This is a genomic window from Burkholderia alba (assembly GCF_034721475.1).
Classification (GTDB): domain Bacteria; phylum Pseudomonadota; class Gammaproteobacteria; order Burkholderiales; family Burkholderiaceae; genus Burkholderia; species Burkholderia alba.
In genome coordinates, this window is record NZ_JAWJWL010000003.1 from 214966 (window position 1) to 270939 (window position 55974).

General features: G+C 65.9%; 56 protein-coding genes and 1 pseudogene (1 of these 57 only partly in view). 35 read left to right on the forward strand and 22 right to left on the reverse strand.

Annotation, left to right across the window (positions count from 1 at the left end; all coding sequences use genetic code 11):
- The 14 genes from RZR99_RS04385 to cysM form a co-directional block, all read left to right on the forward strand.
- Positions 1 to 369 (forward strand): prephenate dehydratase (locus RZR99_RS04385; RefSeq protein WP_323118511.1); only part of this gene is annotated, 369 nt, incomplete at its 5' end.
- Between the two features lie 43 nt (positions 370 to 412).
- Positions 413 to 1522: a histidinol-phosphate transaminase gene (gene hisC / locus RZR99_RS04390; RefSeq protein ID WP_323118512.1), complete on the forward strand. Its 1110-nt coding sequence runs from the start codon at positions 413 to 415 to the stop codon at positions 1520 to 1522.
- Positions 1523 to 1589: 67 nt separating this feature from the next.
- Entirely contained in the window at positions 1590 to 2519 is a 930-nt protein-coding gene (locus RZR99_RS04395) for a prephenate dehydrogenase (protein WP_323118513.1), read from the forward strand.
- Positions 2520 to 2532: 13 nt separating this feature from the next.
- Positions 2533 to 3837 (forward strand): 3-phosphoshikimate 1-carboxyvinyltransferase, encoded by a 1305-nt coding sequence (gene aroA, locus RZR99_RS04400; protein WP_323118514.1) that lies wholly within the window; start codon positions 2533 to 2535, stop codon positions 3835 to 3837.
- 16 nt (positions 3838 to 3853) lie between these two features.
- Positions 3854 to 4540, forward strand: coding sequence for a (d)CMP kinase (gene cmk, locus RZR99_RS04405; protein ID WP_323118515.1), 687 nt, complete (start codon positions 3854 to 3856; stop codon positions 4538 to 4540).
- 146 nt (positions 4541 to 4686) lie between these two features.
- Positions 4687 to 6399, forward strand: coding sequence for a 30S ribosomal protein S1 (gene rpsA, locus RZR99_RS04410; protein ID WP_407655398.1), 1713 nt, complete (start codon positions 4687 to 4689; stop codon positions 6397 to 6399).
- A gap of 22 nt (positions 6400 to 6421) precedes the next feature.
- Complete coding sequence (locus RZR99_RS04415) at positions 6422 to 6748, forward strand: integration host factor subunit beta (protein WP_323118517.1); 327 nt, start codon at positions 6422 to 6424, stop codon at positions 6746 to 6748.
- Positions 6749 to 6970: 222 nt separating this feature from the next.
- Positions 6971 to 7264, forward strand: a complete 294-nt coding sequence (locus RZR99_RS04420) for a LapA family protein (protein WP_323118635.1) — start codon at positions 6971 to 6973, stop codon at positions 7262 to 7264.
- 55 nt (positions 7265 to 7319) lie between these two features.
- Positions 7320 to 8492, forward strand: a complete 1173-nt coding sequence (gene lapB / locus RZR99_RS04425; protein ID WP_323118518.1) for a lipopolysaccharide assembly protein LapB — start codon at positions 7320 to 7322, stop codon at positions 8490 to 8492.
- A gap of 88 nt (positions 8493 to 8580) precedes the next feature.
- Complete coding sequence (locus RZR99_RS04430) at positions 8581 to 9975, forward strand: UDP-glucose dehydrogenase family protein (RefSeq protein WP_323118519.1); 1395 nt, start codon at positions 8581 to 8583, stop codon at positions 9973 to 9975.
- Positions 9950 to 10933, forward strand: coding sequence for a D-glycero-beta-D-manno-heptose-7-phosphate kinase (rfaE1, locus tag RZR99_RS04435; protein WP_323118520.1), 984 nt, complete (start codon positions 9950 to 9952; stop codon positions 10931 to 10933). Before RZR99_RS04430 ends, rfaE1 begins: the two co-directional genes overlap by 26 nt.
- Before the next feature lie 52 nt (positions 10934 to 10985).
- Positions 10986 to 11978, forward strand: coding sequence for an ADP-glyceromanno-heptose 6-epimerase (rfaD, locus tag RZR99_RS04440; protein ID WP_323118521.1), 993 nt, complete (start codon positions 10986 to 10988; stop codon positions 11976 to 11978).
- A 72-nt stretch (positions 11979 to 12050) separates the two neighbouring features.
- Entirely contained in the window at positions 12051 to 12362 is a 312-nt protein-coding gene (locus RZR99_RS04445) for a ComEA family DNA-binding protein (protein ID WP_323118522.1), read from the forward strand.
- 206 nt (positions 12363 to 12568) lie between these two features.
- Positions 12569 to 13471 (forward strand): cysteine synthase CysM, encoded by a 903-nt coding sequence (cysM, locus tag RZR99_RS04450; RefSeq protein WP_323118523.1) that lies wholly within the window; start codon positions 12569 to 12571, stop codon positions 13469 to 13471.
- Positions 13472 to 13550: 79 nt separating this feature from the next.
- On the opposite strand, the gene mltB is transcribed toward cysM, so the two are convergent.
- Positions 13551 to 14795, reverse strand: coding sequence for a lytic murein transglycosylase B (mltB, locus tag RZR99_RS04455; protein WP_323118524.1), 1245 nt, complete (start codon positions 14793 to 14795; stop codon positions 13551 to 13553).
- Positions 14796 to 14975: 180 nt separating this feature from the next.
- Here mltB and RZR99_RS04460 point away from each other — a divergent pair, with 180 nt between their 5' ends.
- Positions 14976 to 15899, forward strand: a complete 924-nt coding sequence (locus RZR99_RS04460) for a histone deacetylase family protein (RefSeq protein WP_323118525.1) — start codon at positions 14976 to 14978, stop codon at positions 15897 to 15899.
- 69 nt (positions 15900 to 15968) lie between these two features.
- Here the strand turns inward: RZR99_RS04460 and RZR99_RS04465 are convergent, their stop codons facing one another.
- Positions 15969 to 16808 (reverse strand): alpha/beta hydrolase, encoded by an 840-nt coding sequence (locus RZR99_RS04465; RefSeq protein WP_323118636.1) that lies wholly within the window; start codon positions 16806 to 16808, stop codon positions 15969 to 15971.
- A gap of 306 nt (positions 16809 to 17114) precedes the next feature.
- Here RZR99_RS04465 and RZR99_RS04470 point away from each other — a divergent pair, with 306 nt between their 5' ends.
- The 6 genes from RZR99_RS04470 (at position 17115) to RZR99_RS04495 (ending at position 23461) form a co-directional block, all read left to right on the forward strand.
- Entirely contained in the window at positions 17115 to 18149 is a 1035-nt protein-coding gene (locus RZR99_RS04470) for a methionine ABC transporter ATP-binding protein (RefSeq protein WP_323118526.1), read from the forward strand.
- Positions 18139 to 18792 carry a methionine ABC transporter permease gene (locus RZR99_RS04475; protein ID WP_323118527.1) on the forward strand — a complete coding sequence of 218 codons (654 nt, stop codon included), beginning with the start codon at positions 18139 to 18141 and terminating at the stop codon, positions 18790 to 18792. The genes RZR99_RS04470 and RZR99_RS04475 overlap by 11 nt, the downstream gene beginning before the upstream one ends.
- 55 nt (positions 18793 to 18847) lie before the next feature.
- Entirely contained in the window at positions 18848 to 19642 is a 795-nt protein-coding gene (locus RZR99_RS04480) for a MetQ/NlpA family ABC transporter substrate-binding protein (protein ID WP_323118528.1), read from the forward strand.
- Between the two features lie 222 nt (positions 19643 to 19864).
- On the forward strand, positions 19865 to 20614 hold the full coding sequence (locus RZR99_RS04485) for an electron transfer flavoprotein subunit beta/FixA family protein (protein WP_323118529.1): 750 nt from the start codon (positions 19865 to 19867) through the stop codon (positions 20612 to 20614).
- A 14-nt stretch (positions 20615 to 20628) separates the two neighbouring features.
- The gene (locus RZR99_RS04490) at positions 20629 to 21564 is read left to right on the forward strand and encodes an electron transfer flavoprotein subunit alpha/FixB family protein (protein ID WP_323118530.1); all 936 of its coding nucleotides are present in this window, start codon (positions 20629 to 20631) and stop codon (positions 21562 to 21564) included.
- Between the two features lie 106 nt (positions 21565 to 21670).
- A complete protein-coding gene (locus RZR99_RS04495; protein WP_323118531.1) occupies positions 21671 to 23461 on the forward strand; it encodes an acyl-CoA dehydrogenase in 1791 nt (596 codons plus the stop codon).
- An 87-nt stretch (positions 23462 to 23548) separates the two neighbouring features.
- Here RZR99_RS04495 and RZR99_RS04500 read toward each other — a convergent pair whose 3' ends face one another.
- Positions 23549 to 24835, reverse strand: a complete 1287-nt coding sequence (locus tag RZR99_RS04500; protein ID WP_323118532.1) for a D-amino acid dehydrogenase — start codon at positions 24833 to 24835, stop codon at positions 23549 to 23551.
- 145 nt (positions 24836 to 24980) lie between these two features.
- Between RZR99_RS04500 and RZR99_RS04505 the strand changes: the two genes are divergently transcribed.
- Together RZR99_RS04505 and RZR99_RS04510 are read left to right on the forward strand one after the other, a co-directional pair.
- Complete coding sequence (locus tag RZR99_RS04505; RefSeq protein WP_323118533.1) at positions 24981 to 25469, forward strand: Lrp/AsnC ligand binding domain-containing protein; 489 nt, start codon at positions 24981 to 24983, stop codon at positions 25467 to 25469.
- A gap of 96 nt (positions 25470 to 25565) precedes the next feature.
- Positions 25566 to 26705, forward strand: coding sequence for a PA0069 family radical SAM protein (locus RZR99_RS04510; protein WP_323118534.1), 1140 nt, complete (start codon positions 25566 to 25568; stop codon positions 26703 to 26705).
- A 19-nt stretch (positions 26706 to 26724) separates the two neighbouring features.
- On the opposite strand, the gene RZR99_RS04515 is transcribed toward RZR99_RS04510, so the two are convergent.
- Together RZR99_RS04515 and RZR99_RS04520 are read right to left on the reverse strand one after the other, a co-directional pair.
- Positions 26725 to 27195 carry an NINE protein gene (locus tag RZR99_RS04515; protein WP_323118535.1) on the reverse strand — a complete coding sequence of 157 codons (471 nt, stop codon included), beginning with the start codon at positions 27193 to 27195 and terminating at the stop codon, positions 26725 to 26727.
- 104 nt (positions 27196 to 27299) lie between these two features.
- Positions 27300 to 28445: a PQQ-dependent sugar dehydrogenase gene (locus RZR99_RS04520; RefSeq protein WP_323118536.1), complete on the reverse strand. Its 1146-nt coding sequence runs from the start codon at positions 28443 to 28445 to the stop codon at positions 27300 to 27302.
- A 165-nt stretch (positions 28446 to 28610) separates the two neighbouring features.
- Here RZR99_RS04520 and rpsP point away from each other — a divergent pair, with 165 nt between their 5' ends.
- The 6 genes from rpsP (at position 28611) to RZR99_RS04550 (ending at position 32756) form a co-directional block, all read left to right on the forward strand.
- Entirely contained in the window at positions 28611 to 28865 is a 255-nt protein-coding gene (rpsP, locus tag RZR99_RS04525) for a 30S ribosomal protein S16 (protein WP_004189402.1), read from the forward strand.
- Positions 28866 to 28907: 42 nt separating this feature from the next.
- Entirely contained in the window at positions 28908 to 29606 is a 699-nt protein-coding gene (gene rimM / locus RZR99_RS04530; RefSeq protein ID WP_323118537.1) for a ribosome maturation factor RimM, read from the forward strand.
- Between the two features lies 1 nt (position 29607).
- Positions 29608 to 30402, forward strand: a complete 795-nt coding sequence (gene trmD, locus RZR99_RS04535; RefSeq protein ID WP_323118538.1) for a tRNA (guanosine(37)-N1)-methyltransferase TrmD — start codon at positions 29608 to 29610, stop codon at positions 30400 to 30402.
- 138 nt (positions 30403 to 30540) lie between these two features.
- Complete coding sequence (gene rplS / locus RZR99_RS04540) at positions 30541 to 30930, forward strand: 50S ribosomal protein L19 (protein WP_323118539.1); 390 nt, start codon at positions 30541 to 30543, stop codon at positions 30928 to 30930.
- Positions 30931 to 31018: 88 nt separating this feature from the next.
- On the forward strand, positions 31019 to 31705 hold the full coding sequence (locus RZR99_RS04545; RefSeq protein ID WP_323118540.1) for a CoA pyrophosphatase: 687 nt from the start codon (positions 31019 to 31021) through the stop codon (positions 31703 to 31705).
- A gap of 112 nt (positions 31706 to 31817) precedes the next feature.
- Positions 31818 to 32756: a CobD/CbiB family protein gene (locus RZR99_RS04550; RefSeq protein WP_323118541.1), complete on the forward strand. Its 939-nt coding sequence runs from the start codon at positions 31818 to 31820 to the stop codon at positions 32754 to 32756.
- A gap of 97 nt (positions 32757 to 32853) precedes the next feature.
- On the opposite strand, the gene RZR99_RS04555 is transcribed toward RZR99_RS04550, so the two are convergent.
- The 3 genes from RZR99_RS04555 to RZR99_RS04565 are packed head-to-tail and all read right to left on the reverse strand — an operon-like array spanning position 32854 to position 35394.
- Entirely contained in the window at positions 32854 to 33171 is a 318-nt protein-coding gene (locus tag RZR99_RS04555) for a putative signal transducing protein (protein WP_323118542.1), read from the reverse strand.
- A gap of 28 nt (positions 33172 to 33199) precedes the next feature.
- A complete protein-coding gene (rsgA, locus tag RZR99_RS04560) occupies positions 33200 to 34141 on the reverse strand; it encodes a ribosome small subunit-dependent GTPase A (RefSeq protein ID WP_323118543.1) in 942 nt (313 codons plus the stop codon).
- Complete coding sequence (locus tag RZR99_RS04565; protein ID WP_323118544.1) at positions 34138 to 35394, reverse strand: M48 family metallopeptidase; 1257 nt, start codon at positions 35392 to 35394, stop codon at positions 34138 to 34140. The genes rsgA and RZR99_RS04565 overlap by 4 nt, the downstream gene beginning before the upstream one ends.
- Before the next feature lie 117 nt (positions 35395 to 35511).
- On the opposite strand from RZR99_RS04565, the gene orn reads away from it, so the two are divergent.
- The gene (gene orn, locus RZR99_RS04570) at positions 35512 to 36126 is read left to right on the forward strand and encodes an oligoribonuclease (RefSeq protein WP_323118545.1); all 615 of its coding nucleotides are present in this window, start codon (positions 35512 to 35514) and stop codon (positions 36124 to 36126) included.
- 44 nt (positions 36127 to 36170) lie between these two features.
- Here orn and mog read toward each other — a convergent pair whose 3' ends face one another.
- Both mog and yjgA read right to left on the reverse strand, forming a co-directional pair.
- Positions 36171 to 36788 carry a molybdopterin adenylyltransferase gene (gene mog / locus RZR99_RS04575; RefSeq protein WP_323118546.1) on the reverse strand — a complete coding sequence of 206 codons (618 nt, stop codon included), beginning with the start codon at positions 36786 to 36788 and terminating at the stop codon, positions 36171 to 36173.
- A complete protein-coding gene (gene yjgA, locus RZR99_RS04580) occupies positions 36772 to 37374 on the reverse strand; it encodes a ribosome biogenesis factor YjgA (protein ID WP_323118547.1) in 603 nt (200 codons plus the stop codon). The genes mog and yjgA overlap by 17 nt, the downstream gene beginning before the upstream one ends.
- 130 nt (positions 37375 to 37504) lie before the next feature.
- Between yjgA and pmbA the strand changes: the two genes are divergently transcribed.
- Positions 37505 to 38875 carry a metalloprotease PmbA gene (gene pmbA, locus RZR99_RS04585; RefSeq protein ID WP_323118548.1) on the forward strand — a complete coding sequence of 457 codons (1371 nt, stop codon included), beginning with the start codon at positions 37505 to 37507 and terminating at the stop codon, positions 38873 to 38875.
- Positions 38876 to 38970: 95 nt separating this feature from the next.
- Here pmbA and RZR99_RS04590 read toward each other — a convergent pair whose 3' ends face one another.
- The 9 genes and pseudogenes from RZR99_RS04590 to RZR99_RS04630 all read right to left on the reverse strand — a co-directional run bounded on the left by RZR99_RS04590 (position 38971) and on the right by RZR99_RS04630 (position 47239).
- Positions 38971 to 39474 (reverse strand): dihydrofolate reductase, encoded by a 504-nt coding sequence (locus tag RZR99_RS04590; RefSeq protein WP_323118549.1) that lies wholly within the window; start codon positions 39472 to 39474, stop codon positions 38971 to 38973.
- Between the two features lie 80 nt (positions 39475 to 39554).
- Positions 39555 to 41123: pseudogene (locus RZR99_RS04595) on the reverse strand (sigma 54-interacting transcriptional regulator); the annotation flags it as partial.
- Complete coding sequence (locus RZR99_RS04600) at positions 41062 to 42432, reverse strand: hypothetical protein (protein ID WP_407655399.1); 1371 nt, start codon at positions 42430 to 42432, stop codon at positions 41062 to 41064. The pseudogene RZR99_RS04595 and the gene RZR99_RS04600, both read right to left, overlap by 62 nt.
- Before the next feature lie 118 nt (positions 42433 to 42550).
- Positions 42551 to 43378 carry a peptidase C39 gene (locus RZR99_RS04605; RefSeq protein WP_323118552.1) on the reverse strand — a complete coding sequence of 276 codons (828 nt, stop codon included), beginning with the start codon at positions 43376 to 43378 and terminating at the stop codon, positions 42551 to 42553.
- 6 nt (positions 43379 to 43384) lie between these two features.
- Positions 43385 to 44095, reverse strand: coding sequence for a C39 family peptidase (locus RZR99_RS04610; protein ID WP_323118553.1), 711 nt, complete (start codon positions 44093 to 44095; stop codon positions 43385 to 43387).
- A gap of 66 nt (positions 44096 to 44161) precedes the next feature.
- On the reverse strand, positions 44162 to 45604 hold the full coding sequence (locus RZR99_RS04615) for an autotransporter outer membrane beta-barrel domain-containing protein (RefSeq protein WP_323118554.1): 1443 nt from the start codon (positions 45602 to 45604) through the stop codon (positions 44162 to 44164).
- A 24-nt stretch (positions 45605 to 45628) separates the two neighbouring features.
- Entirely contained in the window at positions 45629 to 46297 is a 669-nt protein-coding gene (locus tag RZR99_RS04620; protein ID WP_323118555.1) for a hypothetical protein, read from the reverse strand.
- Positions 46294 to 46773 carry a hypothetical protein gene (locus RZR99_RS04625; RefSeq protein WP_407655400.1) on the reverse strand — a complete coding sequence of 160 codons (480 nt, stop codon included), beginning with the start codon at positions 46771 to 46773 and terminating at the stop codon, positions 46294 to 46296. Before RZR99_RS04625 ends, RZR99_RS04620 begins: the two co-directional genes overlap by 4 nt.
- A gap of 94 nt (positions 46774 to 46867) precedes the next feature.
- Positions 46868 to 47239, reverse strand: coding sequence for a hypothetical protein (locus RZR99_RS04630; protein ID WP_323118556.1), 372 nt, complete (start codon positions 47237 to 47239; stop codon positions 46868 to 46870).
- Positions 47240 to 47772: 533 nt separating this feature from the next.
- Between RZR99_RS04630 and RZR99_RS04635 the strand changes: the two genes are divergently transcribed.
- The 3 genes from RZR99_RS04635 to RZR99_RS04645 all read left to right on the forward strand — a co-directional run bounded on the left by RZR99_RS04635 (position 47773) and on the right by RZR99_RS04645 (position 51515).
- On the forward strand, positions 47773 to 49146 hold the full coding sequence (locus RZR99_RS04635; protein WP_323118557.1) for a sigma-54 dependent transcriptional regulator: 1374 nt from the start codon (positions 47773 to 47775) through the stop codon (positions 49144 to 49146).
- Positions 49147 to 49206: 60 nt separating this feature from the next.
- Complete coding sequence (locus tag RZR99_RS04640; protein WP_323118558.1) at positions 49207 to 50178, forward strand: thymidylate synthase; 972 nt, start codon at positions 49207 to 49209, stop codon at positions 50176 to 50178.
- Positions 50179 to 50292: 114 nt separating this feature from the next.
- Positions 50293 to 51515 (forward strand): IS3 family transposase gene (locus tag RZR99_RS04645; protein WP_323118559.1). Its coding sequence is split into 2 segments (ribosomal slippage): positions 50293 to 50658 and positions 50661 to 51515, totalling 1221 coding nucleotides; the frame shifts between segments, so codons are not numbered across the junction.
- Between the two features lie 41 nt (positions 51516 to 51556).
- Here the strand turns inward: RZR99_RS04645 and RZR99_RS04650 are convergent.
- The 3 genes from RZR99_RS04650 to tetR form a co-directional block, all read right to left on the reverse strand.
- Positions 51557 to 53896, reverse strand: a complete 2340-nt coding sequence (locus RZR99_RS04650; RefSeq protein ID WP_323118560.1) for a DUF6600 domain-containing protein — start codon at positions 53894 to 53896, stop codon at positions 51557 to 51559.
- Positions 53897 to 54053: 157 nt separating this feature from the next.
- A complete protein-coding gene (locus RZR99_RS04655) occupies positions 54054 to 54761 on the reverse strand; it encodes an ArsR/SmtB family transcription factor (RefSeq protein WP_323118561.1) in 708 nt (235 codons plus the stop codon).
- 332 nt (positions 54762 to 55093) lie between these two features.
- Complete coding sequence (gene tetR / locus RZR99_RS04660) at positions 55094 to 55717, reverse strand: tetracycline resistance transcriptional repressor TetR (protein ID WP_323118562.1); 624 nt, start codon at positions 55715 to 55717, stop codon at positions 55094 to 55096.
- 102 nt (positions 55718 to 55819) lie between these two features.
- Between tetR and RZR99_RS04665 the strand changes: the two genes are divergently transcribed.
- On the forward strand, positions 55820 to 55974 hold the beginning of the coding sequence (locus tag RZR99_RS04665; protein ID WP_323118563.1) for a TCR/Tet family MFS transporter. Its footprint extends 1057 nt past the window's final position; only the first 155 of its 1212 coding nucleotides appear in the window; the start codon lies at positions 55820 to 55822; its stop codon lies beyond the right edge, outside the window.

Below are 55974 nucleotides of genomic sequence, written 5' to 3' on the forward strand. Positions count from 1 at the left end.
CGCGCGGCGACCCACTACGGGCTGCGGATCGTGTATGCGCTGATCCAGGACGATCCGCACAATCGCACTCGCTTCGTGATCATCGGCAGGGAGCCGACGGCTCCGAGCGGACACGACCAGACGTCGCTGATCGTCTCGGTGAAGAACGAGCCGGGCGCGGTGTTCAAGCTGCTGGAGCCGCTGGCCCGGCACGGCGTGTCGATGACGCGCTTCGAGTCGCGGCCGGCGCGCGTCGGCACGTGGGAGTACTACTTCTACATCGACATCGAAGGGCATCGCGACGACGCGGCGGTGACGGCCGCGCTGACGGAACTCGGCAAGAAAGCCGCGTTCCTGAAGATCCTCGGCTCGTATCCGCGCGCGCGCTGACGGGCGCGTCGCACCGACCTACCGCTGTGCCAGGAGAGTCCCCATGACATCGCAATTCGGTCCTTCCTATGTGCGCGCGATCGCGCCGTACGTCGCGGGCAAGCCGATTGCCGAAGTAGCGCGCGAGTTCGGTCTCGACGAGGCGCGCATCGTGAAGCTCGCGTCGAATGAGAATCCGCTCGGCATGCCGGCGTCCGCGAAGCAGGCGATGGCTGCCGCGCTCGACGAACTGGGTCGCTATCCGGACGCGAACGCGTTCGCGCTGAAATCCGCGCTGAGCCGTCGCTATGACGTGCCCGAAGACTGGATCACGCTCGGCAACGGCAGCAACGACATTCTCGAGCTGGCCGCGCATGCGTTCGTCGAGCGGGGGCAGTCGGTCGTGTATGCGCAGTACTCGTTCGCGGTCTACGCACTCGCGACGCAGGGGCTCGGCGCGCGCGCGATCGTCGTGCCCGCGGTGCGCTACGGGCACGATCTCGACGCGATGCTTGCTGCGATCGATAGCGATACGCGCCTAGTGTTCGTCGCGAATCCGAACAACCCGACGGGCACGTTCATCGACGGTGCCGTGCTCGAGGCGTTTCTCGCGAAAGTGCCGCTCCATGTCGCGGTGGTGCTCGACGAGGCCTATACCGAATACCTGGCGGCCGAGCAACGCTACGATTCGATCGCGTGGGTACGGCGCTTTCCGAACCTGGTCGTGTCGCGCACGTTCTCGAAGGCGTTCGGGCTGGCGGGGCTGCGGATCGGATTCGCGATCGCGCAGCCTGCGCAGACCGATCTGCTGAACCGGCTGCGGCAGCCGTTCAACGTGAATTCGCTCGCGCAAGCGGCCGCGATTGCCGCGCTCGGCGACGACGCGTTTCTCGATCAGAGTGCGAAGCTCAATGCGCAGGGGTACCGCCAGCTGGTCGCGGCATTCGAGCGCCTCGGCCTCGACTATGTGCCCTCGCACGGCAATTTCGTGCTGGTGCGCGTGGGGCACGACGACGGGGCGGGCGCACGCGTGAATCTCGCGCTGCTGAAGCAGGGCGTGATCGTGCGCCCGGTGGGCAATTACGGCCTGCCGCAGTGGCTGCGCGTCACGATCGGTTTGCCGCAGGAAAACGACGCATTCGTCGCCGCGCTCGAAAACGCGCTGGCGAGCTGAATGCACCTTCGACTATGACTTCCGCGTATCGGGGCGATGCCCCGGTCCGTGTCACTCGGTGAGTGTCGTGTCAGGTTTCTCTTTCAACAAACTGGTGATTTTCGGCGTCGGGCTGATCGGCGGCTCGCTCGCGCGCGCGTTGCGCGAACGAGCGGCGCCGGACGGCGCCGGCGAAGTGATCGGCGTTGGACGTTCGGCTGCGTCGATCGATCGCGCGCGCGAGCTGGGCGTGATCGATCGTGTCGCGTCGCTTGACGATGACGCGCAACTGCGTGAAGCGCTGCGCGGCGCGGATATCGTGCTGCTCGCGGCGCCGGTCGCACAGACCGGGCCGCTGCTTGCTCGCATTGCTCCGTTGCTCGAGGCGGCCACCCTGGTCACCGACGCGGGCAGCACCAAGTCGGACGTCGTCGAGGCCGCGCGTGCCGCACTCGGCGCGCGCATCGGGCAGTTCGTGCCCGGACATCCGATTGCCGGCCGCGAAGCGAGCGGCGTCGAAGCGGCGTTGCCCGACCTGTATGTCGGACGCAATGTCGTGCTGTGCGCGCTGCCGGAAAACTCGCCCGAAGCCGTGGCCCGGATCGACGCGATGTGGCGCGCGACGGGCGCCGACGTGCGCGCGATGAGCGCCGAACAGCACGATCGCGTATTTGCGGCGATCAGCCATCTGCCGCACGTGCTGTCGTTCGCGCTCGTCGAGCAGATTCTCGGCGAAGCCGACGCCGAGCTGAAGTTTTCCTATGCCGCGGGCGGGTTCCGCGATTTCACGCGGATCGCGGCGTCGAGCCCGGAGATGTGGCGCGACGTGTGTGTCGCCAACCGCTCGGCGCTGCTCGACGAGCTCGATGCATACACGCGCGTGCTGGCCCGGCTGCGCGCGGCGATCGACGCCGGCGACGGCGCGGCGCTGGAAGCCGTGTTCGCGCGTTCCCGTGTGGCGCGCAGTGCCTGGCAGGAGCGCGGCGGCAAGGCCGCGCCCGGCCCCGTTCAGAAATAACAGGATCATGTTCATGGACTATCTCGATCTCGGCCCGTTCTCTCATGCCGCCGGTACGGTGCGCCTGCCCGGCTCGAAGAGCATCTCCAACCGCGTGCTGCTGCTCGCGGCGTTGGCGGAAGGCGAGACCACCATTACGAATCTGCTCGATTCGGACGACACCCGTGTGATGCTCGATGCGCTCGACAAGCTCGGCGTGCGGGTCGCGCGCGACGGCGGCGCCTGCGTGGTGGCCGGCACGCGCGGCGCGTTCACCGCCCGGACGGCGGATCTGTTCCTCGGCAACGCGGGTACCGCGGTGCGGCCGCTGACCGCCGCGCTCGCGGTGAATGGCGGCGACTACCGCGTGCACGGCGTGCCGCGCATGCACGAACGGCCGATCGGCGATCTCGTCGACGGGTTGCGCCAGATCGGCGCGCGGATCGATTACGAGGCGAACGAAGGCTATCCGCCGCTGCGAATCCGGCCGGGTACGATCTCGGTCGATGCGCCGATCCGCGTGCGCGGCGACGTGTCGAGCCAGTTCCTGACCGCGCTGCTGATGACGCTGCCGCTCGTGAAGGCGAGCCATGGCGCGAGCGTCGTCGAGATCGACGGCGAGCTGATCTCCAAGCCGTACATCGACATCACGATCAAGCTGATGGCGCGGTTCGGCGTCGAGGTCGAGCGAGACGGCTGGCAACGCTTCAGCGTGCCGGCCGGCACGCGCTACCGGTCGCCGGGCAGGATCATGGTCGAGGGCGATGCGTCGTCGGCGTCCTACTTCCTGGCGGCGGGTGCGCTGGGGGGCGGGCCGCTGCGCGTCGAGGGCGTCGGCCGGGCGAGCATCCAGGGCGACGTCGGCTTCGCCGGCGCACTGATGCAGATGGGCGCGAACGTATCGATGGGCGACGACTGGATCGAAGTGCGCGGTATCGGCCACGATCACGGCAAGCTCGCGCCGATCGACATGGATTTCAACTTGATCCCGGATGCCGCGATGACGATCGCCGTGGCCGCGCTGTTCGCCGACGGCACCAGCACGCTGCGCAACATCGCGAGTTGGCGCGTGAAGGAAACCGACCGGATCGCCGCGATGGCGACCGAACTGCGCAAGGTCGGCGCGACGGTCGAGGAGGGGGGCGACTACCTCGTCGTCACGCCGCCCGCCGCGCTCACGCCGAACGCGGCGATCGACACCTACGACGACCACCGGATGGCGATGTGCTTCTCGCTGGTCAGCCTGGGCGGCGTGCCGGTGCGGATCAACGATCCGAAGTGCGTCGGCAAGACCTTCCCCGATTATTTCGACCGCTTCGCGGCGCTCGCCAAGGCTTGATGCCGGTATTTGCCTGATGAAATCGACCAGACCTTTTCACCCGACCCCAGTTATTGCAATCGACGGCCCTACCGCCTCCGGAAAAGGCACGGTCGCGGCGCTGGTTGCCGCGCACCTGGGTTTCCACCTGCTCGACAGCGGCGCGCTATACCGGCTCGCGGCGTTGGCGAGCTTGCGCTACAACATCGAACCGGATCAGCCGGACGCGCTCGCGAAGCTGATCGACGACCTGCACATTACGTTCCGGGAGGGCTGCGCGCAGCTCGACGGCGTCGATGTCTCGGACGAGATCCGAGCGGAGGCGATCGGCAACCGGGCGTCGGCGATTGCAGTGCACGCGCCGGTGCGGGTCGCGCTGGTGGCCCGCCAGCGGGCGTTCCGCAAGACGCCGGGGCTGGTCGCGGACGGCCGCGACATGGGTACGGTGATCTTCCCGGACGCGGTGCTGAAGGTGTTCCTGACGGCCAGCGTCGAGGCCCGCGCGGCGAGGCGACATAAGCAATTGATGCAAAAAGGTTTTTCTGCTAATATGGAAGACTTGCTCCGGGATTTGCGTGAGCGCGACGCACGCGACAGCAATCGCACCGCCGCGCCGCTCAAGCCTGCTGCGGACGCCAAGCCCCTCGATACGTCGGGGCTCACGATCGATCAGTCGGTCGAGCAGGTGTTGCGGTGGTACCGGGAGCTGGGCCAGCCGGCCTGAAAAGACCGGTGGGCGAAGTAGGTGCTGCGCGCAACCGCGCGCAGCGTGTGTTAAACCTTTAACCCAGTATGGCATTCGTTCCAGTCCTGATTGCCGGTCATTCCGGTCGGCAAGGCGGCGCGAAACCCATGCACATTCCGATTTTTATGTCCGACCTGCAAACCTCTACCCCGAATACCGAATCTTTCGCGGCTCTGTTCGAAGAGTCGCTGACCCGCCAAGACATGCGCGCCGGCGAAGTGATTTCCGCCGAAGTCGTGCGTGTCGACCACAACTTCGTGGTCGTCAACGCGGGTCTCAAGTCCGAGGCCTACATTCCCATCGAGGAATTCCTGAACGATCAGGGCGAGGTTGAGGTTCAGTCGGGCGATTTCGTTTCCGTCGCGATCGACGCGCTGGAAAACGGCTACGGCGACACCATCCTGTCGCGCGACAAGGCGAAGCGTCTCGCTTCGTGGCTGTCGCTGGAAAAGGCGCTCGACAACAACGAACTCGTGACCGGCACGATCACGGGCAAGGTGAAGGGCGGCATGACCGTGATGGTCAACGGCATCCGCGCGTTCCTGCCGGGTTCGCTCGTCGACACGCGTCCGGTCAAGGACACGACGCCGTACGAAGGCAAGACCCTCGAATTCCGCGTGATCAAGCTCGACCGCAAGCGTAACAACGTCGTGCTGTCGCGTCGCGCAGTGATCGAAGCGACCCAGGGCGAAGAGCGCGCGAAGCTGCTCGAGACGCTGAAGGAAGGCGCGATCGTCAACGGCGTGGTGAAGAACATCACCGACTACGGCGCATTCGTGGACCTCGGCGGCATCGACGGCCTGCTGCACATCACCGACATCGCATGGCGTCGCGTGCGTCACCCGAGCGAAGTCCTGTCGGTTGGCCAGGAAGTCACCGCGAAGATCCTCAAGTTCGACCAAGAGAAGAACCGCGTCTCGCTGGGCATCAAGCAACTGGGCGACGATCCGTGGGAAGGCATTTCGCGCCGCTACCCGTCGGGCACGCGCCTGTTCGGCAAGGTCACGAACATCACCGACTACGGCGCATTCGTCGAAGTGGAATCGGGCATCGAAGGCCTGGTTCACGTGTCGGAAATGGACTGGACGAACAAGAACGTCGCACCGTCGAAGGTTGTGCAACTCGGCGACGAAGTCGAAGTCATGGTCCTGGAAATCGACGAAGACCGTCGTCGTATCAGCCTCGGCATGAAGCAGTGCAAGCCGAATCCGTGGGATGACTTCAGCCGCAACTTCAAGAAGGGCGACAAGCTGACGGGCGCGATCAAGTCGATCACCGACTTCGGCGTGTTCATCGGTCTGCCCGGCGGCATCGACGGCCTGGTCCACCTGTCGGATCTGTCGTGGAGCGAAACCGGCGAAGAAGCCGTCCGCAAGTACAAGAAGGGCGACGAAGTGGAAGCGATCGTTCTCGGCATCGACGTCGAGAAGGAACGCATTTCGCTGGGCATCAAGCAACTCGAAGGCGACCCGTTCAGCAACTACGTTGCAATGAACGACAAGGGCTCGATCGTTGACGGCGTGGTGAAGTCGGTTGACGCGAAGGGTGCCGTGGTGACGCTGACGGGCGATGTCGAAGGCTACCTGCGTGCTTCGGAAATTTCGCAAGACCGCGTGGAAGACGCTCGCAACGTGCTGAAGGAAGGCGACAAGGTCAACGCGATGGTGATCAACATCGATCGCAAGTCGCGTGGCATCAACCTGTCGATCAAGGCGAAGGATTCGGCCGAGCAGCAGGAAGCCATCCGTGGCATGCAGTCCGACACCAGCGCAGCCGCGACCGGCACGACGAACCTCGGCGCGCTGTTGAAGGCCAAGCTCGACGGCCAGAACCAGTAAGCCTCGCGAGGTCTGCTGAAGTATGACCAAATCCGAGTTGGTCGCCCAACTGGCAACGCGATTTCCGCAGCTTGTACTCAAGGATGCGGATTTCGCGGTGAAAACGATGCTCGATGCGATGTCCGACGCTCTGGCGAAGGGGCACCGCATCGAAATTCGCGGCTTCGGCAGCTTCGGTCTCAACCGCCGTCCGGCCCGCGTGGGCCGCAATCCGAAGTCGGGCGAGAAGGTGCAGGTACCCGAGAAGTACGTGCCTCATTTCAAGCCCGGCAAGGAGTTGCGTGAACGCGTCGATGGCCGCGCCGGCGAACCGTTGAAGAACGAAGACGATTCGGACGACGATCAGTAACGTCGCCGGCTGGTCCGAGCCGCACGCCAGCATGGCTGAGAGAAAGCGCCCTTGACGGGCGCTTTTTTATTGCGCGCGTCGTTCGCCTCCGCGCGTGCGGCCCGATGCGGCTCAAACCCGTTCGCGCTTCGCGAAACGCATCCTTTACAATACGGGGCACTTCGGCGCGGCGAAGGGGAGTCGCACGCGTCGCCTGGAAATCTCAGTCAAAGAGAGGGCTTTATGAAATTTATCGTCTGGTTGATCCGTGTGCTGGTGTTCGTGCTGTTGCTGGTGCTTGCGCTCGCCAATACACAAACCGCCACGCTGAATTTCCTCGCCGGGTACAACTGGCAAGCTCCGTTGATCCTGATCGGTCTCGCCTTCTTCGGCGTGGGCCTGATCGCAGGCCTGCTGTCCGCTGTGCCCGCGATATTCCGGATGCGGCTCGAAAACGGCCGCTTGAAGCGCGATCTGCGCACGGCACGCGACACGCCGGCCGTCATCGACCAACCGCCGATGCCGCCCGTCATTTAACGACCAGGAGCCGTGCGATGGCCGCGCGGCTCTTGTTTCTGCTTCGATATTTCGCATGGATCTCGATTTTTGGTGGCTGCTCGCGATACCGGTAGCCTTCGCGCTGGGCTGGATCGCCTCGCGCTACGACCTCAACAAGCTGCTGTCCGAAAACGCGAATCTGCCGCGCTCGTACTTCCGCGGCCTGAATTTCCTGTTGAACGAACAGCCCGACAAGGCGATCGACGCGTTCATCGAGGTCGCGAGGCTCGATCCGGAAACGGTCGAGTTGCACTTCGCGTTGGGCAACCTGTTTCGCCGGCGCGGCGAGACGGACCGCGCGATCCGCGTCCACCAGAATCTGCTGAGCCGCAACGACCTGCCTGTCAGCGAGCGCGACCACGCGCTGTTCGAACTGGGTCAGGATTTCCTGAAAGCCGGTCTGCTCGACCGTGCGGAAGAGAGCTTCCATATGCTGGCCGAGGGCGATTACGCGCTGGGCGCGCAGCGTGCGTTGTTGACGATCTACGAGATCGAGAAAGATTGGCGCAAGTCGATCGATACCGCGCGGCGGATCGAGACGATGGGCGGCACGACGCTCGGTACGGAGATTGCGCAGTTCCACTGCGAACTCGCGCAGGACGCGCTGCAGCGCAAGCATGCCGAAGACGCTGCCGAGCAACTGCGTTTCGCGCTGGCCGTGAATCCGCAGAACGTGCGGGCGACCATCCTGTCCGGTGACGCGGCGGCGGCGGCGGGCGATCACCCGGCGGCGATCGCGCACTGGCGCCGCGTCGAGGCCCAGAATCCCGCCTATCTGCCGCTGGTTGCGGACAAGCTGATGAAGTCCTATGTCGCCATCGACCAGGCACCGCAAGGCGCGGAATTGCTGAAGGACTATACCGACCGCTATCCGTCCAACGATTTGCTCGACGTCGCCTATCAGTACATTCTGCAACTGCGCGGCACCGACGCCGCGCACGCGCTCGCCCGCGCGCAGATGGAGAAGTCGCCGACCCTGTCGGGCATGCTGCATTTGCTCGACGCGCAGATCGCGACAGCCGACGAGCCGCGCCGCTCGGAGCTCGAAATGATGCGGGCGCTGATCAAGCAGCGCACCAAGAATCTGCCACGATATACATGTCAAAATTGCGGTTTCAGGGCACGCCTGTTCTATTGGCAGTGCCCGGGATGCAGTGGTTGGGAAACCTACGCGCCGCGGCGCGTCGAGCCGGTCGTGCCGAATTGAGCCGGATCTGACGAGCCGGCATGACGCGGCCGGACCGGAGCCGGGCGGCGCGATTAGTTAACCACCGGAACGAATCACCGGAACACTTATGAAAATCACCATCATCGGCACGGGTTACGTCGGTCTTGTCACCGGCGCGTGCCTAGCGGAAATCGGGCATGACGTGTTTTGCCTGGACGTCGATCAGCGCAAGATCGACATCCTGAACAACGGCGGCATCCCGATCCACGAGCCGGGCTTGCAGGAAATCATCACGCGTACGCGCGCGGCGGGGCGCATTACGTTTTCGACGGATGTCGAGGCAAGCGTCGCGCACGGGGACATCCAGTTCATCGCGGTCGGCACGCCGCCCGACGAGGACGGCTCCGCCGACCTGCAATACGTGCTCGAAGCCGCACGCAACATCGGCCGGCACATGACCGGCTACAAGGTGATCGTCGACAAATCGACGGTGCCGGTCGGCACCGCGCAGCGCGTGCGCGGCGTGGTCGACGAGGCCTTGTCGGCGCGGGGCCTGGCCGGCAAAGCGACGCACCGCTTCTCGGTCGTATCGAATCCCGAGTTCCTGAAGGAAGGCGCGGCGGTCGACGACTTCATGCGACCGGACCGGATCATCATCGGCGTCGACGACGACGAATCGGGCGTGTTGGCCCGCGAGAAGATGAAGAAGCTGTACGCGCCGTTCAACCGCAATCACGAGCGGACGATCTACATGGACGTGCGTTCCGCCGAGTTCGCGAAGTATGCGGCGAACGCGATGCTGGCCACCCGCATCTCCTTCATGAACGAGATGTCGAATCTCGCGGATCGTGTCGGCGCCGACATCGAGGCCGTCCGGCGCGGCATCGGCTCCGACCCCCGGATCGGCTATCACTTCCTGTATGCCGGCGTCGGCTACGGCGGTTCGTGCTTCCCGAAGGACGTGCAGGCGCTGATCCGGACCGCCAGCGAGAACGGCCATCCGCTGCGTATCCTCGAGGCGGTCGAAGCGGTGAACCATGCGCAGAAGAACGTGCTGCTGGGCAAGGTCGAACAGCGTTACGGCGCGGATCTGGCCGGCCGCAGCTTCGCCGTCTGGGGGCTCGCGTTCAAGCCGAATACCGACGACATGCGCGAGGCGCCGAGCCGGCGTCTGATCGCCGCGCTGCTGGAGCGCGGCGCGACGGTCCGCGCATACGATCCGGTCGCGCTCGACGAGGCGCAGCGCGTGTTCGCGCTCGATCTCGGCGAAACGCCCGAACTGTTGACCCGGCTGCAGTTCGTCGATTCGGCGGACGATGCCCTGGTCGGTGCGGATGCGCTGGTGGTCGTCACGGAATGGAAGGAATTCAAGAGTCCCGATTTCGCGCATCTGAAATCGGTGTTGAAGGCGCCGGTGATTTTCGACGGCCGCAATCTGTACGAACCCGATGCGATGGCCGAACTCGGCATCGACTACCACGCCATTGGACGCCCCCATGTCGAGTCCCAATCCCGCGGATAATTCCGGCGCTGCGCTCGTCGCCGACGTGCGCAGCGTATCGCGCGACCGGCTCGCGAAATCGCGGGTGCTGGTCGTCGGCGACGTGATGCTCGACCGTTACTGGTTCGGCAACGTCAATCGCATCTCGCCCGAGGCGCCGGTGCCGGTCGTCCACGTGCAGCGGCAGGAAGAACGGCTCGGCGGCGCGGCGAACGTTGCCCGCAACGCGGTGACGCTCGGCGGCCAGGCGGGTCTGCTATGCGTCGTCGGCGGCGACGAGCCGGGCGACCGGATCGTCGAACTGCTAGGCGCGAGCGGGGTACAGCCGTACCTCGAGCGCGATCGCGCGTTGCCGACCACGATCAAGCTGCGCGTGCTCGCGCAGCAGCAGCAGTTGCTGAGGGTGGATTTCGAGGCGGCGCCCACGCACGAGGTGCTGCTCGCGAGCCTCGCTCGTTTCGAGACGCTGCTCTCCTCGTACGACGTGATCCTGATGTCGGATTATGCGAAAGGGGGCCTCACGCATGTGACGACGATGATCGAGAAGGCGCGGGCGGCGGGCAAGCCGGTGCTGGTGGATCCGAAAGGCGCGGACTGGGCGCGTTATCGCGGCGCATCGCTGATCACGCCGAATCGCACGGAATTGCGCGAGGTGGTCGGCCAGTGGACGTCGGAAGACGATCTGCGTGCGCGGGTCGCGAAGCTGCGCGAGGCGCTTGCGCTCGACGCGCTGCTGCTCACGCGCTCGGAGGAGGGCATGACGCTCTTTTCCTCGTCGGGCGAGCTGCATGTGCCGGCGCTTGCACGCGAAGTGTACGATGTGTCGGGCGCGGGCGACACGGTGATCGCCACCGTCGCCGCGATGCTCGGTGCGGGCGTGCCGCTTGCCGAGGCCGTGGTGCTGGCGAATCGCGCCGCGGGCATCGTGGTCGGCAAGCTCGGGACCGCGACCGTCGACTACGACGAACTGTTTTATTGAACGGCGTGCGCCGCGCGCCGTTCGTTGCACGACTTTTTTCAGCGGGACGATCATGACTCTCATTGTCACCGGCGCAGCCGGCTTCATCGGCGCCAATCTCGTGAAGGCGCTGAACGAGCGCGGCGAGACGCGCATCATCGCCGTCGACAACCTCACGCGTGCCGACAAGTTCAAGAATCTCGTCGACTGCGAGATCGACGACTATCTCGACAAGACCGAATTCGTCGAGCGTTTCGCACGCGGCGATTTCGGCAAGGTGCGTGCGGTGTTTCACGAAGGCGCTTGCTCGGACACGATGGAAACCGACGGCCGCTACATGATGGACAACAATTTCCGCTATAGCCGGGCGGTCCTCGACACCTGTCTCGCGAACGGCACGCAGTTCCTGTATGCGTCGTCGGCGGCGACTTACGGCGGCTCGACCCGGTTCGTCGAGGAGCGCGAGGTTGAAGCGCCGCTCAACGTGTACGGCTATTCGAAGTTCCTGTTCGACCAGGTGGTCCGCCGCGTGCTGCCGAGCGCGAAGAGCCAGATTGTGGGCTTTCGCTACTTCAACGTGTATGGTCCGCGCGAAACCCACAAGGGGCGGATGGCATCGGTTGCGTTCCACAACTTCAACCAGTTTCGCGCGGAAGGCAAGGTCAAGCTGTTCGGCGAGTACAACGGTTACGGACCGGGCGAGCAGACGCGCGATTTCGTGTCGGTCGAGGACGTGGCGAAGGTGAACCTGCATTTCTTCGATCATCCGGAGCAATCGGGCATCTTCAATCTGGGCACGGGCCGCGCGCAACCGTTCAACGATATCGCGACGACCGTGGTCAACACGCTGCGCGCGCTGCGCAACGAAGCGCCGCTTACGCTGGCCGGGCAGGTGGAGCAGGGCTTGATCGAGTACGTACCGTTCCCGGACGCACTGCGCGGCAAGTATCAATGCTTCACCCAGGCGGACCAGACGAAGCTGCGCGCCGCCGGCTACGATGCCCCGTTTCTGACGGTTCAGGAAGGCGTCGACCGCTACGTGCGTTGGCTGTTCGGCCAACTGTAAGCAGTCCTGCTTCGTCGATAGACTGGGTCTCACGGTCGGCAGCCGCCGGCCGTTTTTCTTAGGGAGATCCAGATGCTCAAGAAGATATTCGCCGCGGCATTCCTGTTGGGCGCGATCGCGCAGGCGTGGGCGGCTGTCGACGTCAATGCCGCGAGCGACGACGCGTTGCGCGGCATTCGCGGCATAGGTCCGGCCAAGGCGCGCGCGATCGTCGACGAGCGGACCGCGCACGGGCCGTTCAAGGATGCGGCGGATCTGTCGAAGCGCGTCAAGGGCATGGGCGGTACGACGGTCGAGCGCCTGCAGGCCGAGGGCCTGACGATCGGTCCCGCGAAGGCTGCGCCCGCGCCGCAGAAAGCTGCCGCGAGCAACGCCAGGAAATAATCCGGGCTCCTGAGAGTCGGACTACGTCTCCTTCAGTCGTCGGGTGCGACGACGTTTTCCCGCGGCATGCGTCGCGGGCTTTTTTGCGTGATATGTTCGGCGCCGCGCCGGGCCTGTATCCCTTGATTCGATGGGGGTAGGGCACGTGCATTCCGGCACTGGATTACAATCGGTCACTTCATCGGCCTCGCCCTATTGCTACGTCCATGGCTTACAAAACTATCGAAGACACGATCGGCAATACGCCGCTCGTGCAACTGGTCCGGATACCGGACGACGACATCCGTGCGCGCAACAATGTGATTCTCGCGAAGCTGGAAGGCAACAATCCGGCCGGATCGGTAAAGGACCGCCCCGCACTGTCGATGATCAGCAAGGCCGAGGCGCGCGGCCGGATCAAGCCGGGCGATACGCTGATCGAGGCGACGAGCGGCAACACCGGCATCGCGCTCGCGATGGCGGCCGCGATCCGCGGCTACAAGATGCTGCTGATCATGCCGGAGGATCTGTCGGTCGAACGGCGCCAGAGCATGGCCGCATACGGCGCGGAAATTCTCCTCACGCCGGTCAAGGGCGGCATGGAGCTCGCGCGCGATCTCGCCGAGCAGATGCAGCGCGAAGGCAAGGGCGTGATCCTCGATCAGTTCGCGAACCCCGACAACCCGCTTGCGCATTACGAAAGCACGGGTCCGGAGATCTGGCGCGACACCGAAGGCCGCGTCACGCACTTTGTTTCTGCGATGGGCACGACGGGCACGATCATGGGCACGTCGCAGTATCTGAAGGAGCGCAAGCCGCTGATCGAGATCGTCGGGGCGCAGCCGGAGGACGGTTCGCGCATTCCGGGCATTCGCAAGTGGCCGGAAGCGTATCTGCCGAAGATCTTCGATCGTAGCCGCGTCGATCGCGTCGAGAACGTGAGCCAGGCCGCCTCCGAGGCAATGGCGCGCAAACTGGCATCGGTCGAAGGCATTTTCTGCGGCATCTCGTCGGGCGGCGCTTGCGAAGTCGCGCTGCGCGTCGCGCGCCAGGTCGAGAACGCGACGATCGTGTTCATCGTCTGCGATCGCGGCGACCGCTATCTGTCGACGGGCGTGTTTCCCGCCTGAGTTTCGCGGCCCCCGGGCGAGCGTCGCCGCCAAAGAAAAAGCGCCGTCATGCGGCGCTTTTTTCGTGGGGCGCAGCGGCTTACTGCGGTTGAGGCTCGACGGGCGGCTGCGCTTGAGGCTGCGGCACGGCAGCAGGTGCGGCGGTCAGCGCACCGCTGGCCTGCATCTGTTCCTTCACACGCTCGCCCAATTGATATACCGCGAGCGCGTAGAAGAAGCTGCGGTTGTAGCGGGTCAGCACGTAGAAATTCTTCAGCCCGAGCTTGTACTCGGTCGTGCGGCCGGGCGTCGGCAGATCGACGACCGTGACCGGCGTGCCGGCTTCGGCGGCAACGCTCACTGCCGGCTCGTCGAGCACGAGCCCGGCCCGCAGCAACTGCGACAGCGCCCAGTGCGGTTCGGGCAGCCCGTCGGCGGCGGCTTGCGCGACCCCCTGGCTGCCGGTATCGGGGGCAATGTTCCAGACCACCGGACGGTCGGTTTCCCAGCCGTGCTGCTTCAGGTAGTTCGCGACGCTGCCGATGGCGTCGGCGGTGCTTGCTCGCAGGTCGATGTGGCCGTTGCCGTCATAGTCGACCGCGTACTCTCGAATGCTGCTCGGCAGGAACTGAGGAATGCCGACGGCACCCGTGTACGAACCGAGCACGCTGGTCGGTTCGATCCGGCTGTCGCGGGTCCATACGAGGAAATCTTCGAGGTTCTTGCGGAACGTCGCCTGGCGCGCGTCGCGATTCGCCGTGTTCGGATAGTCGAAGGCAAGCGTCGTCAGCGCGTCGAGCGTGCGGAAGTTGCCCATGTAGCGGCCGTAGATCGTCTCGACGCCGATGATCCCGACGATGACCTCGGGCGGCACGCCGAACTGTTCGGACGCGCGCTGCAGCGTCGCCTGGTTCGCACGCCAGAATTTCACGCCGGCATTGATGCGGACGGTATCGAGGAAGCGCGACTGATAGACCCTCCAGTTCTTGATCGACGGAGACGGCGCGGGCGTAACGAGCTTGACTGCGGTCGCGGAATAGCTCGTGCGGGCGAACAGCGCGCGCAGCGCGGCGGGATCGAAGTTGTAGCGCGCGGTCATGTCGCTGATGAACGCGTCGATTTGCGGGTTGTTCGCGTAGCGCTGCGGGACGATCTCTTCTTCGAAGGTCTGCCCTTGCGGCACGGGCTGTTGCGGCTGGGCCTGCGCGACGGCAACGGGCGCGGCCGGCGGCGTTTGCGCGGATGCGGTGGCGGCGAGCAGCGCCGCGGCGAGCGACAGGGCGACGAGCGGCAGGCGAGGACGAACGGCGGACGATGCGGGTGCGGCAGACGGGTTGAAATTCATGGCGAACCGGGGCAGACAGCGCAAATGAGTTCGGGCCAGTATAACCGACGCATCTGTCGCGACGACCCGGCATATGGCTGCGATGTGGTAAGTTAGCGGCGAATTTCGCGCAAGACGATCGTGTAGACATCCTTGATGGAGACCTGCGGCACGCACCACGCCGTGTCGCGGCAGACGCTTATGGCAACCGCCTTTTACACCCACCCCGACTGCCTTCTGCATGAGATGGGCGCGTGGCATCCCGAGTGTCCGGCGCGGCTGTCGGCGATCCAGGATCAACTGATCTCGAGCCGCATCGACGACCTGATCGCGCACGAAGCCGCGCCGTTCGCGAGCGAAGCGGCGCTGGCCCTCGTCCATACGCAGGCGCACATCGACTACATCAAGAGCCGTGCGCCCGAGACGGGTTATGCGGAGCTCGACCCCGACACGTCGATGAACCCCCACACCTGGCGCGCGGCGCTGCGCGCGGCGGGCGCGGCGGTCGAGGCGACCGACGCGGTGATCGAAGGCCGCTACGACAACGCGTTCTGCAGCGTCCGGCCGCCGGGCCATCATGCGGAGCCCGCGCGCGCGATGGGGTTCTGCTTTTTCAACAACGTCGCGATTGCCGCGCGGCACGCGCTGGAGAGACACGGGCTCGAGCGCGTCGCGATCGTCGATTTCGACGTACACCACGGCAACGGCACCGAAGCCGCGTTCGCGAACGACGAGCGCGTGCTGATGTGCAGCTTCTTCCAGCATCCGCTGTATCCGTTTTCGGGCGCGGAGCATCAGGCGCCCAACATGGTCAACCTGCCGATGCCCGCGCGCACCGGCGGCATGGCGGTGCGCGAGGCGGTCGACATGCTGTGGCTGCCGAGGCTCGAGGCGTTCCGACCGCAGATGCTGTTCGTGTCGGCGGGCTTCGATGCGCATCGCGAGGACGACATCGGCAACATGGGGCTCGTCGAGGCCGACTACGAGTGGCTGACCGAGCAGATCTGCGCGATCGCGCGACGTCATGCGCAAGGCCGGATCGTCAGCTGTCTCGAAGGCGGCTACAATCTGTCCGCGCTCGGCCGCAGCGTGGTGGCCCATCTGCGTGTGCTGGCCGGGCTCTGAGCGGCGGCCCGCATATCTTCCTCGATGGTTCAGGCAGCGCGTGCGGCGCGCCGCCGTGCCGCACGCGTATCACGCACGGGCAGGGATGCGCGCCGTCATCCAGTCGATCAGCGCACCGATCACGCGTTCGCGTTCGAGGTCGGCCATCGTTTCGTGAAAGCCTCCTTCGTATAGCGTGAGCGTCCGGTCCGGCGAGCCGGCTTCGGCGCCGAAGCTGCGGCTGCCGTTCGGCTCGGTGAGCTTGTCCTCGGTGCCGTGGTAGACGAGCAGCGGCACGCGCAGGGTGCCGCGGCCGCGTTCGATCCGCTCCATCGCCGCCAGGATCTCGGCGCCGGTCCGCGCCGGGACGGCGCCGTGATGCACCAGCGGATCGGCACGGTTCGCGTCCACCACGCGCTGATCGCGCGACAGCAGCGCGGCATCGATCTTCAGCGCGGGAAAGCGCGGCCACACGCGGCTGACGAACCGGCTGAGCGAGAGCATCCAGCGCGGCACGTCGCGCCCCGGCGCCAGCGCGGGACTGGACAGGATCAGTCCGGCAAAGGTGCGGCCGCGGGCGGCGGCCCGCTCGATCGCGTAGAGCGCGGCGATCGCGCCGCCCATGCTGTGGCCCATCAGGAACAGCGGCGCGTCGTCGCGCGCGGCGCTGGCGACGAGCGCATCGGCATCCTGAAGATAGTGGTCGAACTGGTCGACCCAGACCCGTTCGCCCGGCGAGCGGCCATGTCCGCGCAGATCCATCGACACCACTTCGATGCCGGCCGCATTGAGCCGCTCGGCCAGCGCCTGATAGCGCCCGGCGTGCTCGGCGAGGCCATGCACCAGCGCGACCGTCGCGCGCGGCGGCGCGAGCGGGGCGGCGGCCGGCCAGCGGTATGACACCAGTTCCACGCCGTCCGCGGTGCGCAGCTTGCCGAACCGGGGGCCGGGGTTCGCGTCGGCGGAGGGCGGCGTATGGGCCGGCGTGGATCGCGCATCGTTCATCGCAGAGGTCTCCCGTTCGTATTTTTGTCGATCCGGACGATCATAGTCGCCGCGCCGGCCGAGGCGTGCCTGTGCGCTCCTCTAATTTCGTCTGGTTATGAAAAGATCGAAATCGATTATTAAGAAGCATGAGGGGATTGCGGTAAAATCCCCGGTTATTCCAAGATACGACGGCGGCCGACTGGTGGAGCCCGGGATGTTCGCTCCGCAGCCATCCGCCGTTTTGTTTACATGATCGAAATTCGCAATCTTTCGCAGCGGTTCGCCGGGCCTCAGGGCTGGATCGAGGCGTTGCACAACGTCAGCCTGACGATTCCCCAGGGCGAGGTGTTCGGCATCATCGGCCGCAGCGGCGCGGGCAAGAGCACGCTCGTGCGCACCATCAATCTGCTTACGCGGCCGTCCGAGGGCAACGTGATCGTCGGCGGCCGCGACCTGACGCTGATGTCGGCGGGCGACCTGCGCGCCGCGCGTCGCGATATCGGCATGATTTTCCAGCACTTCAACCTGCTGTCGTCGCGCACGGTGTTCGAGAACGTCGCGCTGCCGCTCGAACTCGCGGGCGTGAAGCGTGCCGAGATCGAGGCGACGGTGCTGCCGCTGCTCGATCTGGTCGGGCTGTCCGCGCAGAAGGACCGCTACCCGGCGCAGATCAGCGGCGGCCAGAAGCAGCGGGTTGGTATCGCGCGCGCGCTGGCGAGCAAGCCGAAGGTACTGCTGTCCGACGAGGCCACGTCGGCGCTCGACCCGGAAACCACTCGCGCGATTCTCGATCTGCTCAAGCGGATCAACCGCGAGCTCGGTCTCACGATCGTGCTGATCACGCACCAGATGGAGGTCATCAAGCAGGTCTGCGATCGGGTCGCGGTGCTCGACGCGGGGCGCGTGGTCGAGGAAGGCAAGGTGATCGACGTATTCCTGCAGCCGCGTCACGAGGTCACGCGCGCGCTGATCGGCGACGTGATCGCGCAGGAACTGCCGCCCGCGCTGAAGGCGCGCGTCGCCGAACGCCTGAAGACGGGCAACGGCCATCTGCTGCGTCTCGCGTTCACGGGGTCCGGCGTCGATCAGCCGATTCTGTCCGAGACGATTCGCCGCTACGAACTGGATTTCAACATCCTGCACGGCCAGATCGACGAGATCCAGGGGCAGGCATTCGGTTCGCTCGCGGTGCTCGCGGGCGGCGAGCCGGGCAAGGTGGGGCAGGCGCTCGCGTATCTGCGCGAGCAGGGTGTGGTGGTCGAGGAGCTTTCGTATGTTGAGTGAGATGTTCGATATGTTCGTGCAGTCGTTCTGGGAGACGCTGATCATGGTCGGCATTTCCGGAGCGGTCGGCGCGCTGGTCGGCCTGCCGCTCGGCGTGCTGCTGTATCTGACCGATCGCCAGGGCGTGCTGCAGAACCTCGCGGTGAACCGCGTGCTGGGCGGCATCGTCAACGCGGTGCGCTCGACGCCGTTCATCATCCTGCTGGTCGCGGTCATTCCGTTCACCCGCCTCGTCACCGGATCGTCGATCGGCACGGCCGCCGCCGTGGTGCCGCTCACCCTCGCCGCGGCGCCGTTCATCGCGCGGCTCGCCGAGACGGCGCTGCGCGAAGTCGACCGCGGCCTCATCGAGGCCGCGCAGGCGATGGGCGCGACGACCCGCCAGATCGTCTTCAAGGTGCTGTTGCCCGAATCGTTGCCCGGCATCGTAGCCGGGCTGACGATCACGTTCGTGTCCCTGGTCGGCTATTCGGCGATGGCGGGGGCGATCGGCGGCGGCGGACTGGGCGATCTCGGGATTCGCTACGGCTACCAGCGCTATCTGCCCGAAGTGATGTGGACGGTCGTGGCGATCCTCATCGTGTTCGTGCAGATCGTCCAGTCGTTCGGCGACTGGCTGGTGCGGCGCCTGAGCCATAAATAAGCGGCCCGGGCCGCGGCAATCCAGCAACAGAAACAGACCAACCAGGGGTTCGGACATGCAACGACGCTTCATCCTCAAGCTCGCGGCCGTACTCGGCGCCGCGCTGTGCGTCACCGCCGCCGGCGCGCAGGCGCAGACCATCAAGGTCGGCGTGACGGGCGGGCCGCATGCGCAGGTGATGGAGGTGGTCAGGAAAGTTGCGGCGAAGAGCGGGCTCGACATCCGGATCGTCGAGTTTTCCGACTACGTGCAACCGAACGCCGCGCTCGCCGCGGGCGATCTCGACGCGAACAGCTATCAGCATTATCCGTACCTCGAGGCGCAGGTGAAGGATCGCGGCTACAAGCTGATCCGGATCGCGGACACCGTCACGTTCCCGATGGGGATCTACTCGAAGAAGCTGAAGTCGCTCTCCGAACTTCAGCCGGGCGCTCGCATCGCGATCCCGAACGATCCGACCAACGGCGGACGTGCGCTGTTGCTGCTGCAGAAACAGGGCCTCCTGACGCTGCGCGCCGGAACGGGGCTGAAGGCGACCCGCTTCGACATCGCCGACAACCCGAGGAAACTGAAGATCGTCGAACTCGACGCCGCGCAGATTCCTCGTTCGCTCGGCGATGTCGATGCCGCCGCGATCAACACCAATTACGCGATGGAAGCGGGCTTGAAGCCGAAACAGGACGCGATCGCAATCGAGGGCCCGAACGGTCCCTATGCGAACATCCTCGCGATCCGCGCGGCGGACAAGGAGCGGCCGTGGGTCGCGAAGCTCGTCGCGGCCTACCATTCGCCGGAAGTAAAGCAGTTCATCGAAGGCAAGTTCGGCGGCGCGGTCATCGCCGCCTGGTAAGACCGGATGGATCGCGCCGGCGATTAGAGGCGTGGGTCGAGAACCCGGGCTTTGCGTCCGGGTTTTTTCTCATTTAAAATAGAACGATCGTTCGCTATTTCCGGCGTGCCGCAGAGGAGCGCTATCCTCGATAGCCGCAAACAATGGCCCGCGTGGACGCCGTGCAGGCGAGCCTCGCTATAAAATGGCCGCTGGTCGTATTCGTAACTTTGGAGCGTGTGCATGAAAATCCTGGTGCCAGTGAAAAGAGTGGTCGATTACAACGTGAAGGTCCGGGTGAAATCGGACGGCACGGGCGTCGATATCGCGAACGTGAAGATGTCGATGAACCCGTTCGACGAAATCGCGGTGGAAGAGGCGGTGCGCCTGAAGGAAGCGGGCGTCGCAACCGAAGTGATCGCCGTGTCGGTCGGTGTCGCGCAGGCGCAGGAAACGCTGCGCACCGCGCTCGCGATCGGCGCGGACCGCGCGATCCTGGTCGAGGCGGCCGACGAAGTGCAGCCGCTCGGCGTCGCGAAGATCCTGAAGGCGCTGGTCGACAAGGAGCAGCCGCAACTGGTGATCCTCGGCAAGCAGGCGATCGACGACGACTCGAACCAGACCGGTCAGATGCTCGCCGCGCTCGCGAATCTGCCGCAGGCGACGTTCGCATCGAAAGTGACGGTCGCTGACGGCAAGGCCACCGTGGCGCGCGAAGTGGACGGCGGCGCGGAAACCCTGTCGCTGACGCTGCCGGCCGTGGTCACGACGGACCTGCGCCTGAACGAGCCGCGTTACGTGACGCTGCCGAACATCATGAAGGCGAAGAAGAAGCCGCTCGAGACGATCAAGCCGGAAGACCTGGGCGTCGACGTCGCGCCGCGTCTGAAGACGCTGAAGGTGGTCGAGCCCGCGAAGCGCGCGGCCGGCGTGAAGGTGCCGGACGTGAAGACGCTGGTCGAGAAACTGAAGACCGAAGCCAAGGTGCTGTAAGGGAGCGCAACGAAATGACGATTCTGGTAATTGCCGAACACGACAACGCATCGATCAAGGCGGCGACGCTGAACACGGTGGCGGCCGCGCAGAAGATCGGCGGCGACATCCACGTGCTGGTCGCGGGCCACAACGCGCAAGGCGCGGCGGACGCGGCCGCGAAGATCGCGGGGGTCTCGAAGGTGCTGCTGGCCGATGCGCCGCAACTCGCGGAAGGTCTCGCGGAGAACGTCGAAGCCACCGCGCTGAATGTCGCGAAGGACTATTCGCACATCCTGGCGCCGGCTACCGCCTACGGCAAGAACATTGCGCCGCGTCTCGCGGCGAAGCTCGACGTCGCGCAGATCAGCGACATCACGGCGGTCGATTCGGCCGACACGTTCGAGCGGCCGATCTACGCGGGCAACGCGATCGCGACGGTGCAGTCCGTCGATCCGATCAAGGTGATCACGGTGCGCGCGACGGGCTTCGACCCGGTGGCGGCCGAAGGCGGCAGCGCGGCGGTCGAGAAGATCGATGCGGCGGCCGATCAGGGCATCTCGCAATTCGTGAGCCGCGAGGTCACGAAGCTCGACCGTCCGGAGCTGACGTCGGCGAGCATCATCGTGTCGGGCGGCCGCGGGCTGGGCAGCGGCGAGAACTACACGAAGGTGTTGGAGCCGCTGGCCGACAAGTTGCAGGCGGCCCTGGGCGCATCGCGCGCGGCGGTCGACGCGGGCTACGTGCCGAACGACTACCAAGTGGGGCAGACCGGCAAGATCGTCGCGCCGCAACTGTACATCGCAGTCGGTATTTCGGGGGCGATCCAGCATCTGGCCGGGATGAAGGATTCGAAGGTGATCGTCGCGATCAACAAGGATCCGGAAGCGCCGATCTTCAGCGTGGCCGACTACGGCCTCGTCGGCGATCTGTTCACGCTCGTGCCGGAACTCGTGAGCGAACTGGGCTGACGCGCGGCTCGCGCTGCGTCCGACGCACGCAGGTTCAGGCATGAAACGAAGGGGCGCGACGAGCGCCCCTTTTTTACACGATAAGCAAACAGGAGAGGAGCACAACATGAGCTATAGCGCACCCGTCAAGGACATGCTGTTCGTGATGAAGGAACTGGCCGGCATCGACGCCGTCGCGACGCTGCCCGGTTTCGAGGACGCCGGCCTCGACACGGCGCAAGCCGTGCTCGACGAATCGGCGAAGTTCTGCGGCGAGGTGCTCGCGCCGCTCAATGAGGCAGGAGACCGGAACCCGAGCAGTTGGAAGGACGGCGCAGTCACTGCGACGCCGGGTTTCAAGGAGGCCTTCCGCCAGTTTGTCGAAGGCGGTTGGCAAGGGTTGCAGCATCCCGTCGAATACGACGGCCAGGGCCTGCCGAAACTGATCGCGACGCCCTGCATCGAGATGCTGAACGCGGCGAACCTCTCGTTCGCGCTGTGTCCGCTGCTGACCGACGGCGCGATCGAGGCGCTGTTGACCGCGGGCACCGACGAGCAGAAGAGCCGCTACGTGCCGAAGCTGATCTCCGGCGAATGGACCGGTACGATGAACCTGACCGAGCCGCAAGCCGGGTCGGATCTCGCGCAGGTTCGTTCGCGCGCGGAGCCGCAGGCCGACGGTTCGTTCAAGGTGTTCGGCACGAAGATCTTCATCACCTGGGGCGAGCACGATCTGGCGGACAACATTGTCCACCTGGTGCTTGCGCGCACGCCGAGCGCGCCGGAAGGCGTGAAGGGTATCTCGCTGTTCGTCGTGCCGAAGTTCCTCGTGAACGACGACGGCAGCCTCGGTGCGCGCAACGACGTGCATTGCGTATCGATCGAGCACAAGCTGGGCATCAAGGCGAGCCCGACCGCGGTGCTGCAGTACGGCGACCATGGCGGCGCGGTCGGCTATCTGATCGGCGAGGAGAATCGTGGCCTCGAATACATGTTCATCATGATGAACGCCGCGCGCTTCGGCGTCGGCATGCAGGGAATCGGGGTCGCGGACCGCGCGTACCAGAAGGCCGCGGCGTTTGCGAAGGAGCGCGTGCAGAGCCGCCCGGTCGACGGTTCGGCCAAGCAGTCGGTGACGATCGTCCACCATCCGGACGTGCGGCGCATGCTCGGAACGATGCGCGCGCTCACGGAGGGCGCGCGGGCGCTGTCGTATGTCGCCGCCGCGCATAGCGATCACGCACACCGTCACGCCGACGCGGACGCGCGCGCGAAGCATCAGGCGATCTACGAATACCTGGTGCCGGTCGTGAAGGGCTGGAGCACGGAGATGGTCAACGAGGTCGCGAGCCTCGGCGTGCAGGTGCACGGCGGAATGGGTTTCATCGAGGAAACGGGCGCGGCTCAGTATTACCGCGACGCGCGGATTCTGTCGATCTACGAAGGCACGACCGCGATCCAGGCAAACGACCTGGTGGGCCGCAAGACGGTGCGCGACGGCGGTGCGGTCGCGAAGGCGCTGATCGCCGATGTTCTGCAGACGGTCGATGCGCTCGGCGGGCACGACGGTGCGGCGTTCGCCTCGATGAAGATCCAGCTCGAGAAGGGCGCGCGCTCGTTGGCGGCGGTCGTGGATTTCGTCGTTGCGAATACGAAGGGCGATCCGAACGCGGTGTTCGCGGGCAGCGTGCCGTACCTGAAGCTTGCGGGCGTCGTGCTGTGCGGCTGGCAGATGGCCCGCGCGCTGCTTGCGGCGCAGAAGAACCGTGCCGACGATCCGAAGTTCCACGACGCGAAGATCGCGATCGCGCAGTTCTATGCGGAACACGTGCTGGTGCTGGCCGGCGCATTGGAGTCGTCAGTCGTCTCGGCGAAGGGCGGCGCGAGTGTGCTCGCGTTGACGGAAGATCAGTTCTGAACGATGCGGCATTGCCGTATCCGAAATGAAAAACGGCGCCCTTTTGGGCGCCGTTTTTGTCTGGATGATGCGTGGGCGGCCGCGATCTCAGGCGTACGCCGGGCGGTGCGTGCCGCCGGTTTCGCGCAGATAGCGGTGCACCGACAGGTCGTCCGCCTGGATGGCGGGCTTCTTGCCCGACATCAGGTCGGCAAGCAATTGGCCCGAGCCGCACGACATCGTCCATCCGAGCGTGCCGTGACCGGTATTCAGAAACAGGTTCGACACCGGCGTGCGGCCGACCACCGGCGTGCCGTCCGGCGTCATCGGGCGCAGGCCCGTCCAGAACGTTGCTCGCGACGTGTCGCCGCCCCCCGGGAACAGGTCGTTGACACACATTTCGAGCGTTTCTCGACGGGCTTCGCGCAAGCGCCTGTCGAAGCCGACGATCTCCGCCATGCCGCCCACGCGAATCCGCCGGTCGAAGCGGGTGATGGCGATCTTGTAGGTCTCGTCGAGCACGGTCGAGATCGGCGCGGCTGCTTCGTCGACGATCGGCGCGGTGATCGAGTAGCCCTTGAGCGGATACACGGGGATCTTCACGAGACTCGACACGAGGTGAGTCGAATACGAGCCGAGTGCGACCACGTAGGCGTCGCCGCGCACCATTTCGCTGCCGCACTGTACGCCGGCGATCTTGCCGCCCGCGATCGCGAGCGCATCGATCGGCGTGTTGTAGCGGAACTTCACGCCGAGCCCTTCGGCAAGCGCGGCGAGGCGCGTCGTGAACAACTGGCAGTCGCCGGTTTCGTCACCCGGCAGGCGCAGGCCGCCCGTCAGCTTGTGCGAGACCGCGGCGAGCGCCGGTTCGGCGTTCGCGAGTTCGGCGGGAGACAGCAGCTCGAACGGCACGTTCGCTTCCTTCAGCACGGCGATATCCTTCGCGGCCCCGTCGAGCTGCTGCTGGGTGCGAAACACCTGCAGCGTGCCGCCCGTGCGGCCTTCGTACTGGATGCCGGTGTCGGCCCGCAGCGCCTGCAGGCATTCGCGGCTGTACTCGGCAAGCCGGACCATGCGGCCCTTGTTCACCGCGTAGCGCGCTTCCGTACAGTTGCGCAGCATCTGCCACATCCACTGCAACTGGAAGCGGGTGCCGTCGAGGCGAATCGCGAGCGGCGCATGCTTTTCGAACATCCACTTGACGGCCTTCAGCGGCACGCCGGGCGCGGCCCACGGCGCGGCATAGCCGGGCGAGATCTGGCCGGCGTTCGCAAAACTGGTTTCGAGGGCGGGGCCGCTTTCGCGGTCGATCACGGTGACTTCATGGCCGGCACGCGCCAAGTAATAGGCGCTCGCCACGCCGACCACACCGCTGCCTAAAATGACCACTCGCATAGCTGCTCCACAAAGTGACGCCGGGCGGGCGGCGTGCGCTTCAGGGGTGCGCGCCGATTTCCATCCGACCTAGTTTTTCGCGCTATGGTATTGTCGAAACAGTAGGTTTTGTTATTGTATTTTTTTGATTTTCAGTAGAAACCCGATGAGAACTCAACGCCAACCGGTACGTGCGCTCGACAAGCTCGATCGGCGCATCCTGAAACTGCTGCAGGACGACGGGCGCATGGCAATGAAAGATCTGGCCGAGCAGGTCGGCCTGACGGTCACGCCGTGCATCGAACGGGTCCGCCGGATGGAGCGCGACGGCGTGATTACCGGCTATCACGCGCGGGTCGATCCGGCCCAACTGGGCGCGGCGCTGCTGGTATTCGTCGAGATCACGCTCGACCACAAGAACGGCAGCATGTTCGAGCAGTTTCGCCGCGAGGTGATGAAGATCGACGAAGTGCTCGAGTGCCATCTCGTGTCGGGCGATTTCGACTACCTGATCAAGGCGCGGATCGGCGAAATGGCCGATTACCGGAAGCTGCTCGGCGACATCCTGCTGCAACTGCCCGGCGCGGTGCAGTCGAAGAGCTATGTGGTGATGGAGGAGATCAAGGAGACGCTGACGATCTCGGTCGACGAGTAACGCGGCCCGAGCTTGGCACAACACCGCCAATACTGTATTTTTGTACAGTATTGGCGGTGTTTGTTTTTGCGGCGGCGGCCGCGTTCCAGGTGCGTGATGAGCGATCGATCCGATGTCGAATATCCGGTTGCGCCGCCCGAACCCCGCAAGGGGCGCGGCGCGGTCGGCAATCTGCAGGGGCGCTACGAGGTGGCGCAGCGCGAGGCTGTCGACGACGGCTGGGTGCACTATGCGGAAGAGGGCGATGTGCCTGCGGCTCTGCGCACGAAGGTGTTCGAGGAGCGCGCGAAGAGCATTCTCACGCGCAACGCGTCCCCCGATATTCCGTTCAACGTCTCGCTGAACCCGTATCGCGGCTGCGAGCACGGGTGCATCTACTGTTTTGCGCGTCCCACGCACAGCTACCTCGGCCTGTCGCCGGGGCTGGATTTCGAAAGCCGCATCTATGCGAAGGTGAACGCGGCGGAGTTGCTCGAGCGCGAGCTCGGCAAAAAGCACTACGTGCCGGAGCCGATCGCGCTCGGCGTGAGCACCGACGCGTATCAACCGGTCGAGCGCGATTTGCAGATCACGAGGCAGGTGATTCAGGTGATGCACGACCGCGGCCAACCGTTCGCGGCCATCACGAAATCGTCGCTGATCGAGCGCGATCTCGATCTGCTCGCGCCGATGGCGGCGCGCGGCCAGGTGATGGCGGCCGTTACGATCACCACGCTCGACGCCGATCTGGCACGCACGCTCGAGCCCCGGGCCGCCACGCCGTCGCGTCGCCTGAGGACGATCCGCGCGCTGCGCGACGCCGGCGTGCCCGTCGGCGTCAGTGTGGCGCCCGTCATTCCGTTCGTCACCGAGCCCGATCTGGAGCGGGTGCTCGAGGCGTGCGCGGAGGCCGGTGCGACGTATGCGAGCTATATCGTGCTGAGGTTGCCCTGGGAGGTCGCGCCGTTGTTCAAGGAATGGCTGGCCGCCCATTTTCCCGACCGGGCCGATCGCGTGATGGGCCGGGTGAGAGATATGCGCGGCGGCAAGGATTACGAGTCGGCGTTCGGCCAGCGAATGAAGGGCGAAGGACCGTGGGCCGACCTCATGAAGCAGCGTTTCCAGAAAGCGGTGAAGCGGCTCGGGCTCAACGAACGGACCCGGGGCATACTCGATTTCACGCAATTCCGCGCGCCGGCGCCCGTCAAGGCCGTGCGCGGCGAGCCGGCCGCTAGCCCGCAGCTGAACCTGTTCTGACGGCGGGTGCGAGCAGGCGTTATTGCGACAGCTGTTTTGCCGCCTGAACCTGTGCTTCGAAGTAGGTTTGGAACGACAGCGCCAGCGCGGTCATCAGCAAGAATGCACCGATCAGCAGCGAGAAGATCACGACGAAGATCACGGTCCAGCCGGACCGGCTGTGCTTGCCCGTTTCCGCATTGAATTGCGCATCCCACTTTTCGTCGGGGCGCAGGCCGTAGACGATCGCCGCGAGAAACGCGGCGAGCAGCGATATGGCGCCGGGCACCGCGAGCCACCAGCCGAGCGCGGCGGTGCGCTCCGATGCGGCGAGCAGCATGAAGCCGGGGATGCCGACGAGCGTCGCCAGCAGGTGCGCCCAGCCTGCGAGATCCTTCCACCCGTACAGATAGAAGCGATGGGCGCCGAGCGAGCCGAACAGGAACGCAAGTGCGGCGGTGAGCGTTTTCGAACGGAAGCGAGAGGGCTGGAACGGACTGCGGGTGGACATAGGCGGACGTGAGTAGAGCGGGGTGGGCGCGCGAGCGGTCTGCGCGCGGCGGGCCGGCAGGCATTCTACGATGCGCGGCATCGCGCGGTCACGTGCGGGCTGCGTCAAGGTGCCGCATAAGTGATCCGGTAGATCGCGCCCGCGTAATCGTCGCTGACGAGCAACGAGCCGTCGGGCAGCGGCAGCACGTCGGCGGGGCGGCCCCAGACGCTTTCATCGGGCATCAGCCAGCCCTGGACGAACACTTCCTGGCGGATCTGGCTGCCGTCCGCCGACGCGATCACGCGCATCACGCGGTAGCCCACCTTGCGGCTGCGATTCCATGAGCCGTGTTCGGCGATGAAGACATTGTTCCGATAATGGGCGGGAAACATCGCGCCGGTATAGAAGCGCATGCCGAGCGCCGCGACATGTGCGCCGAGCTTCAGCGCCGGCTGCGTGTATTGGGTGCAGGTCTGCTTCCGTCCGAATTCGGGGTCGGGTATGTTGCCGGCGTGGCAGAACGGGTAGCCGAAATCGAGGCCTGTGTGCGGTGCGCGGTTGAGGGTGTCGTCGGGGCGATCGTCGCCGAGCAGATCCCGACCGTTGTCGGTGAACCAGAGGTCGCCCGTGAGCGGGTGCCATGCAAAGCCGACGGTGTTCCGCACGCCGCGCGCATACGACTCGTAGCCGCTGCCGTCCGGATTCATCCGGCCGATCATTGCATAGCGGTCGCGATCGGCGAGGCAGATGTTGCAGGGGGCGCCCGTCGGCACATACAGTTTGCCGTCCGGGCCGAATGCGATGAATTTCCAGCCGTGGTGGTGTTCGGTCGGCAGGGCGTCGGTCACGACGGCCGGCTTCGGCGGCGTGTCGAGCCGGCTGTCGATCTGCTCGAAGCGCAGAATGCGGGAGATCGCGGAGACATAAAGGGTGCCGTCCCGATAGGCGACTCCGACGGGCATCGTCAGTCCGGATGCGACGACATGATGGGCGCTGACCCGGCCGTTGCGCAGCGTCAGCGCATGTACTCGACCCTCGGTGCTGCCCACGTACAGAATGCCCTGGGGCGACCATGCCATTTCACGCGCGGTGGGGATGTCGTCGGCCAATACGGCGATATGGAAGCCCGGCGGCAGGCTGAGCCGTTCGATCGGCAATTCGGCGTGCGCGGCGCATGTTGCAAGAATCAGACAGGCCGCGATCGAATGCCGCCACCGGGCGCCGAAGCCGGACGGAGCGGGGTGGGGCGATGCGGGCGTCGGGCGCATGACGAGCGATATGTGGCGAGCGGAGATCGCACAATGTGAAAATTGTAAGCCTGTCGGCGGGCAGGTTCGCGCTTTTTGCTGGGTAAGTGTTTGTTGTGCCACTGGTTTCCGGCTATAATCTCGCGTTTCAGTAGTCTCGAACCCGGTTTCCCCGAAGGATTTCATATGGTCATCATCCGTCTGGCTCGCGGCGGCTCGAAGAAGCGCCCGTTCTACAACATCGTCGCAACCGATTCGCGTAACCGTCGTGACGGCCGCTTCATCGAGCGCGTGGGTTTCTACAACCCGGTCGCCACGAAGGGCGAAGCGCTGCGTATCGCTCAGGATCGCCTGACGTACTGGCAAGGCGTGGGCGCACAGCTGTCGCCGACCGTCGAGCGTCTGGTCAAGCAAGCGCAAAAGGCACAGCCGGCTGCGTAATATGGCGCGGTTCGCCGGAAGTACCGGCTGCGAGGTTTGCTAATGTCCGGTCAAGATTCCGGTAGTGCCAAAAGCGGTGCACGTGAGCGGTCGTCGTTCGGCGTATTCGTTCGCAAGCCCGAGCGCGCATCCCCCAAGGACGCGGGCGAAGGCACAGTAGTAGCAGAAACATCGGCAGTTCGCATCGAGGCGGCGCCATCCTGGCCGGACGATGCGGTCGAGGTCGGCGCGATCGTCGATGCGTACGGCCTCAAGGGCTGGGTCAAGATTGCGGCTCATGTCGGTGCGGGGCGAGGCGGCGACGCCCTTCTCGCGGCACGGCAGTGGTGGCTGCAAAAGGGCGCGGAGCGGAGCATCGCTCGCGTTTCGCAGGCGAAGACGCATGGCGATGCCATCGTCGCTCATCCTGCCGGCCTGGCCGATCGCGATGCGGCACTTGCGTTGCGCGGCTCACGTGTCTTCGTGCGCCGCGGCGATTTCCCGGCGCTGGACGCCGACGAATTTTACTGGGTGGATCTGATCGGTCTCGACGTTGCCAACGAAGCGGGCATTCCGCTCGGCAAGGTGGCCGACATGATCGACAACGGCGCGCATTCGATCATGCGTATCGAGTATCCGGCAATCGGCAAAGCAGGCCAGCCGGCCACCGGCGAGCGGTTGATTCCGTTCGTCGGCGCATATGTCAAAGCGGTGGATCAGGCGGCGCGGCGTATCGTGGTCGACTGGGACACCGATTATTGAAATGAATCAGGCTACGGAGAGCGCGATGCAGTTCGACGTCATCACGCTCTTTCCCGAGATGTTTCGCGCACTGACCGACTGGGGCATCACGAGCCGGGCGGCGAAGCAGGGGCGTTTCGGGTTGCGCACCTGGAATCCGCGCGATTTCACGACCGACAACTACCGCACCGTGGACGATCGCCCTTATGGCGGCGGTCCCGGCATGGTGATGCTGGCCAAGCCGCTCGAGGCGGCGATCGACGCGGCGAAAACCGCGCAGGCGGAGCAGGGCGTGCCGGTGTCGCGGGTCGTCATGATGTCGCCGCAAGGCGCGCCGTTGAAGCATGAGCGTGTGATGCGGATGGTGGACGAGCCGGGCATCGTGTTGTTGTGCGGCCGTTATGAGGCGATCGATCAGCGTTTACTCGATCGCTGCGTCGACGAGGAAATCAGCCTCGGCGATTTCGTGCTGTCGGGGGGCGAACTGCCCGCGATGGCGCTGATGGATGCCGTTGTGCGGCAATTGCCCGGCGTGTTGAACGATGCGCAATCCGCCGTGCAGGACAGCTTTGCCGACGGCCTGCTAGATTGCCCGCACTACACGCGCCCCGAGGAGTACGAAGGGGTGCGGGTGCCCGATGTGCTGCTCGGCGGCCATCACGCGGAGATCGAGCGCTGGCGTCGCCAGCAGGCATTGAGCAATACCTTTGTGAAGCGTCCGGATCTGATCGCACGGGCGCGTCGCAGCAAGTTGTTGAGCCGCGCCGACGAGGCGTGGCTCGCAAATCTCGCGAGCGAAGCGAAGAAGGCCTCCTGAGGCCGTCCGCGCGGGTTCGGGGAAAAAGGCGGTGTCGTGCATGCGTGCAGGGCGCCAGATGTGAATCCATCCTCTATCGGGGCCGAGCCGGGCAACCAGCGGGCGCTAACGCCGACAAGATGGCTTTAGGAGTCAGTGATGAATCTGATTGCAAAACTTGAGCAGGAAGAGATCGAGCGCGCGCTCGCAGGCAAAACCATCCCCGAATTCGCCCCCGGCGATACGGTGATCGTGAACGTGAACGTGGTTGAAGGTAGCCGCAAGCGCGTTCAGGCCTACGAAGGCGTCGTGATCGCGAAGCGCAGCCGTGGTCTGAACTCGTCGTTCATCGTCCGCAAGATTTCGTCGGGCGAAGGCGTTGAGCGTACGTTCCAGACGTACTCGCCGCTGCTGGCGAGCATCGTGGTGAAGCGTCGCGGCGACGTGCGTCGTGCGAAGCTGTACTACCTGCGCGAGCGTTCGGGCAAGTCGGCCCGGATCAAGGAAAAGCTGGTGTCGAAGGTCCGCACCACTGCGCCGCAAGCGTAAGAGCTGTAAGGAAAAAGCACCCGACCGGGTGCTTTTTTCATTCTGGCGCGACAATACGCTCCATCCCCATCGATCCGGAGAGCGTCCCTTGACCCGCCGCCCCATCATCGACCCCGAAGTTCTGCCAGTCGAGGCCACCGGGGCCGGTCTGCCCGTCGTGACGCCCCATATGCTGACGCCCGCCGGCCTGCGCGAACGGTTCGCTCATCCGCTCGAATGGACCTACGAACCCGGCGATGCGCATCTGCAGGAGGGCATCGATCCGCGCAGCGCGGCGGTGCTGATTCCTCTCGTCGTGCGCGAGCGCGGCCTGACGGTGCTGCTCACGCAGCGGGCCGACCATCTGACCGATCACGCAGGACAGATCAGTTTTCCCGGCGGACGGCGTGAGCCGTACGATGTCGATGCGCGCGCCACAGCGTTGCGCGAGGCGCACGAGGAAATCGCGCTGGCGCGGGAGCGGGTCGAAGTGCTGGGCGCGTTGCCGGACTATCTGACCGGTACCGGATTCTGCGTGTCGCCCGTGGTCGGGCTCGTCCATTTGCCGTTCACGGTCGAGGCTGACACTTTCGAAGTAGCCGAGATCTTCGAGGTGCCGCTGGATTTCCTGATGAACCCCGCGCATCACCAGGTGCGCGTGTTTCGCTGGGAGGGCGGCGAGCGTCGTTTTTTTGCGATGCCCTATCCGGACGATCAGGTCGACGGACATTACTTCATCTGGGGCGCAACGGCCGGCATGTTGCGCAATCTGTACCGTTTCCTGGCGGCGGGGTAGGCGTGCCGGGCCACTCAGGTCCGCCGCCGAAGGGCGCCGCGAACCATGCAGCGCGTACGCTGTGCTATCGTTATGCGAAAAATCACATAACCCGGAATGCACGGCCCTTCGCATGACTTTCTTCTCGGTTCTCCTCGCTCTCATCATCGAACAGGTCCGCGCGCTGTCGCCGAGCAATCCGGTCTTCGCGCTGTTTCAGTTCCATGCGGAAACCGCCGCGCACGGCTTCGATGCCGGCAAGAAAAAGCATGGCGTGCTGGCGTGGCTCGTCGTCGTCGTGCCGTGGGTACTGGCCGTCGCACTGATCTATTTTCTGCTCTACAAGGTGAGCTTCGCGCTCGCGTTCCTGTGGAACGTCGCCGTCGTGTATTTCACGCTCGGGTTCCGCCAGTTCAGCCATTACTTCACCGATATCCATCTCGCGCTCAACAACGACGACGTGCCGCGTGCCCGTGAGATCCTCCACGAATGGACGGGGATCGACACGGTGGACATGCCGGTCGGCGAAATCGTCCGCCACACGCTGATCCATGCGGTGGTCGCGTCGCATCGCCACGTGTTCGGCGTGTTCTTCTGGTTCGTGCTGCCGGTCGGCCCGGCGGGCGCGGTACTGTACCGGATCGCCGAGTATCTGGCCCGCAGCTGGTCGGTGCCCGTGGACGACCGCACGGCCGCATTCTCGAATTTCGCGCAGCGCGCGTTTTTCGTGATCGACTGGATACCGGCGCGGCTGACGGCGCTTGGGTTTGCCATCGTCGGCAATTTCGAGGATGCGATCTACGCGTGGCGCAATCACACCCGCCAATGGCCCGATCCGAACGACGGCGTGCTGCTTGCCGCCGGCAGCGGTGCGCTGGGCGCGAGGCTGGCCGGTCCGTTGGCCGAGCCGTCGGGCCTCGACGCGCTGGCGGTCGGCGACAGCGGTCCGCTGACGGTCGGCGACGATTGCACGCCTCGCACGCTGCAGTCCGCGGTGGGGCTGGTCTGGCGCGCGGTGATCTTGTGGATGATCCTGTTGCTCATGCTGACGATTGCCGTCTGGGTGTCTTGATCGGCCGCAGGACCGCAGATCGTTTGCTTCACCATGAAAAAGCCGGCTTCAGCCGGATTTTTTGCGTCCGCCCGGTGCCGCGGCGGATAGGGGCGCGTCAGCCGTCGCGCGGATCGCGTAGCCCGCCGCAGTGCCAGCATGCCGTGAACTGCGCCTCGAGCATCTCGCCGCATTGCCCGCAGCGCCAGGATGCCGCGCCGGCCTGCGGACCGTTCGCGGCTGCGTCGAGCAGACGCCGGGCCAGGGCCTCGTCGCGTTCGTCTTCGAGCCAGATCTCGGGGGCGCACTGGTCGGCGGGAATCCCGCCGAGCGCGCCTGTCGCGTAGCGATTGTGCAACTCACAGCCGATCCCGGCTGCGTTCAGCACGTTGACCCAGTGCTGCGCGGTCGCGAGATTGGGGGCTTTCACGCGCATGACGCCTCCTTGGTACGAGCACCCGCGGCTAGCGGACGATCTGGCTGGCCTCGTGCACGAGTTGCGCATAGAGCGCATGGCGTGACGGCGCGATGCGGCCGTCGGCGACCGCTCCCAGAATCGCGCAACCCGGCTCTTGCAGGTGATGGCAATTATAGAAGCGGCAGTGTGCGAGCAGCGGCCGGAACTCGGGGAACGCGCGTTCGAGTCGGCCTTCCGTCAAGTGATAGAGACCGAATTCCTGGAAGCCCGGGGAATCGATCAACGCGCCGCCGTCCGGCAACGGATACAGACGGGTGAAGGTGGTCGTATGGCGGCCGCTGTTGAGCGCGGCGGAAATCTCGCGGGTGGCGGCCTCGGCGTCGGGGACGAGCAGGTTCACGAGCGTCGATTTACCCATGCCCGACTGGCCGAGCAGGATCGTCGAATGGCCGGCGAGATGCGGCGCCAGTTGCGCCTGCGCGTCCTCCGGCCGACCCTTGACCGACATTTCCAGCACGTCGTAGCCCAACGCGCGATACGGCGCCAGCCGCGCGCGCGCCACGGGCAGCGCGCCTTCGACGTCGATCTTGTTCAGCACGATCAGCGGTTTCAACTCGTTCGCCTCGGCCGAGATCAGCGCGCGGCCGAGCAGATCCTCGCTGAAGTACGGCTCGGTAGCGAGCACGATCAGCAACTGGTCGAGGTTCGCGGCGAACAGCTTCGATTTGAACTGGTCGGAACGATACAGCAGGTTGCGGCGCTCGCCGATCTCGACGATCACGCCCTGGTCGGCCGAGGTCCGTTCGTAGAACACCCGGTCGCCGACCGCGATGTCGCTCTTCTTGCCGCGCGGAAAGCACTGCAGCATCGCTTCGCCGCTCGCGGGCGCTACCAGATAGTGGCGGCCGTGCGCCGCGATCACGCGCCCTTCGGCGCGTTCGCCGCCGCGGGCCGCCTTGGGCGGCGGGTTCAGGGGGGCGCGGCTCATGAATGCAGCAGGCGATCGATGCGTTGCGACGCGGGCGGGTGCGAGTAGTAGAACGCGGTGTAGACGGGGTCGGGCGTGAGCGTCGACGCATTGTCCTCGTACAGCTTCACGAGCGCGTTGACGAGATCTTTCGCATCGGTCTGGCTGGCCGCGAACGCGTCGGCCTCGAATTCGTGCTTGCGCGAACTGAGGCTGCCGAGCGGCGTGACGAAGAACAGGAACACCGGCATCGCGAGGAAGAACAGCACCAGCGCGAGGCCCGCATTGCTGCCGGTCAGCGACGGCATGACGCCCAGGCCGGTATAGAACCATACGCGCTGCGCAAGCCAGCCCAGCAGCGCGAGCATCGCGAGGCTCAGCACGAACGAGACGAGCATCCGCTTGATCACGTGACGGCGCTTGAAGTGGCCCAGTTCGTGGGCGAGCACGGCCTCGATTTCGTTGCCGGTCAGGCGAGCGAGCAGGGTGTCGAAGAAGACGATCCGCTTCGAGGCGCCGAATCCCGTGAAGTAGGCGTTGCCGTGCGCGGAGCGGCGGCTGCCGTCCATCACGAACAGGCCCTTCGCCGCGAAGCCGCAGCGCTTCATCAGCCCTTCGATCCGCGCGCGCAGCGCGTCATCCCTGAGCGGCTCGAATTTGTTGAAGATCGGCGCGATGAAGGTCGGATAGAGCACGAGGACGAGCATCTGGAACGCGACCCAGACGATCCAGGTCCACAGCCACCAGAATGTGCCCGTCTGGTTCATCAGCCACAGCACGACGAACAGCAGCGGCAGCCCCAGCGCCGCGCCGAGCAGCGCGTTCTTGGCCAGGTCGGTAAAGAACAGCCGTTTCGTCATCCGGTTGAAGCCGAAGCGCTCCTCGATGCCGAACTGCCGGTAGTACTCGAACGGCAGGTCGATCACGCTGGTGACGATCAGTACGGCGGCCACCAGCGCGACCTGCTGCGCGTAGCCGTGACCGAACCAGCCGGCCAGCAGCGAGTCGATCGCGCCGACGCCGCCCAGCAGCGTGAGGCCGACCAGAATCGCCGCACTGGCCACGATCTCGAACATCGCGAGCCGGGTGCGCTCGATCGTGTAGTCGGCGGCGCGCTGGTGGGCGGTGAGCGGGATGGTCGCGCTGAACTGCGCGGGTACGCGGTCGCGGTGGGTCGCGACGAAGCGGATCTGCCGCGATGCGAGCCACAGCTTGGTGCCGACCATCGCCAGGACGGCGACGGCGAACAGCAGGGTGAACGAGTAAGGGGACATCGAGGGAGCCGGTGGTATCTATGCGAGAATTATATGTTCTTGCGGACCGGGCTCGCTCGACGATCTCCGGCCGCATGGGCGGCGGCCTTGCCGCCCGGCTATTTTCCAGGATTGCACATGACCGACACCCCCGCTTCCGCCGGCGCGCCCGCGCTTGTCCGCAACGAGATGAACCTCGTCTGGCTCGACATGGAAATGACGGGCCTGAACCCCGACGACGACCGCATCATCGAGATCGCCGTGGTCGTCACCAATTCGACGCTCGACGTCGCGATCGAGGGGCCGGTGCTCGCGATTCACCAGAGCGACGCGACACTCGCGAAAATGGACGACTGGAACAAGAACACGCACGGCCGTTCGGGACTGATCGACCGGGTGCGCGCGTCGACCGTGACGGAAGCCGACGCCGTCGCGCAGATCCACGCGTTTCTCGGCCAGTACGTGCCGCCGGGCAAGTCGCCGATGTGCGGCAACTCGATCTGCCAGGATCGCCGCTTCATGGCGCGCTGGATGCCGGATCTCGAACGCTTCTTCCATTACCGCAACCTCGACGTCAGCACGCTCAAGGAGCTGTGCCGCCGCTGGCAGCCCGCGATCTACAAGGGCTTCCAGAAGCGCGCGATGCACACGGCGCTGGCCGATATCCACGAATCGATCGACGAGCTGAAGTACTACCGCGAGCACTTCCTGATTCCGGCGGCCGCGCCCGCCGGCGGCGCGCCGGGCGCCTGAGCGGCCCCCCGCTGCACGGGGCCTGCCGTCCGGCTGCCCCGGTGTTACCGGGGCGGCCGGATCGCGCTTTTCGGCCGGAACGCCGCCACCACGGCAGGATCGGTCTCCACATACGGACCGCCGATCAGGTCGATGCAATACGGCACCGCGGCGAAGATGCCCGGCACCTTCACCGTACCGTCGCCGTTGCGCAGGCCTTCAAGCGTTTCCTGGATCGATTTCGGCTGCCCCGGCAGATTGACGATCAGCGCCGCGTGACGGGCTGTCTCGCGAATCACGGCCACTTGGCGCGACAAAATCGCGGTCGGTACGAAATTCAGGCTGATTTGCCGCATTTGTTCACCGAAACCGGGCATTTCCTTCGTCGCGACGGCGAGCGTCGCCTCGGGCGTGACGTCGCGCCGGGCCGGACCCGTACCGCCGGTGGTCAGCACGAGATCGCAGCCGGCGGTATCGACGAGTTCGGTCAGGGTTGCCGAGATGATCGGCGCATCGTCCTGGATCAGCCGGGTTTCGGCCCGCCACGGCGAGCGAAGCGCGCGCCCGAGCCACGCCTCGAGGGCCGGGATACCCTGGTCCTGATAGACGCCGCTGCTCGCCCGGTCGCTGACCGACACGAGGCCGACCACCAGTTCGTCGGGGTGATTACGCGGGGTCGCCATCGTCGGACTCCGGTGCGTCGTCGGGTGCCTCGTCTTCGCCCGGCGTACCGCTAGCCGTCTTGATCCACTGGAACAATTCGCGGAAATAGCGGGGCGGTTTGTTCAACTGCGCCTCCTTGCGCGCATTGCGGATCAGCGTGCGGCCTTCCTGAATGTCGGCGGCCGGATACTGGCGGAGAAATGCGGTGAGGGCGTCGTCGTTGGCGAGCAACTGGTCGCGGGTGCGTTCGATCCAGTGCAGCCGCGCGGTTTCGGCTTTGTTGACGCCGCGCTGCGTGTCGAGCGCGGTGCGCAGCGCCGCCGTCTCGGTGTCGGTCAGCGAGCGCATCACGCGCCCGACGTACTGGATTTGCCGGCGTTTGCCCTCATGATCGGTAATGCGGCGCGCATCGCGCACGGCGTCGGCCAGCTTTTCCGGCATCGGCATGCGCTTCAGCGCGTCCTTGGGCAGTTCGACCAGTGCTTCGCCCAGTTCCTGCAGCGCGTGCATGTCGCGCTTCAACTGGGATTTGCTGGGGCGATCGTAGCCGTCGCCGGCCTCTTCGTCGGCTTGCTCGATCGGTTGGATGCGGGTTTTACGTGTCATGGGCCGCATTGTATCGCGGGGCGGGCGGCACACGCCGACTTGGGTGATCGATCCCGGACCTTGCTATGATCGCGGGATACGCTTCTTTTGAAACATGCGGGCGACGAGCCCGCCACCGGATACCACGACGATGGCTGCAAACCTCGACGCACAAACGCGCTATTTCCCGCATACGCAAGATCAATTGAAAGAAATCGCGTCGGACATCCTCCGCCACGCGAAGACGCTCGGTGCGACCGACGCCGCCACCGAGATTTCCGAAGGCGACGGCCTGTCGGTCTCGGTGCGCCGCGGCGAGGTCGAGACGATCGAGCACAACCGCGACAAGATGGTCGGCGTCACGGTCTTCATCGGCAAAAAGCGCGGCAATGCGAGCACGTCGGACTTCTCGTCCGACGCGCTGAAGGACACCGTCGCGGCGGCCTACAACATCGCGCGCTTCACCGCGGAGGACGACGCGGCGGGCCTCGCCGAGGCCGAACTGCTCGAAACCTCGCCGCGCGACCTCGATCTGTACCACCCGTGGCAGCTGTCGGCGGACGAAGCGGTGGAGATCGCCCGCCGCTCGGAAGACGCGGCGTTCGCCGTCAGCCCGCAGATCCGCAACTCCGAAGGCGCGAGCGTTTCGGCCCAGCACTCGCAATTCGTGCTCGCGACGTCGCGCGGCTTCGTCGGCGGCTATCCGTATTCGCGCCACTATGTCGCCTGCGCGCCGATCGCCGGCAGCGGCCGCCACATGCAGCGCGACGACTGGTACACGTCGAAGCGCAACGCCGGCGATCTCGCGTCGCCCGAATCGGTCGGCCGCTATGCGGCAGAGCGTGCGCTGGCCCGGATGGGCGCGCGCCGTCTCGACACCCGCAAGGTGCCGGTGCTGTTCGAGGCGCCGCTCGCGGCGGGCCTGCTCGGCGCGTTCGTGCAGGCGGTGAGCGGCGGCGCGCTGTACCGCAAGACGTCGTTTCTCGTCGACAGCCTGGGCAAACCGGTGTTCGCGCCGCACGTGCAGATCGTCGAGGATCCGCATGTGCCGCGCGCGATGGGCAGTGCGCCGTTCGACGAAGAGGGCGTGCGCACGCGCGCGCGCAGCGTCGTGACGGACGGCGTGGTCGAAGGCTACTTCCTGTCGACCTACTCCGCGCGCAAGCTCGGCACGCAGACCACCGGCAATGCCGGCGGGTCGCACAACCTCGCGCTGCGCAGTGCGCAGACGAAGGCGGGCGACGATTTCGACGCGATGCTGAAGAAGATGGGTACCGGGTTGCTGCTGACGGAGCTGATGGGGCAGGGCGTCAACTACGTGACGGGCGATTACTCGCGCGGCGCGGCCGGCTTCTGGGTCGAGAACGGCGTGATCCAGTATCCGGTCGAGGAGATCACGGTGGCGAGCACGCTGCAGGAGATGTTCCGCCATATCGTCGCGATCGGCGCGGATTCGATCGTGCGCGGCACGAAGGAAACGGGCTCGGTGCTGATCGAGCAGATGACTATCGCCGGGCAGTGACGGCCGCCGGCCGCATTGCGCGGCCGAGGCCGGAATCGCCGGCAAAAAGCGCCGCGGATCGCGGCGCTTTTTTATGGGCGCGGCGTGCGCTGACTTTACGCGGCCGGCCGGCGCCGGTACACGACGAACGCGTACGCGAAATCGTTCGGCGCTGTCGCGCGATGCGCGTCGCGCGACAGCGTTTCCCAGTGCGCGGGATCCGGAGCGGGAAACGACGCATCCCCCTCGAACTCCGCATCGATCTCGGTGACGATCAGCTTGTCGGCTTGCTGCAGCCCTTCCGCGTACAGCTGCGCGCCGCCGATCAGAAAGGCTTCCGCCGCGCCGTCCTGCGCGGCGAGCGCGAGCGCGGCGGGCAGCGACGTGACGGCGTCGCAGCCGTCGAAGCGCCTCGCGGCATCGCGCGTGACAACGATGTTGCGGCGGCCGGGCAGCGGCCGGCCGATCGATTCGTGGGTTTTGCGGCCCATCACGATCGGTGCGCCCATCGTGGTGCGCTTGAAGAACGCCAGATCCTCGGGCAGCTTCCATGGGAGTTGGTTGTCGCGGCCGATGACGCCGTTGCGGGCGCGGGCGACGATGAGGGTCAGCGTTGTCATGGCGGAAGCGGGAGAAAGGGGATCGGTCGAGTGCCGATTCTACCGGATTGCGCCGTGCCGAAGCCGTCCCGGGTCCGCCGTTATGCCGGTCCGGCCTCGCCGTCGTCACCGGTGCCGGCGCGATGCTCGGGACACGCCAGATCCCGCAGACCGTGCGCACCCATCAGCCGGTACAGCGTCACCCGCGAGACGCCCAGCTCGAACGCCGCTTCGGTCAGGCGGTGCCGGTGCCGCAGCAACGCCGCTTCGATCGCGCGCCGCTCCGCGCGCTCGCGCGCTTCGGCAAGCGTCATCGTCTGCTGCGCGGTGAAATGCGCGAGATCGAGATCGGCGGCGGACAACAGCCTGCTGTCGGCCATCACGATCGCGCGGCGGATCCGGTTGATCAGCTCGCGAACGTTGCCGGGCCAGCTGTAGTTGTACATCGCCTCGATCGCGCACGGCGTGAAGCCGCGGATCCGGCGCGCGCTGTCGTGCTTGAACTTGAGCAGGATGTGGTGGGCGAGGATCTCGATGTCCTTGCCGCGCGCGCGCAGCGGCGGTTCGTCGACGCGCAGCACGCACAGCCGGTGGAACAGATCGGCGCGGAACCGGCCCTCGCGCATCGCGACGTCGAGGTCGACATGAGTGGCGGCGATGATGCGCACGTCGACCGGAATCGATTCGTGCCCGCCGAGCCGCTCGATCCGGCCTTCCTGCAGGAACCGCAGCATGCTGGCCTGGCTTTCGAGCGGCATGTCGCCGATCTCGTCGAGGAACAGCGTGCCGCCGCCGGCCGATTCGACGCGTCCGATCTTGCGCTGATTGGCGCCGGTGAACGCGCCGCGCTCATAGCCGAACAGTTCCGACTGCAACAGGTGATGCGGGATCGCCCCGCAATTGATCGGCACGAACGGCGCCTTGCGGCGCGGCGAACGCTCGTGGATCGCCAGCGCGGTCAACTCCTTGCCGGTGCCGGATTCGCCCGCGATGAATACCGTGGCGTCGGTGTTGGCGATCTTGCGGATCGTGCGGAACAGCTGCTGCATCGCGTCGCAGGTGCCGACCATTTCGTCGTCGCCCGCCGCGGCGATGCCCGCCGCGAGATCGAGATCGCACAGCGTCACCATGCCGTAGGCATGACCGACGAGGTAGTCGATGGTCGCATGCGACGGCGGCCCCTTCACGTAGTCGAAGCAGTACTGGCGGATCAGCTTGCGCACGTCGGCGTCGTTGAGGCGGGTTGCGTCGGCAAGCGCGATCCAGCCGATCTGCTGCTGCCTCAGGACGCCTTCCAGCGGCTGCAGGTCGCGGGCGGCGAAACTGCCCAGGTCGACGATGCCCGCATGCGGCTGGTCCGGTTTCACGAGCCGCCCGGCCTCGCTGGACGAGCGTGCGGCCAGCACATCCCAGCGGCGCTCGCGCAGATGAGCGGCGAGCGCGGCGTCGGGCGTGCGCGACAGGTACAGCAGCGGCCGCGCGGCTGCCTCGTCGACGGGCTCGCCTCCGTCGGGTTGCGCGAGCGCGAGGTGCGGCGCGCAACCCGACGGAGCGACGGGAGAGAGAGGGCGGGAGTCGTGCACGATAGCCTCGTCGTGGGGGGGCCTTCTAGAACGTGTACGGGAAGCGCACGCCCACGACGAAGTTCGGCGCATCCGGCGTGAGCCCGATCGCGACCGACGCGTTCATCGTCAGGTGCTTGTTGAACACGTGGTTGAGGCCGAAGTTCATCGTCGACGCGGTCGTCTGGCTGCCCGGCACCTTCTGCCAGCCCTGGCCGGGCGCCTGCGTCTCCGTCTGCGGTTCGATCGCCAGGGTGTACGAGATGCTCGCCGAATCGCGCTCGGAGAACGCGAGCGCGACGCCGCCGCCGAACTGGATGATGTCGCCGAGCTTCACCTTGGCGGGCTCGGTCTGCCCGACCACCGACGAGATGTCCGAGAACGAGCGCGCGACGTTGTACGTATACGAAATGCTGCCGAACAGCACGATCGGATCGTAGGTCTTCAGCGCGGACAGGCCGGCCGTGATCGCCCACATGCCGGTGCCGGTGGGCAGCTTGTTCGGCGCGACGAGGTTGGTGTTGTTCGGATCGATCTGCTCCAGCTTGATGCCGAACGGCGACGTGCCGCTCGGCGTCTTCACGCGCAGGCTGCCGACGATGTCGGGCATGTTCTGCGTTTCCTTGAAGAACTGGTAGTAGAGGCCGAAGTTGACATCGCCCAGCGCATGCGCGTTGACGGTCGAATCGGACAGCGTGTTCGCGGCGCCGCCCGCGCCGCCGACGATGAAGCTGCTCGTGCGGTACAGGTAGGGCACGTCGACATCGAGGTTGATCCGGTCGGTGAGGCCGTAGCGGACATCGACGTCCGTCATCAGCTGGTGCGACTTCGTCTCGCCGAGATTCAGGTTGCCGAGGAAGATCGCATCGAGCGCGAGAAAGCCGGACAGCTGCAACTGGCGGCGATCGTAGTAGGTATCGCTGATGCCCCAGTCGATCGTCAGCTTGTGATCGAACAACGGGGCATGCTCGCGCTGCACGACGGCGTTTTCCGCTTCGGTGCGGCTCGGCTGGCTGGCCTTGTTGTCGGTGCCGATGGTGCCGGCGGCCGCGCCGTTGTCGGCCGCGGGCGGCGTCGGCGGCGTGACGGGCACGCCCGTCGCGGTGCCGGTGCCTTCGCCCGCCGCCGGCGACACCGGCGTGTACTGGGCGATCAGCGACGCGGGCGCGGCGACGCCGTCGCCCGAGCCGCCCGGCGCGCCCCGACCGCGTTGCGCCATTTGCAGATCGACGACCTGCTGTTCCAGCGCATCGATCTTGCGCTGCTGTTCGTCCACGACTTTCATCAGCGTGTTCAGCCGGTCTTCCATCGATTGATCCGCGAGCGCCTGCGCGCTTGCGCCCTGCGCCAGCGCGAACAGCATCGCTGCCGCCGGAATGGCGGCCAGCGCGCGGCGCGGCGTATTTTTTTTCAACATCGAGATATGCATGGTCCTTCCCCCGGTGTGGCGGCCGCGCGATTGATTGCGTATTCGACGCGCGGACGCCTGGAACGGCACTTCTGCTGGGTGATGCCGAAGCGGCTTGCCGGCCGCGCTATCTCCTGGGTACGACGCTGTTTTGCAGCGCTTGAAGAATCCCCATCTGTCTGAGCGTGGAGGACGACATCTGCTGGGTTTGCAATTGCAGTTGCAACTGGTTGGAAACGATCTGCTTGTTGCCTGCGATCTGCAGCAGTTGGGCGATTGCGCCCGCTTGTTGTGCGGCGCTCGGCACGACGGTTTGCGTGGCGAGTCCCGCGGGCGTGGCCAGGCTCAGCGCGATGCCGTTGCTGGCGAACGCGATGCCGGCTTTGATCGTGCCGGTCGAATTGCTGGCGAAGGCGGTCGGGCTGGAACTGGCGCCCGGCAGCATTGCGGGTTGCGGATCGGTCGAGTTGAAATCGATCAGCGCGGAGTTGGTGCCGCCGTTGCCGTTGCCGGCCACCTGGGTCACTTGCGAGACTCCGTTGACCGAGACCGTCTGGCCGCCGATCGCGAGCGAGCCGGGATTGGCGCCGCTCGGTCCGTAGCCGTTGATGACCTTGGCGAGCGTGGAGACCTGGGCGGACAGCTGATTCGCCGCGTTGGCCGCGACGGTCAGCGAACCCTGGGCGATCGCGAGCGCGCCGTTAGGCAGTTGCCATTGAGAAAGCAGGTTCAGAACGAACCCGGAAATCATCGATGCGTCGGCATATTTGCCGGTCTGGTTTGCTAGCACGTCGTCGTCGACGACCTGGACAGGTATCGCGGCGGCTTGCGTATCGTTGACGAAGGGAAGCGTGAGCGCGGCGTCGGGGGCGCTTTCGACTCCCATGGCACTGCTCGCGAAGCCGCACGCGGTGGCACACCACACGAGGCAAAGCGGCGAGAAGTAGCGTTTCATGATGGGTCAGAAAAGATCTGCCTTGATCAAGCCGAATTCGACGAAAGGAATCGCGGCCGAGCCGGTGCTGAGCGCTTGCTCACGCAGCTTCAGGGCGAGCGATTCGTTGTTTTGCAAGAGCGGAGAGTCCTCCTTGAAGGGTTTGCCGAGCACGGCGAAGACGAGGCCGTTCCAGCTTTTGACGAAATCCTGTTCGAGCACGATGCGGTTGCCGAGCGCGGGATCGGCCAGGAAGATCCGGCCGTTTTCCGCATGCTTGACGATCACGAAGTGCTCGTAGCCGTCGATGTTCATCAGCACGAGCACGGGGATCTGCAGGTGGTACAGCGCTTCCAGTCCGACGCGGAAGCCGCGTCCGCGGAGCCCGAGCGTCTCGACGAATTTCTTCATGTCGAGCATCGAGAAGCCGTGCTTCACCACCGTATCGGGCGTGGAAAAGGCCATCATCCGGCGGATCATTTCCGGCTCGGGAATGTCGATGCCGTAGCCGTACTTGAGCAGGGTGGCGAGCGCGGCGGAGCCGCAGCTGAAGTCGAATTGCTGGTTCACGATGTCGCGATAGCGGATATCGCGCATCGAGCGAACGGACTTCGTGATGGGTACGCCCGTGAGCGTAAACGCGTCGACGCTCGCCTGCGCGAACGCGGCCGCGCAAAACGCGCAGCCGGCGAGCGTAGCGGCGAGCCGCAACGGCAACAGCCTGTATTCCCCGGACATGCTGATCTCCTGCCCGCAGGCCGCGCCGCAGATGCGGCGGCGCGGCCTGCGTTCCCCAGCTTTCGGTCAATGACCGTTGTTCAACGCAGCGATGGCGAGACCGTTGTGTTGGAGGTTGCCCGCGCCACCGGCGATGTTCACGCCGATGTTGCCGGTTGCGCCAACGAGCGTGCCCGCACCCAGCGATGCAGTGCCGTCAAACCGGCCGCTGATCTGCGCCGATGCCATTTGCGAGTTGTCGTCCGTCGCGACCATCGCAACCGTCTTCGCCATGGTCGGATCGACTGTCGTCACCGAACCGGCGAGGCTGTTGTTCTGGACGTTGCCGACACCCGAGGCGACGTTCACCCCGACGTTGCCCGATACGGCGGCAAGCGAGCCGTCGCCGATCGAGGCGTTCAGGTGGAAGTCGTTGATCCGGGCGGTCCCCGCCGACGATTGGTTGCTGAAGATCTGCGCGTTGCCGAACACGTTGCCGACGTCCACCGACGCGAGCGCCACGTCGTTGCTCTGTGCGTTGTCGACGCCTTCGGCGATGTTCACGCCGAGATTGCCGGTCACGCCCGTTGCCGCGCCCACACCGGTCGTCGCAGTGAGCGTGCTGGCGACTTCGGTGTTGATGTACTGCGTCACGCTGCCCTTGGTCGTCACGTCGATCGCGTTGAGCGTGTTGCTGAAGGCCCAGAGCGCGTAGGCGGTGAGGGACTCGCTTTCGTGCTCATGGAGCGACTCGTTCGACGACGCGCTCGCCGAGGTCTGGCTGTGGCTCGCGTTCCACGCATAGCCGAATGCCGACAACGTTTCGCTCGCGCTTTGGGACTCGTGCTCGTGCAGGCTCGCCGACTGGTTCGCGTAGGCGTTTTCGCCCCAGATCGCACCCGCCGCGCCGACGATGTAGCCGGCCGAGGTGGTCGAGGTGCTGCCGCCCGTGGTGAAGCCGAAGGGCAGCGGGATCGCGTAGGCGGTCACGTTGGCTGCGTTGTAGGTGCCGGCGGCATAGCCGGCGCCGCCCGCGATGAACGCGGAGCCGCCGCTGTTGGCCGACTGGTGAGCACTCGCGGACTGGTTGAGCGACGCGCTTTGCTTCTCGTTCGCGTTGTAGTACAGGCCGCCCGCGGTCCAGCCGCTCGCGCTGTTCGACGTCGTCGAATGCGAGTGCGTGCTTTCGGATTCGTTGAGCGATTCCGAACTGCCGGCCGTGAAGAACGCGCCGCCCGTATCCGTCACCGACGTGAAGCTGTTGTTGACGGAAGTGGTGACCGCGCCCTTCGTATAGCTCTGGTAGAGCGGGTCGAGCGAGACGTGCGACATCATCACCGACTGGTTGTTGCTGATCACGGCCCCCGCAGTGCTGGACACACTGACGCAACCGAACAGTTCAACCCAGCCGAAGATACCGACCGTTTCCACTACGCCTGTCACGTTGAACAGGTAGGGATTGGGCGGGAACGCGAACGCGGAGCTGGCCGCCGACGCGAGAACCGCCGCTGCAATGACTGTGCGTTTCATAATACGCTCCGATACGGATGTGGCTTAGTTAAAAAAAGTGCCCGCCGGGGGACGGAGCACAAAACTGTTGGCCGTGGCATTACCGGCTCCGGCTGTCTGGTTGACTTGTACGATGCCACTGATATGCTTGAAAGCGTCGCCGCTAATCGACACTCCCTGCATGTCTTGGCCCCCCGCCGGTAGTCCCAGGCTTCCGTGTTTGGGGGCCGCCTCGGATAGTTCGATATCCGACACGGTCTCCACTTCCGCGCCCAGCGTGCCGAGCACGGTGCTGTTGCGCTGAAGGTTCGCTGTCCCGGCGCTCTGATTCACCATCAGTGCGCCCGACACGTTCGAGAATGCATTTCCCTCTATGCTTGCCGTCGTCCTGCCCGTATGCGCGGCCGCGATCGCAATCTGCTCCGAACTCGCCACGCCCGCGCCTTGCGATCCCACGCCAATCACCAGTTGATTGGCCTGCGCGTTGTCGAGTCCCGCGGTGACGTTGACGGCCAGCACGCCGGTCACGCCGTTCGCGACACCGGTCGCGATCGCCGCGGCACCGCTCACGTCGGGCACGTTCTGCGCGCGTACCGCATGGGCGTAGGCCGTCAGCGCGACGATCAGCGCGGCGCCGCTCAGGAACAGCCACGGGGCGGCAGGCAGGCGTGCGTCGCGCGCTTGCGCGCGGCCGGGGGAGCCGACGGATTTCATCGGATGCCTCCCAGCGCGCTCGTGATGGGCGCGACCGCGCTCGTCACCGAGTTCGAGATCATTCCGCCGATGCCGCCCGTCGGAACGGTCATGCCGTTCGGGTTGCGGGTGATGCTGCTGCCGGCGAGATCGCCCGTGAGGATCTGCGTGACGGCCGCCACGCCCGCGCCGCCGCCGGCCAGACCGTTCGGCGCGAGGCCGCTCGAGCCGTGCGCGTTCGTCAGGTCGACATCGGATACGAGGGTCGCCATCATCGGATCGAAGGTGTTGGCGGGAAACGTCGTGGCGCGCACCAGCACCGGGTCCTGATCGACCGGCACCGGCCGGTAGGCGATGCGCGGCGTGACGTCGCGCTCGACGATGATGTCGCCGGGATTCTCGACTTGCTGGGCGAAGGCTCCCGTGGCCGCGATGCCGAGCAACAGCAGGCAGAGCAGGCGAGGCGGCGCGAGCATGGGGTGGAGCGGGGCGATCATGTCGATTCCTTTGCAGTTCGTTGCCTGGGGCCGGCCCGTGGCGAAGAGTCGCCGCTGTGCGCGGCCGGCCTTGATCCAGATCAGATTCGGTTGTCTATCGCCGTGTGAAGCTGGCGTTGTTGCCCTGCATCGCGCGCTGCGCGTCGACCGGGATCGGCTGCGGCGTCGGCGGCGCGATCTCGTCCCACAGCGTCACCGTGCCGCCGCTGTTGCCGTTGGTGCCGAGCATCTGCGGCGTCGCGGCCACCATCACCATGCCGGCCGCGCGGCCGCGCTGCTGTTCGAGCGTGTCCTCGTCGAGCAGCGCGGAATGGTTCATCCATGCAGCATCGGCGACGAAGGTCGTGAACGAAGCGTCGGGCACGTCGGCCGTATCGGCGTCCTGGGCTGCGGCGGTAAGCGGCAGCAGCGCGGTGACGAGCACGGCGGCGAGGGTCAGTCGATAAGTGCGGAATGCATTTCGCATGGCGTCTCTCCGGTGTGCCGGGTAATGAGCGAAATGCGTGCCATCGGGCGCAAGCCGTTGTCGCACCGGGGTTCGGGAATGCACGTGCGGAATGGCCAGGGCGAAAACGGCCGAAAATGTTTCAGCGCTGAAACGGGGGGACTCGGGACTACTGCTGATTCACAAAAAGCCGATCAAAGACGACACTGAATCCAGAAAAATAAAAAATCGAATCAGAAATAACAGTCTTTCGAAATATCAACAGATGAATGTTGAATCCGCCGGGAGCCTTGAATGAAGTAGATGCGTGGGATGTGGCCGCTTTAATTTATTTGCCACGAACATCGCTTATAAGTAAGCTGCACTGACTAAATAAAGACCGTCGAGAAAGAGGCCGCAATGTCCAGGGCCCTTTGAATTAAAAAGCGCCGTTTTACGGGGGAACGCAGTTCCTGCGAAGTGAAATGGCGAATCGAGTCCGTTCCTTGGCTCCGATTCGATCCAGACGCGTGCCGGTGAGAGGCCGCGTCGCGACTACACGAACCGGGTGGGGTATGGGCGTGGCGGAAAGACATCTGATCTATTTCTCCCGCGATCCGAGTGCCGACTTGCGGCGCTCCTTCGATCAGCGGGGATGGCGCGTGGACGTCGTCGATTCGACGCGCGACATGCGCCGGGCGGCGGCCCATACCAGCGCGGCGGGCGGGCTGCTCGACCTGTCGTGCGGCTTCAAGGCGACCGAACTCCAGGATCTCGAAACCTGCCTGACCGTCCCGAACGTCGGCTGGATCGCGGCGACGCAACGCGGCCAGCTGCAGGACGCCTCGTTGCGCAGGCTGGTGCGCGACTACTGTTTCGATTACGTGACGGTGCCGTACGAAGGCGAGCGCATCGTCGAATCGATCGGCCACGCCTACGGAATGATTACGCTGACGGAACGCCTCGTGCCGCTCGGCGGTCGGGGCGAAGGCGAGATGGTCGGCACGTGCGACGCGATGCTCGGACTCTTCAAGATGATTCGCAAGATCGCGGCAACCGACGCGCCGGTGTTCATCTCGGGCGAATCGGGCACGGGCAAGGAGCTCACTGCGGTGGCGATTCACGAACGTTCGTCACGCAATGCGGCGCCGTTCGTCGCGATCAATTGCGGCGCGATTCCGCCGGCCCTGCTGCAGGCCGAACTGTTCGGCTACGAGCGCGGCGCGTTCACCGGCGCGAATCAGCGCAAGATCGGCCGCGTCGAGTCCGCGCACGGCGGCACGCTTTTTCTCGACGAGATCGGCGATCTGCCGCTCGAAAGCCAGGCGAGCCTGCTGCGGTTCCTGCAGGAGAGCAAGATCGAGCGGCTGGGCGGACATCAGTCGATTCCGGTGGATGTACGGATCATCTGCGCGACGCACGTCGATATGCAGGCCGCGCTGCGCGCCGGACGCTTTCGCGAGGATCTGTTCCATCGTCTGTGCGTGCTGAAGGTCGACGAGCCGCCGCTGCGCGAGCGCGGCAAGGATATCGAGGTGCTGGCGCGGCACATGCTCGAACGTTTCAAGGGCGATGCGCACCGGCGGCTGCGCGGCTTCTCGCCGGATGCGATCGCCGCGCTGCATAACTACGCGTGGCCGGGCAACGTGCGCGAACTCATCAATCGGGTGCGGCGCGCGATCGTGATGTCCGAGGGGCGCACGATCGCCGCGGCGGATCTCGAACTGGCGGACTATGCCGACCTCGCGCCCGTGTCGCTCGTCGAGGCGCGCGAGGCCGCGGAACGCCGCGCGATCGAGATCGCGCTGCTGCGCCACGGCGGGCGTTTCGCCGATGCCGCGCGCGAGCTGGGCGTGTCGCGCGTGACGCTGTACCGGCTGCTGTGCGCGCACGGGATGCGCGATCGCGACGCCGCGCCGGACGGGGTGCCGGCGGCGGTGCCGGGCTGACTGACGCGGGGCTTGGTAAAATCGGCGGGTACGGCCGTTTTCCCGGCTGAAGGAACCCGCATGAAACAGTATCTCGATCTCGTCCGCACCATCCTCGATACCGGCACCTGGCAGGACAATCGCACCGGCATTCGCACGATCAGCATGCCCGGCGCGACATTGCGTTTCGATCTGCAGCAGGGCTTTCCCGCCGTGACCACGAAGAAGCTCGCATTCAAGTCGGCGATCGGCGAACTGGTCGGATTCCTGCGCGCGACACGCAGCGCCGCCGAGTTCCGCGCGCTCGGCTGCAAGGTCTGGGATGCGAACGCGAACGACAACGCGCAGTGGCTCGCCAATCCGTATCGAACCGGCGTGGACGATCTCGGCGACGTCTATGGCGTGCAATGGCGCCGCTGGCCCGGCTACAAGGTGCTGGACGCCGATGCCGCCGCGCAGATCGACGATGCGGTGTCGCGCGGCTACCGGCGCATCACGGCGTTCGACGAGGACGGCGCGCGGAAGGTGCTGCTGTACAAGGCGATCGATCAGCTGCGCGAATGCCTCGACACGATCATGCGCGAGCCGTCGAGCCGCCGCATCCTGTTTCACGGCTGGAATCCCGCCGCGCTCGACGAGATCGCGCTGCCGGCCTGCCATCTGCTGTATCAGTTCCTGCCGAACGTCGCGAAGCGCGAGATCTCGCTGTGCCTGTACATCCGCAGCAACGACGTCGGCTTGGGTACGCCGTTCAATCTGACGGAGGGCGCCGCGCTCCTGACGCTGGTCGGTCGGCTGACGGGCTACACGCCGCGCTGGTTCACGTATTTCATCGGCGATGCGCATATCTACGAGAATCAGCTCGACATGCTGCAGCAGCAGTTGCAGCGCGAGCCGTTCGACAGCCCGCGCCTCGCGATCGACGCCCGCGTGCCGGCGTACGCGGAGACCGGAGTCTATGCGCCCGAATGGCTCGAGAAGATCGAACCGTCCGATTTCTCGCTCGTCGACTACCGGCACCACGAGCCGCTGACCGCGCCGATGGCGGTCTGAGCGATCGCTCGGGTTCGACAAAAAGCCCGCGAGGTACCTCGCGGGCTTTTTTTGCCGAGACTGACCCGTCCTGAAATAGGTTGACACTTTTTCGCCGAAACGAAGAGGTGCCAAGTGGAGCAAGGGATCAAGCGGACACAGCGAGACTACAGCCTGGCTTTTAAGCTGTCGGTGGTGGCGCAGGTCGAGAAAGGCGAACTGGGCTACAAAGAGGCGCAGCAGCGTTACGGCATCCAGGGTCGCTCGACGGTGCTGGTATGGTTACGCAAGCACGGCTTGCAGGATGGGGCCGATCCATCCGGCCGTGCACGATCGGGTTCCACCATGCCAAAGCAAGACTCGAAGCCGCTCACGCCGGAGCAGCGCATCAAGGAGTTGGAGACGCAGTTGCGAGAGGCGCAGGACAAAGCCGCGCTGTTCGAGGCGGTGCTCGACGTGATGCGCAAGGATTACGGGATCACCGTAAAAAAGCCTTCGGGCAGGTCGTCGCGCAAAAGCGGATCGAAAAGCTGAGCGTTGAGCGAGCCTGCCGCTACATGGGCATCAGCCGCCAAGCGTATTACAAGCGATGTCGCAGCGAGGAGCGGCGCTGCTCGCAAGCCGAAACCGTGACAACGCTAGTGCGGGATGTACGGCTGCGCCAGCCGAGACTCGGGACACGAAAACTGCACCATCTGCTCGGGCCGGCATTGGTCGAGCGCGGCATCAAGCTGGGTCGAGATCGGCTGTTCGATGTGCTGCGCGCCGCACGTCTGCTGGTCGTACCGCACCGGGCGTACCACAAGACGACACAAAGCCATCATCGCTTCCGACGTCATCCGAATCTGCTGAAACCCGGGCCGGATCAGATCGTACCGACTGGACCTGAACAGGTGTGGGTGGCCGACATCACGTACCTGCCGACGGCTGGCCCGTTTGTGTATTTGAGCCTCGTCACCGATGCGTTCTCGCGCAAGATCGTCGGTTATCACGTTCACGACAGCCTGCAAACCGAGCAGGTCAGCCAGGCGCTGAAGAAGGCGTTGCGCAGGCGCCAGACCCGCCAGCCATTGATCCATCACTCCGATCGCGGGGTCCAGTACTGCTCGACCTACTATCAGGATATCCATCGGCGTCACGGTTTGCGCTGTTCGATGACGGACGGCTACGACTGCTATCAGAATGCCCTGGCCGAGCGGGTCAATGGCATCCTCAAGGGCGAGTTCCTGCTGCAACGTCCTGCTGACCTTGAACAGGCTGCCAAGATGGTCGACCAGTCGGTGCGCATCTACAACCATGAGCGGCCACATGCTGCCCTGAAATACAAAACGCCCGATGCGATGCATCGGGCGTTCTAGCGTCTGGATACTGTCAACCTATTCCAGGACTTGACAGACGGTCAGCCGCGATGCGGCTCGTCCCGATGGGCGCTGCTGTGCTGCTCCGGATGCTCCTGGTGTGCCGGGCGCGGGGCTTCCTCGTGCGGCGGCGGGTTGTGCGGCGCTTGCGCGGGCGGCAGCGACGGACGCGGCTCCATCCGCGGCGCGGGCTGCGGACGCGGCTCGTTGGCGGGTGGCCGGTAGTCGTTGCGTGGCGGCGTTGGGAAGCTCGGCCGCGCTTCTTGCGGCCGGGCGTCGCGCCACGGCTCGACCGGCTGCGGCCGTTCGGCCGGCTCGGGCGCGGCGCGCGGCGCGCGGATCGGCGGCAGCGCATTCTGCGCGGGCGAGCGGGCAGGCAACTGCGTGTTCGCCCGCTGCTGGTCGATCGGCGGATGCGGCTGGGTCCAGGTGGGCGCCGTGTTCTGCGGGCGTTCGGCCGGGGCGTGCTCGCTGCCGCGCGCCTCGTTGGCGAAGCCGGCGGACGGGGGATGCGGGACACCGTTGGCGGGTGCGGTCGGGTTGGCGTTCGGCCGGATCATCGCGCTCGGCTCCGGTTCCTGGGCGCGCGGCGCGTTTTGCGGCGCGCGTTCGGGCTCGCTCCGCGCGGCGGCGTTGGCCGGACCGGGTTGCGCGGCGCGACCGGGCTGCATCACGGGCGTGCGGGTGTTGACGAGCTGCACGTTGCGCATCTCGAACCGGGGCTGGCCGGCCTGTCCGGCAGCGCCGGCCGGGCTGACCGGCCGCTGCGCGTAGTTGGGCGGCGGGCTGCTCTTGACGACCGGCGCGCCGGCGCCCGGCACCCGTCCGCCGCTTTGCGCGAAGTGCTGCGCGAGCTGGTCGTTATAGGCCGCCGGCACGACCGGATTGCGGGTCGCGACGATCGAGCGCTGCAGCGCGGCGGTGGGCGGCTGGTAGATCGCGTTGCGCAGGCCGCCGGCGAAGCTCTGGCGCACCGGTGCGATGGCGGGCCCGCCCGCGCCCGCATGCGCGTTGCGCCATTGCTGGGGGTCGACCTTCTGCGCGAAGCGCGAAGCCGATTGCCCTTGCACGAACGCGGTGGCGGGCACGGCCGTCACCGCGTTCGGCGCGCGGTAGTTGATATAGGTCTTGTTGATGTTGGTGATGTTCGTCACGTTGGTGATGTTGACCGTCTTGTTCACCGTCATGTTGTTGACGACCGTCTGGTTCACGCGCTGGTAGTAGTGCGGACTCCAGCCGCCCCAGCCCGGATGCCAGGCTTCGTGCGGCCCGAGCGGGAACCACGCGACTCCGGCGGCGACGGCGCCGCCGACCGCGAGTCCGATGCTCCAGTCGAACCCGCCGCCGCCCCCGCCGACGAAAGCGACGAGCGCGGGCGCATAGCACGGCCGGGCGGTTTCGACGATCGGCCCCGGCACCCATGCCCACGAGTCGTCGACATAGGCCCAGCGCCCGTAGTGATACGGCGCGAAGCCCCACGGCGCATCGTCGATCCAGGTCCAACCCCACGGCGCCTGCCAGATCCAGTGGCCGGTGTGATACGGCGCCCAGCCCGCCGGCACCGCGTTCGGGATCCACACGGCGCCGTACTGCGAGTCGTCGCGCCATGAACCGTTGGCGTCGAGATCCTGGTAGCCGGGAATATCGCGCGACACGTAGCGCGCGGATACCGAGCGATCCTCGGCCGCGTCGCGGCTGGCGGCCCACTGGTCGAGCGCATCGGGCGCGGGCACCGCGTATTCGCCGGCCACCTGCAGGTTGGTGCCGCTGAAGACGATCTGCTGGCCGGCCGAGATCGGCATCTGGCCGCCGTCCCCGTAGACGGTCGCGCTGCCGCGCCGCACGGTCACGGTGGTGCTCGAGCCGTTCGGCGCGACGTCGACGCGATAGTCGCCCGGGCCGCCGACGGCCAGCGCGAGATTCGGCGTATCGATCTCGTACGATGTGCCGGACGGCAGTTCGCGCACGTGCGTCGACAGCGTGCCGAGCGCCACTTTCAATTGCGTGGCGGTGTCGTCGAGATTGAGGATGGCCAGGTTCGTCGAATCGCCGAGCCGCACGGCGGTCGAGCCGATGTGCAGTTCCGAGCGCGCCCCCGCGTCGTTCCAGAGCTGGTCGCCCGTCGTGAGCGGCCGGTTGACGGCCGCATAGGCCCAGTCGCTTGCGCCCGCGGGCTCGGTCGTGACGGCACCCGACAGATAGTTGAGCCGCGCGACGCGGCTCGGCGGATCGCCGCCCGGCTGCTGGGCGGCGCTCTGGTAGGACGGATCGTCGGGCATTTGCGCGAAGGCCGGCGGCAGCGCGACGAGCGCGGCGAGGGCGAGGAGCATGTAGCGGGCGAGGCGGTTGAGTCTGAGCGGTTGGGTAGCGGGCGTTTTCATCGTTGTCTCTTGTTTTATCCGGCGCTGCGTTGCGCCGTACGAGTCAACTCTATCCGCGCGCGATATTTCAGTGGGGCGTGTTTTGTAATGCGATTGGACGTGCCTGTAACAAATCTTGTCTGCGACCCGAATCCGTCAACCGACCGCAAAACACCTGTCATGCCGCAGTAAGCAAACGGCCGAACTGATGCTGTCCCGCCGGGGTAATGCGCAGCACGCGCGGCTGGCCGGCGCGCTCGACCCAGCCGTGGCCGCAAAAGCTGTCGAGCAGCGCGGCGCCGAGTGCGCCGCCGAGATGGGGGCGGCGCTCGCTCCAGTCGAGACAGGTGCAGGCGAAGCGCCGCCGCCGCGTGCGCTGGCCGCCCACATCGATGCCCCATTCGGCGAACTGCGCGGCGCCGGCGTCGGTCGCGTCGAGCGGGCCGTCTCCCGCTGTGAGCCAGCCGCGCGCGACCATCCGCTCGAACACCTGGACGGCGAGCTCGCCCGCCATGTGGTCGTAGCAGGTACGCGCATAACGCAGGTCGAGCGGCACGGTGCGGGCCGGCCGCGGCGTCGGGCGTTCCGCCGCCGCGGCCTGGGCGACGTTCGCGAGCGCTTCGATGGAGGCGGCGATGTCGGGCGACGCGATCCGGTAATAGCGGTGCCGGCCGCGGCTTTCCAGCGCGAGCAGTCCGCCGTCGGTGAGGCGGGCGAGATGGGCGCTGCCCGCCGACGGCGACAGCCCGGCGAGCATCGTCAGTTCGCCGGCGGGACGCGCGCTGCCGTCCATCAGCGCCCACAGCATCGCGGCCCGTCCGGGGTCGGCCAGCAGCGCGCCGATCCGGCTGAGGCCAGGAAAATGGTGTTGCGTAGCGGAGGACATGGCGGGCTCCCGGTGAGTGCTGGTCCGCGCAGTGTATGCGCGGCACGGCATCCGATGGTTCAGCTTCGCGCGAAATGTCGGATGCGGCGATTGGGCGCGGGCAGCCCGGACGGCGGAGCGGGGCGCGTAGAATGCGATTTCCCCGTTGCCACCCTTCAAACCTGCGCCGCCGCCCGATGAAAACGCTTCTTGCCGCCGTACTTGCCGGATTGATCTGCGCTGCTTGCGCACATGGCGGGGCAACCGCGTCCGGACCCGGAACCGGCAGCGTCGAGATGTACGGCACGATCGACCAGGGCGTGACGTTCCGCAAGTAATGCGGACGCCGCGCATCAAGCGGCGTCGATACGCGCCGCCAGGCCGTCGAGAATGACCGCGAGCCCCTGCTCGAAGAGCGCGTCCGGCCCTGCGCGGCCGATCTCCGCGAAGATCGCCCGCAGGAACGCCGAAGGCGCGGCCGTCGTCTGACCCGCGGCCCGAGGCGGCTCGCGATCGTTCGTTTCGTCGGATTGCTGCTCCAGCACCGCGCCGATCACGTAGTGGCTCACCATCACCAGCGCGTTGGCCGCCGCGACCGGCTCGAAGCCCGAGTCGCACAGCAGCCGGATCTTCGCTTCCACGGCGCCGTAGTGCGGCGCGCCCGGGCGCGTGCCCGCGTGAATCCTGGCGCCGTCGCGATAAGCCAGCAGCGCCGCGCGGAAGCTGCGCGCGTTGTCGGCCATGAAGGTGCGCCAGTCGTCGCCGTCGCGCGGCGAGGCGAGCCGATGGCGCTCGCTCAGGATCGTCTCCGCGAGGGCGTCGAGCAGCGCGCGCTTGCTGTTGAAATGCCAGTAGAGCGCCGGCTGCTGCACGCCCAGCCGGTCGGCCAGCAGGCGGGTCGTCAGGCCGTCCATGCCGACTTCGTTCAGTAATTCCAGTGCAGCCTTGATCACGCTTTCGCGTTGCAGCTTCGCCACGAGTCGGGCCCTCTCGTCATTGATAATTTATCGTCGATAAATTATAGTCCGGCAAAAATTTATCATCGATAAATTTATCGGATACGGGTGCCGGGGAGCGAAATGAAACGAACGATGGGTGTGGCGGCGTTGACGGTCGGGCTCGATGCGCTAGGCGCCGGCTGCGTGATGCCGGTGCTGCCGGGACTGCTGCGTGCGCTGGGGGCGGCGGGCGCGTCGGTCGCGTGGCATTACGGCGTGTTGATCGCGTTGTACGC

Bases quoted from the DNA above. Each gene is read 5' to 3' on its own strand.
- hisC (WP_323118512.1), top strand. From the start codon at position 413: ATGACATCGCAATTCGGTCCTTCCTATGTGCGCGCGATCGCGCCGTAC.
- aroA (WP_323118514.1), top strand. From the start codon at position 2,533: ATGGACTATCTCGATCTCGGCCCGTTCTCTCATGCCGCCGGTACGGTG.
- cmk (WP_323118515.1), top strand. From the start codon at position 3,854: ATGAAATCGACCAGACCTTTTCACCCGACCCCAGTTATTGCAATCGAC.
- rpsA (WP_407655398.1), top strand. From the start codon at position 4,687: ATGTCCGACCTGCAAACCTCTACCCCGAATACCGAATCTTTCGCGGCT.
- RZR99_RS04415 (WP_323118517.1), top strand. From the start codon at position 6,422: ATGACCAAATCCGAGTTGGTCGCCCAACTGGCAACGCGATTTCCGCAG.
- RZR99_RS04420 (WP_323118635.1), top strand. From the start codon at position 6,971: ATGAAATTTATCGTCTGGTTGATCCGTGTGCTGGTGTTCGTGCTGTTG.
- lapB (WP_323118518.1), top strand. From the start codon at position 7,320: ATGGATCTCGATTTTTGGTGGCTGCTCGCGATACCGGTAGCCTTCGCG.
- RZR99_RS04430 (WP_323118519.1), top strand. From the start codon at position 8,581: ATGAAAATCACCATCATCGGCACGGGTTACGTCGGTCTTGTCACCGGC.
- rfaE1 (WP_323118520.1), top strand. From the start codon at position 9,950: ATGTCGAGTCCCAATCCCGCGGATAATTCCGGCGCTGCGCTCGTCGCC.
- rfaD (WP_323118521.1), top strand. From the start codon at position 10,986: ATGACTCTCATTGTCACCGGCGCAGCCGGCTTCATCGGCGCCAATCTC.
- RZR99_RS04445 (WP_323118522.1), top strand. From the start codon at position 12,051: ATGCTCAAGAAGATATTCGCCGCGGCATTCCTGTTGGGCGCGATCGCG.
- cysM (WP_323118523.1), top strand. From the start codon at position 12,569: ATGGCTTACAAAACTATCGAAGACACGATCGGCAATACGCCGCTCGTG.
- mltB (WP_323118524.1), bottom strand. From the start codon at position 14,795: ATGAATTTCAACCCGTCTGCCGCACCCGCATCGTCCGCCGTTCGTCCT.
- RZR99_RS04460 (WP_323118525.1), top strand. From the start codon at position 14,976: ATGGCAACCGCCTTTTACACCCACCCCGACTGCCTTCTGCATGAGATG.
- RZR99_RS04470 (WP_323118526.1), top strand. From the start codon at position 17,115: ATGATCGAAATTCGCAATCTTTCGCAGCGGTTCGCCGGGCCTCAGGGC.
- RZR99_RS04475 (WP_323118527.1), top strand. From the start codon at position 18,139: ATGTTGAGTGAGATGTTCGATATGTTCGTGCAGTCGTTCTGGGAGACG.
- RZR99_RS04480 (WP_323118528.1), top strand. From the start codon at position 18,848: ATGCAACGACGCTTCATCCTCAAGCTCGCGGCCGTACTCGGCGCCGCG.
- RZR99_RS04485 (WP_323118529.1), top strand. From the start codon at position 19,865: ATGAAAATCCTGGTGCCAGTGAAAAGAGTGGTCGATTACAACGTGAAG.
- RZR99_RS04490 (WP_323118530.1), top strand. From the start codon at position 20,629: ATGACGATTCTGGTAATTGCCGAACACGACAACGCATCGATCAAGGCG.
- RZR99_RS04495 (WP_323118531.1), top strand. From the start codon at position 21,671: ATGAGCTATAGCGCACCCGTCAAGGACATGCTGTTCGTGATGAAGGAA.
- RZR99_RS04500 (WP_323118532.1), bottom strand. From the start codon at position 24,835: ATGCGAGTGGTCATTTTAGGCAGCGGTGTGGTCGGCGTGGCGAGCGCC.
- RZR99_RS04505 (WP_323118533.1), top strand. From the start codon at position 24,981: ATGAGAACTCAACGCCAACCGGTACGTGCGCTCGACAAGCTCGATCGG.
- RZR99_RS04510 (WP_323118534.1), top strand. From the start codon at position 25,566: ATGAGCGATCGATCCGATGTCGAATATCCGGTTGCGCCGCCCGAACCC.
- RZR99_RS04515 (WP_323118535.1), bottom strand. From the start codon at position 27,195: ATGTCCACCCGCAGTCCGTTCCAGCCCTCTCGCTTCCGTTCGAAAACG.
- RZR99_RS04520 (WP_323118536.1), bottom strand. From the start codon at position 28,445: ATGCGCCCGACGCCCGCATCGCCCCACCCCGCTCCGTCCGGCTTCGGC.
- rpsP (WP_004189402.1), top strand. From the start codon at position 28,611: ATGGTCATCATCCGTCTGGCTCGCGGCGGCTCGAAGAAGCGCCCGTTC.
- rimM (WP_323118537.1), top strand. From the start codon at position 28,908: ATGTCCGGTCAAGATTCCGGTAGTGCCAAAAGCGGTGCACGTGAGCGG.
- trmD (WP_323118538.1), top strand. From the start codon at position 29,608: ATGAATCAGGCTACGGAGAGCGCGATGCAGTTCGACGTCATCACGCTC.
- rplS (WP_323118539.1), top strand. From the start codon at position 30,541: ATGAATCTGATTGCAAAACTTGAGCAGGAAGAGATCGAGCGCGCGCTC.
- RZR99_RS04550 (WP_323118541.1), top strand. From the start codon at position 31,818: ATGACTTTCTTCTCGGTTCTCCTCGCTCTCATCATCGAACAGGTCCGC.
- RZR99_RS04555 (WP_323118542.1), bottom strand. From the start codon at position 33,171: ATGCGCGTGAAAGCCCCCAATCTCGCGACCGCGCAGCACTGGGTCAAC.
- rsgA (WP_323118543.1), bottom strand. From the start codon at position 34,141: ATGAGCCGCGCCCCCCTGAACCCGCCGCCCAAGGCGGCCCGCGGCGGC.
- RZR99_RS04565 (WP_323118544.1), bottom strand. From the start codon at position 35,394: ATGTCCCCTTACTCGTTCACCCTGCTGTTCGCCGTCGCCGTCCTGGCG.
- orn (WP_323118545.1), top strand. From the start codon at position 35,512: ATGACCGACACCCCCGCTTCCGCCGGCGCGCCCGCGCTTGTCCGCAAC.
- mog (WP_323118546.1), bottom strand. From the start codon at position 36,788: ATGGCGACCCCGCGTAATCACCCCGACGAACTGGTGGTCGGCCTCGTG.
- yjgA (WP_323118547.1), bottom strand. From the start codon at position 37,374: ATGACACGTAAAACCCGCATCCAACCGATCGAGCAAGCCGACGAAGAG.
- pmbA (WP_323118548.1), top strand. From the start codon at position 37,505: ATGGCTGCAAACCTCGACGCACAAACGCGCTATTTCCCGCATACGCAA.
- RZR99_RS04590 (WP_323118549.1), bottom strand. From the start codon at position 39,474: ATGACAACGCTGACCCTCATCGTCGCCCGCGCCCGCAACGGCGTCATC.
- RZR99_RS04600 (WP_407655399.1), bottom strand. From the start codon at position 42,432: ATGTTGAAAAAAAATACGCCGCGCCGCGCGCTGGCCGCCATTCCGGCG.
- RZR99_RS04605 (WP_323118552.1), bottom strand. From the start codon at position 43,378: ATGAAACGCTACTTCTCGCCGCTTTGCCTCGTGTGGTGTGCCACCGCG.
- RZR99_RS04610 (WP_323118553.1), bottom strand. From the start codon at position 44,095: ATGTCCGGGGAATACAGGCTGTTGCCGTTGCGGCTCGCCGCTACGCTC.
- RZR99_RS04615 (WP_323118554.1), bottom strand. From the start codon at position 45,604: ATGAAACGCACAGTCATTGCAGCGGCGGTTCTCGCGTCGGCGGCCAGC.
- RZR99_RS04620 (WP_323118555.1), bottom strand. From the start codon at position 46,297: ATGAAATCCGTCGGCTCCCCCGGCCGCGCGCAAGCGCGCGACGCACGC.
- RZR99_RS04625 (WP_407655400.1), bottom strand. From the start codon at position 46,773: ATGATCGCCCCGCTCCACCCCATGCTCGCGCCGCCTCGCCTGCTCTGC.
- RZR99_RS04630 (WP_323118556.1), bottom strand. From the start codon at position 47,239: ATGCGAAATGCATTCCGCACTTATCGACTGACCCTCGCCGCCGTGCTC.
- RZR99_RS04635 (WP_323118557.1), top strand. From the start codon at position 47,773: ATGGGCGTGGCGGAAAGACATCTGATCTATTTCTCCCGCGATCCGAGT.
- RZR99_RS04640 (WP_323118558.1), top strand. From the start codon at position 49,207: ATGAAACAGTATCTCGATCTCGTCCGCACCATCCTCGATACCGGCACC.
- RZR99_RS04650 (WP_323118560.1), bottom strand. From the start codon at position 53,896: ATGAAAACGCCCGCTACCCAACCGCTCAGACTCAACCGCCTCGCCCGC.
- RZR99_RS04655 (WP_323118561.1), bottom strand. From the start codon at position 54,761: ATGTCCTCCGCTACGCAACACCATTTTCCTGGCCTCAGCCGGATCGGC.